At 38.1% G+C, this 57671-nt stretch carries 53 protein-coding genes and 1 pseudogene (2 of these 54 cut by a window edge); 28 read left to right on the forward strand and 26 right to left on the reverse strand.

Translation table 11 applies throughout. The annotated features are described in order from the left end of the window. The 7 genes from CEV08_RS01235 to thiC all read right to left on the reverse strand — a co-directional run. Nucleotides 1–80: the start of a uracil-DNA glycosylase gene (locus CEV08_RS01235; protein WP_100129974.1), read on the reverse strand. Its footprint begins 760 nt before the window's first position; the window shows 80 of its 840 coding nt (coding positions 1–80); it begins with the start codon at nt 78–80; its stop codon lies off the left edge, out of view. Between the two features lie 354 nt (nt 81–434). Next, the gene (locus tag CEV08_RS01240; RefSeq protein WP_100129975.1) at nt 435–1193 is read right to left on the reverse strand and encodes a hydroxymethylpyrimidine/phosphomethylpyrimidine kinase; all 759 of its coding nucleotides are present in this window, start codon (nt 1191–1193) and stop codon (nt 435–437) included. Next, entirely contained in the window at nt 1184–1789 is a 606-nt protein-coding gene (locus CEV08_RS01245) for a thiamine phosphate synthase (protein WP_100129976.1), read from the reverse strand. The genes CEV08_RS01240 and CEV08_RS01245 overlap by 10 nt, the downstream gene beginning before the upstream one ends. Continuing rightward, nucleotides 1789–2559 carry a thiazole synthase gene (locus CEV08_RS01250; RefSeq protein WP_100129977.1) on the reverse strand — a complete coding sequence of 257 codons (771 nt, stop codon included), beginning with the start codon at nt 2557–2559 and terminating at the stop codon, nt 1789–1791. Before CEV08_RS01250 ends, CEV08_RS01245 begins: the two co-directional genes overlap by 1 nt. Nucleotides 2560–2564: 5 nt before the next feature. Next, nucleotides 2565–2762 carry a sulfur carrier protein ThiS gene (gene thiS / locus CEV08_RS01255; protein ID WP_100129978.1) on the reverse strand — a complete coding sequence of 66 codons (198 nt, stop codon included), beginning with the start codon at nt 2760–2762 and terminating at the stop codon, nt 2565–2567. Nucleotides 2763–2765: 3 nt separating this feature from the next. Then, a complete protein-coding gene (locus CEV08_RS01260) occupies nt 2766–3716 on the reverse strand; it encodes an FAD-dependent oxidoreductase (protein WP_100129979.1) in 951 nt (316 codons plus the stop codon). A 17-nt stretch (nt 3717–3733) separates the two neighbouring features. Continuing rightward, complete coding sequence (gene thiC / locus CEV08_RS01265) at nt 3734–5533, reverse strand: phosphomethylpyrimidine synthase ThiC (RefSeq protein WP_100129980.1); 1800 nt, start codon at nt 5531–5533, stop codon at nt 3734–3736. A 1416-nt stretch (nt 5534–6949) separates the two neighbouring features. On the opposite strand from thiC, the gene CEV08_RS01270 reads away from it, so the two are divergent. Next, entirely contained in the window at nt 6950–7924 is a 975-nt protein-coding gene (locus CEV08_RS01270; protein ID WP_100129981.1) for a tail fiber protein, read from the forward strand. Nucleotides 7925–9017: 1093 nt separating this feature from the next. On the opposite strand, the gene CEV08_RS01275 is transcribed toward CEV08_RS01270, so the two are convergent. The 5 genes from CEV08_RS01275 to CEV08_RS01295 all read right to left on the reverse strand — a co-directional run bounded on the left by CEV08_RS01275 (nt 9018) and on the right by CEV08_RS01295 (nt 15350). After that, nucleotides 9018–9851: a heme ABC transporter ATP-binding protein gene (locus tag CEV08_RS01275; RefSeq protein ID WP_100129982.1), complete on the reverse strand. Its 834-nt coding sequence runs from the start codon at nt 9849–9851 to the stop codon at nt 9018–9020. Next, the gene (locus CEV08_RS01280; RefSeq protein ID WP_100129983.1) at nt 9848–10927 is read right to left on the reverse strand and encodes a FecCD family ABC transporter permease; all 1080 of its coding nucleotides are present in this window, start codon (nt 10925–10927) and stop codon (nt 9848–9850) included. Before CEV08_RS01280 ends, CEV08_RS01275 begins: the two co-directional genes overlap by 4 nt. A gap of 20 nt (nt 10928–10947) precedes the next feature. Next, entirely contained in the window at nt 10948–11853 is a 906-nt protein-coding gene (locus CEV08_RS01285) for a heme/hemin ABC transporter substrate-binding protein (protein WP_100129984.1), read from the reverse strand. A gap of 11 nt (nt 11854–11864) precedes the next feature. Next, nucleotides 11865–12908, reverse strand: coding sequence for a hemin-degrading factor (locus tag CEV08_RS01290; RefSeq protein WP_100129985.1), 1044 nt, complete (start codon nt 12906–12908; stop codon nt 11865–11867). Nucleotides 12909–13172: 264 nt separating this feature from the next. Then, nucleotides 13173–15350: a TonB-dependent hemoglobin/transferrin/lactoferrin family receptor gene (locus CEV08_RS01295; RefSeq protein ID WP_100129986.1), complete on the reverse strand. Its 2178-nt coding sequence runs from the start codon at nt 15348–15350 to the stop codon at nt 13173–13175. Between the two features lie 243 nt (nt 15351–15593). On the opposite strand from CEV08_RS01295, the gene CEV08_RS01300 reads away from it, so the two are divergent. Next, on the forward strand, nt 15594–16373 hold the full coding sequence (locus CEV08_RS01300) for an energy transducer TonB family protein (RefSeq protein ID WP_100129987.1): 780 nt from the start codon (nt 15594–15596) through the stop codon (nt 16371–16373). A gap of 1043 nt (nt 16374–17416) precedes the next feature. Here the strand turns inward: CEV08_RS01300 and CEV08_RS01310 are convergent. After that, nucleotides 17417–19510 carry a lytic transglycosylase domain-containing protein gene (locus CEV08_RS01310; protein ID WP_100129989.1) on the reverse strand — a complete coding sequence of 698 codons (2094 nt, stop codon included), beginning with the start codon at nt 19508–19510 and terminating at the stop codon, nt 17417–17419. A gap of 251 nt (nt 19511–19761) precedes the next feature. Here CEV08_RS01310 and dapA point away from each other — a divergent pair, with 251 nt between their 5' ends. Together dapA and smpB are read left to right on the forward strand one after the other, a co-directional pair. Then, nucleotides 19762–20646 carry a 4-hydroxy-tetrahydrodipicolinate synthase gene (dapA, locus tag CEV08_RS01315; RefSeq protein WP_100129990.1) on the forward strand — a complete coding sequence of 295 codons (885 nt, stop codon included), beginning with the start codon at nt 19762–19764 and terminating at the stop codon, nt 20644–20646. A 17-nt stretch (nt 20647–20663) separates the two neighbouring features. After that, the gene (gene smpB / locus CEV08_RS01320; protein ID WP_100129991.1) at nt 20664–21140 is read left to right on the forward strand and encodes an SsrA-binding protein SmpB; all 477 of its coding nucleotides are present in this window, start codon (nt 20664–20666) and stop codon (nt 21138–21140) included. 42 nt (nt 21141–21182) lie between these two features. Here the strand turns inward: smpB and CEV08_RS01325 are convergent, their stop codons facing one another. Then, the gene (locus CEV08_RS01325) at nt 21183–21851 is read right to left on the reverse strand and encodes a uracil-DNA glycosylase (protein WP_100129992.1); all 669 of its coding nucleotides are present in this window, start codon (nt 21849–21851) and stop codon (nt 21183–21185) included. A 569-nt stretch (nt 21852–22420) separates the two neighbouring features. Here CEV08_RS01325 and rpoZ point away from each other — a divergent pair. The 11 genes from rpoZ (at nt 22421) to panB (ending at nt 31809) form a co-directional block, all read left to right on the forward strand. After that, the gene (rpoZ, locus tag CEV08_RS01330) at nt 22421–22819 is read left to right on the forward strand and encodes a DNA-directed RNA polymerase subunit omega (RefSeq protein WP_100129993.1); all 399 of its coding nucleotides are present in this window, start codon (nt 22421–22423) and stop codon (nt 22817–22819) included. Between the two features lie 129 nt (nt 22820–22948). Next, complete coding sequence (locus CEV08_RS01335) at nt 22949–25171, forward strand: RelA/SpoT family protein (RefSeq protein ID WP_100129994.1); 2223 nt, start codon at nt 22949–22951, stop codon at nt 25169–25171. A gap of 16 nt (nt 25172–25187) precedes the next feature. Then, nucleotides 25188–25766: an orotate phosphoribosyltransferase gene (gene pyrE / locus CEV08_RS01340; RefSeq protein WP_100130085.1), complete on the forward strand. Its 579-nt coding sequence runs from the start codon at nt 25188–25190 to the stop codon at nt 25764–25766. A gap of 93 nt (nt 25767–25859) precedes the next feature. Next, a complete protein-coding gene (locus CEV08_RS01345) occupies nt 25860–26450 on the forward strand; it encodes a DUF2062 domain-containing protein (protein ID WP_100129995.1) in 591 nt (196 codons plus the stop codon). 20 nt (nt 26451–26470) lie between these two features. Beyond that, on the forward strand, nt 26471–26872 hold the full coding sequence (gene acpS / locus CEV08_RS01350; RefSeq protein WP_100129996.1) for a holo-ACP synthase: 402 nt from the start codon (nt 26471–26473) through the stop codon (nt 26870–26872). Between the two features lie 80 nt (nt 26873–26952). Then, nucleotides 26953–27765: a signal peptidase I gene (lepB, locus tag CEV08_RS01355; protein WP_100129997.1), complete on the forward strand. Its 813-nt coding sequence runs from the start codon at nt 26953–26955 to the stop codon at nt 27763–27765. After that, entirely contained in the window at nt 27746–28453 is a 708-nt protein-coding gene (gene rnc / locus CEV08_RS01360) for a ribonuclease III (protein WP_100129998.1), read from the forward strand. Before lepB ends, rnc begins: the two co-directional genes overlap by 20 nt. Then, a complete protein-coding gene (gene era, locus CEV08_RS01365) occupies nt 28446–29351 on the forward strand; it encodes a GTPase Era (RefSeq protein ID WP_100129999.1) in 906 nt (301 codons plus the stop codon). Before rnc ends, era begins: the two co-directional genes overlap by 8 nt. Nucleotides 29352–29361: 10 nt before the next feature. Next, nucleotides 29362–30108: a DNA repair protein RecO gene (recO, locus tag CEV08_RS01370; RefSeq protein ID WP_100130000.1), complete on the forward strand. Its 747-nt coding sequence runs from the start codon at nt 29362–29364 to the stop codon at nt 30106–30108. A gap of 28 nt (nt 30109–30136) precedes the next feature. Next, on the forward strand, nt 30137–30997 hold the full coding sequence (gene panC, locus CEV08_RS01375) for a pantoate--beta-alanine ligase (RefSeq protein WP_100130001.1): 861 nt from the start codon (nt 30137–30139) through the stop codon (nt 30995–30997). Beyond that, nucleotides 30994–31809: a 3-methyl-2-oxobutanoate hydroxymethyltransferase gene (gene panB, locus CEV08_RS01380; RefSeq protein ID WP_100130002.1), complete on the forward strand. Its 816-nt coding sequence runs from the start codon at nt 30994–30996 to the stop codon at nt 31807–31809. The genes panC and panB overlap by 4 nt, the downstream gene beginning before the upstream one ends. 596 nt (nt 31810–32405) lie before the next feature. On the opposite strand, the gene CEV08_RS01385 is transcribed toward panB, so the two are convergent. Beyond that, nucleotides 32406–33023, reverse strand: coding sequence for a YfbR-like 5'-deoxynucleotidase (locus tag CEV08_RS01385; RefSeq protein ID WP_100130003.1), 618 nt, complete (start codon nt 33021–33023; stop codon nt 32406–32408). Next, nucleotides 33016–33888, reverse strand: a complete 873-nt coding sequence (locus tag CEV08_RS01390) for a YgfZ/GcvT domain-containing protein (protein ID WP_100130004.1) — start codon at nt 33886–33888, stop codon at nt 33016–33018. The genes CEV08_RS01385 and CEV08_RS01390 overlap by 8 nt, the downstream gene beginning before the upstream one ends. 65 nt (nt 33889–33953) lie before the next feature. Here CEV08_RS01390 and CEV08_RS01395 point away from each other — a divergent pair, with 65 nt between their 5' ends. Continuing rightward, the gene (locus tag CEV08_RS01395; RefSeq protein WP_100130005.1) at nt 33954–35282 is read left to right on the forward strand and encodes a dihydroorotase; all 1329 of its coding nucleotides are present in this window, start codon (nt 33954–33956) and stop codon (nt 35280–35282) included. A gap of 409 nt (nt 35283–35691) precedes the next feature. Here the strand turns inward: CEV08_RS01395 and CEV08_RS01405 are convergent, their stop codons facing one another. Then, a complete protein-coding gene (locus tag CEV08_RS01405) occupies nt 35692–36063 on the reverse strand; it encodes a TIGR02301 family protein (RefSeq protein ID WP_100130007.1) in 372 nt (123 codons plus the stop codon). A 483-nt stretch (nt 36064–36546) separates the two neighbouring features. On the opposite strand from CEV08_RS01405, the gene cysS reads away from it, so the two are divergent. From cysS to pssA, 5 genes are all read left to right on the forward strand, one after another. Beyond that, nucleotides 36547–38055, forward strand: coding sequence for a cysteine--tRNA ligase (gene cysS / locus CEV08_RS01410; RefSeq protein WP_100130086.1), 1509 nt, complete (start codon nt 36547–36549; stop codon nt 38053–38055). Nucleotides 38056–38100: 45 nt separating this feature from the next. Next, nucleotides 38101–38772 (forward strand): DUF421 domain-containing protein, encoded by a 672-nt coding sequence (locus CEV08_RS01415; RefSeq protein WP_100130008.1) that lies wholly within the window; start codon nt 38101–38103, stop codon nt 38770–38772. Between the two features lie 105 nt (nt 38773–38877). Next, on the forward strand, nt 38878–40776 hold the full coding sequence (locus CEV08_RS01420) for an ABCB family ABC transporter ATP-binding protein/permease (RefSeq protein ID WP_100130009.1): 1899 nt from the start codon (nt 38878–38880) through the stop codon (nt 40774–40776). 101 nt (nt 40777–40877) lie between these two features. Then, on the forward strand, nt 40878–41576 hold the full coding sequence (locus CEV08_RS01425; RefSeq protein WP_100130010.1) for a phosphatidylserine decarboxylase: 699 nt from the start codon (nt 40878–40880) through the stop codon (nt 41574–41576). 9 nt (nt 41577–41585) lie between these two features. Next, on the forward strand, nt 41586–42425 hold the full coding sequence (gene pssA, locus CEV08_RS01430; protein ID WP_100130011.1) for a CDP-diacylglycerol--serine O-phosphatidyltransferase: 840 nt from the start codon (nt 41586–41588) through the stop codon (nt 42423–42425). A 69-nt stretch (nt 42426–42494) separates the two neighbouring features. On the opposite strand, the gene CEV08_RS01435 is transcribed toward pssA, so the two are convergent. The 9 genes from CEV08_RS01435 to rpsF form a co-directional block, all read right to left on the reverse strand. After that, nucleotides 42495–43244 carry an SDR family NAD(P)-dependent oxidoreductase gene (locus tag CEV08_RS01435; RefSeq protein WP_100130012.1) on the reverse strand — a complete coding sequence of 250 codons (750 nt, stop codon included), beginning with the start codon at nt 43242–43244 and terminating at the stop codon, nt 42495–42497. Nucleotides 43245–43246: 2 nt separating this feature from the next. Beyond that, entirely contained in the window at nt 43247–44740 is a 1494-nt protein-coding gene (purF, locus tag CEV08_RS01440) for an amidophosphoribosyltransferase (protein ID WP_432417140.1), read from the reverse strand. A gap of 75 nt (nt 44741–44815) precedes the next feature. Continuing rightward, a complete protein-coding gene (locus CEV08_RS01445) occupies nt 44816–45397 on the reverse strand; it encodes a CvpA family protein (RefSeq protein WP_100130014.1) in 582 nt (193 codons plus the stop codon). Nucleotides 45398–45536: 139 nt separating this feature from the next. Beyond that, a complete protein-coding gene (radA, locus tag CEV08_RS01450; RefSeq protein WP_100130015.1) occupies nt 45537–46913 on the reverse strand; it encodes a DNA repair protein RadA in 1377 nt (458 codons plus the stop codon). A gap of 6 nt (nt 46914–46919) precedes the next feature. Next, nucleotides 46920–48410, reverse strand: coding sequence for a replicative DNA helicase (locus tag CEV08_RS01455; protein WP_100130016.1), 1491 nt, complete (start codon nt 48408–48410; stop codon nt 46920–46922). Between the two features lie 543 nt (nt 48411–48953). Next, nucleotides 48954–49550 carry a 50S ribosomal protein L9 gene (rplI, locus tag CEV08_RS01460; protein ID WP_100130017.1) on the reverse strand — a complete coding sequence of 199 codons (597 nt, stop codon included), beginning with the start codon at nt 49548–49550 and terminating at the stop codon, nt 48954–48956. 25 nt (nt 49551–49575) lie between these two features. Continuing rightward, nucleotides 49576–50556, reverse strand: a complete 981-nt coding sequence (locus CEV08_RS01465) for a hypothetical protein (protein ID WP_100130018.1) — start codon at nt 50554–50556, stop codon at nt 49576–49578. Between the two features lie 156 nt (nt 50557–50712). Then, a complete protein-coding gene (gene rpsR, locus CEV08_RS01470; RefSeq protein WP_100130019.1) occupies nt 50713–50961 on the reverse strand; it encodes a 30S ribosomal protein S18 in 249 nt (82 codons plus the stop codon). Further along, nucleotides 50961–51368, reverse strand: a complete 408-nt coding sequence (gene rpsF, locus CEV08_RS01475) for a 30S ribosomal protein S6 (protein ID WP_100130020.1) — start codon at nt 51366–51368, stop codon at nt 50961–50963. The genes rpsR and rpsF overlap by 1 nt, the downstream gene beginning before the upstream one ends. Nucleotides 51369–51713: 345 nt before the next feature. Between rpsF and CEV08_RS01485 the strand changes: the two genes are divergently transcribed. The 7 genes and pseudogenes from CEV08_RS01485 to gmk form a co-directional block, all read left to right on the forward strand. Beyond that, nucleotides 51714–52301 (forward strand): undecaprenyl-diphosphatase, encoded by a 588-nt coding sequence (locus CEV08_RS01485; RefSeq protein ID WP_100130021.1) that lies wholly within the window; start codon nt 51714–51716, stop codon nt 52299–52301. 78 nt (nt 52302–52379) lie between these two features. Beyond that, entirely contained in the window at nt 52380–53324 is a 945-nt protein-coding gene (fabD, locus tag CEV08_RS01490) for an ACP S-malonyltransferase (protein ID WP_100130022.1), read from the forward strand. A gap of 18 nt (nt 53325–53342) precedes the next feature. Continuing rightward, the gene (gene fabG, locus CEV08_RS01495; RefSeq protein WP_100130023.1) at nt 53343–54080 is read left to right on the forward strand and encodes a 3-oxoacyl-[acyl-carrier-protein] reductase; all 738 of its coding nucleotides are present in this window, start codon (nt 53343–53345) and stop codon (nt 54078–54080) included. Nucleotides 54081–54339: 259 nt separating this feature from the next. Beyond that, entirely contained in the window at nt 54340–54576 is a 237-nt protein-coding gene (locus CEV08_RS01500) for an acyl carrier protein (RefSeq protein WP_004860281.1), read from the forward strand. A 100-nt stretch (nt 54577–54676) separates the two neighbouring features. After that, entirely contained in the window at nt 54677–55939 is a 1263-nt protein-coding gene (gene fabF, locus CEV08_RS01505; protein ID WP_100130024.1) for a beta-ketoacyl-ACP synthase II, read from the forward strand. 111 nt (nt 55940–56050) lie between these two features. Then, nucleotides 56051–57139, forward strand: a pseudogene (gene mltG, locus CEV08_RS01510) (endolytic transglycosylase MltG); the annotation flags it as partial. A 284-nt stretch (nt 57140–57423) separates the two neighbouring features. Next, nucleotides 57424–57671, forward strand: the 5' end (the start) of a protein-coding gene (gene gmk / locus CEV08_RS01515) for a guanylate kinase (protein WP_100130026.1). Its footprint extends 418 nt past the window's final position; the window shows 248 of its 666 coding nt (coding positions 1–248); its start codon is at nt 57424–57426; its stop codon lies beyond the right edge, outside the window.

The following is a 57671-nucleotide window of genomic DNA, read 5'->3' on the forward strand; positions in this document are numbered from 1 at the left end:
AGGGCAGCGTCCGCACCACTTTCTTTATAAAAGTTCAAGAGTTCTTCATAGGAAATTGAGCACGGCGTTTGATTTAACATTTTACTTTTTCTAATGATCTAATGATTATAGATCAAACAAAATTATCCTTAAAGTTTTATAAATATGTTTGTTAATGCATAAAAACGCTGACAGCATTTTTTCTTTTCACAGAAAAGATAAACCATAAAATGCAGATATTTGCGATTATATACATCTTTTAAATGTACAATTTGTTTAAAGTGCGTGATTTTAGCTTCTTAAACAGATTAATCTCTCCATAATAAAAGAATTTTCTACAGAACGCAAGTGGTATGAATGACAATATTCTTATTTATTTTTATGATTTTTATTTATAAATACTATTTATATGAACAAAAATACATAAATATTACTTTTATATAATCTGATATTATTTAAAAAATATTTTTACAATGGGTTAAAAGCAATGTGTGGGTATATGCTTTTGCTTTTTTGACAGCTGAAATAAGAGATTCATCGAGTGCCAAATGGGCTGCAATGGCACTTGAGAGAATGCATCCTGTTCCACGCATTGTTCCTTTTAAACGTGGTGCAGAAATATTGATGACGTCAGTTTTGTCAATGAAGCTGTCAATTGCAAGAGGTCCTTCGGCATGTCCCCCTTTTACTAAAATAGAGCGGGCGCCCAATGACAAAAGTTTTTTTGCTTGTTGTATGGTCTCTTCGTGATGAGATGCCAGTGGGGTTTGGCTTAGAAGAGCGAGTTCGTCTCTATTGGGGGTTAAAAGAGTCACATATGGGAGAAGCTGATTGATCATAATTTCTATGATTTTTTCCGTTGTCAGTTTCCCCCCCGATGAGGCAACCAGTACAGGATCAAGAATGACTGGAATATGGGGATAATCTTTAAGCACATTACAAATTGCTGCTATAATTGCTTGATTTCCTGTCATGCCAATTTTTATTGCTCTTACAGGATTAGCTTCTAAGGCGATGCGCATTTGCGCAGCGATAAGCTTCTCATTCATGGGCACGATTTCAGCGACGTGGTGATCATCTTGTACATTGACACAAGTGATGGCTAAATTTGCTTTTATATGAAAATATGCAGCTGTTTCTATATCACGAACAATGCCAGCACCTCCTGTTGGATCAGTACCTGCAACAATGAGCATAGAAGGTCTCAACGCCATGGTTGGGTCACCTTAAGCCATTGTTCTACCCGCTCTTCGGGTTTTTTATGGAGGATAATGTCGGTGACAACAGCCGCGCTATTAGCGCCTGCTTTCAAAACATCTATTGCACGTTCTGGAGTTAAACCACCAATGCCAACGAAAGGTAAAGCACCAATCCGCTTTCTCCATTGTTTAATTTTTTCTAGTCCTTGCGGCATCCATTTCATTTTTTTTAAGATTGTCGGATAAATAGGACCAAGAGCAATATAGTCAGGATAAACAGAAAGTGCGATATCCAATTCATGCTCATCATGAGTGCTCAGACCAAATTTTATACCATTTTTACGAATTGCAGGAAGATCAGCATTGCTTAGATCTTCTTGCCCAAGATGAATAAAATTGCATTTTTCATCAATGGCGATGGTCCAATGATCATTAACAATTAATTGTGCTCTCCATTGATCACAGATGTTTTTTGCGCGCTTGATATGTTGCCTGATTGTTTGAAGGTCTTTGTTTTTCATACGCAATTGTATGAGTTTAACACCAAGAGGAACCAAGCGTTCAATCCAATCAGCATTGTCAACAATGAGGTAAAAGGGGTCCAATTTCATCAAAATACTGCTTTACCAATGACGGGGGTTGAAGGAACGGCTACATTACGTGCTTCGAGAATACCTGCTTTATATCCCATACGTCCTGCTTGAATAGCTTTGGAAAACGCTTCAGCCATCAAGACAGGATCACCTGCTTTCGCAACTGCGGTATTGAGAAGAACTGCATCATAACCCAGTTCCATAGCAACAGCAGCATGGGATGGGCGTCCAATGCCGGCATCAACAACGAGAGTAACATCAGGAAGATAAGCACGGATAGAACGCAGCCCATCGGTATGATGAGGACCTTTTGCCGATCCAATAGGGGCACACCAAGGCATAATGACACGGCACCCCACATCTAAGAGTTTTTCAGCAACAATGAGATCATCGGTTGTGTAGGCAAAAATTTTGAAATCTTCACTGTTTAAAATTTTTGCTGCTTCAATTAAAGAAAAAATATTGGGTTGTAAGGTATCTGCATTACCGATAATTTCGAGTTTAATCCAAGAGGTTTTAAAGAGATCTCGTGCTAAATGGGCTGTTGTCACCGCTTCTTTAATAGTATAACAACCTGCGGTATTGGGAAGTATCGTTATATCGAGTTCTTGAAGGAATTGCCAAAACTGCCCCCCTTGTCTTCCACCCGCACTTTCTCGGCGTAATGAAACGGTTACAATTTCTGTGTTCGATTTATGAATAGCATCACGAAGGACAGCAGGAGAAGGATATTGCGCTGTACCTAACATAAGACGGGATGAGAATTCACGTCCATAAAGATTCAACATAAATATTAGCCTCCTTGCATTGGGCTTAAAATTTCAACTTTATCTCCTTCATGTAAAATAAATTGGTCGCGCGCCTCTACAGGAATAACCTCAGCATTAACAGCAGTTGCTAGCCAATCTCCCTCATAGCCCAATTCCACAAGCAAGAGACTAAGAAAAGAGGTTTCTGTTTGAATTGTTTCACCATTAACAAATATTTGCATGTTTTATTCCAATGCCAATTTCATCGCTCGTTTTGCCATTTCTGGAGACAAAAGAAAACCATGTCTATAAAATCCATTAATAGAGATATGATTACCATATTTGTATACAGAAGGGAAGTTATCAGGATAAGCTGGACGAATCCCAACACCGGATTCAATAATTTCTGCTTCGGCAAAAGCAGGGTGCAATGTATAGGCAGCGTTGAGCAATTCCATCATGGATCTCACAGAGATTGCACCATCAAAGTCACTTTCAATCATCGTTGCGCCAATCATGAAAATATTATCTTGCCTCGGCACAATATAGAGTGGAAACCGTGGATGCAGAAGACGAATTGGGCGGGAAAGTTTAATATCTCTGCTGCGTACGAGCAGCATTTCACCGCGCACCCCCCGTATATTTTTATCTTTTCCTAAACGTGCTATTCCTGTTGCATCAATGATCATATCAAAATCTGTTTCAGATGTTTCGACATCAACAAAACATGCGCCATTTTTTATCAAAATTTCTTTTAACGCAAGAAGTGCTTTGCGAGGATCAAGATGAGCTTCACTTTCATAAAAAAGTGCATGGTTAAAATGTTCTGCAAGATCTGGTTCAAGATGAGTTATTTCTGCGCTGTTTATGGTTCTATGATGATGTGTGCGAAGTGAAAATCGTTCAAGTTCTCTTCTATCGCGCGTAGGCGCCACCACTAAAGTCCCTTTTTGTGTAACAAGATCTGGAAATGTTGTGCGCCACCATTGTATGGCTTGTACACCAAGGTCTTCAACAATTTGTTCCGCATTTTCTCTTTCACAATAAGGTGCTAGCATCCCTCCTGCATACCAACTTGCCGTTCCTATAGGAGAGTGTCGAGGAGCTGATACAGTAATACGAGCACCTTTTTGCTGTAACATAAAAGCAACGGTTAAACCAGCGATCCCCGCACCTTTAATAAGAATATTCTTCAACTATTTACTTTCTTTTTTTACGGTGCTTCAACATAAAGGTCACTACTTTCTTGATATTTTTCAGCCATAGCAATCATACCTTCACCTTTTGTTTTTTTGAGTGCTGCAGCATCACGAATATCATGGGAAATACGCATAGAACAGAATTTTGGTCCACACATAGAACAAAAATGCACCAATTTATGGGCATCTTTAGGCATTGTTTCATCATGAAAGGCACAAGCTGTATCTGGATCAAGAGATAGATTGAATTGATCATGCCATCTAAAGTCAAATCGTGCACGTGAAAGAGCATTATCGCGCAACTGTGCTCTAGGCAAACCTTTTGCAAGATCAGCTGCATGAGCGGCGATTTTATAAGTGATAACTCCCGTTTTAACATCATTTTTATCGGGAAGCCCTAAATGTTCCTTAGGTGTTACATAGCACAACATAGCGGTCCCAAACCATCCAATCATAGCCGCACCAATTGCTGATGTAATATGGTCATAACCAGGAGCAATATCAGTTGTAAGAGGACCCAAAGTATAAAAAGGAGCTTCATGACAGAGATCGAGTTGCTGTTCCATATTTTCTTTAATTTTGTGCATTGGGACATGTCCTGGTCCTTCAATTATAACCTGTACATTTTTTTCCCAAGAAATTTTTGTTAATTCTCCTAAAGTTTTAAGTTCGGCAAATTGTGCTTCATCATTGGCATCGGCAATAGAGCCAGGGCGTAATCCGTCTCCTAAGGAAAGAGAGATATCATATGTTCTTGCAATATCACAAATTTCATCAAAATGTTCGTAGAGAAAGCTTTCTTTATGATGATGAAGACACCATTTTGCCATAATAGAACCGCCTCGTGAGACAATACCTGTTATACGATCAATGGTCATCGGAATAAATGGTAACCTTAAGCCAGCATGAATAGTAAAATAATCAACGCCCTGTTCTGCTTGCTCTATAAGGGTATCACGAAAAATATCCCATGTTAAATTTTCAGCAACACCTTGTACTTTTTCGAGTGCTTGATAAAGAGGAACAGTTCCGATGGGGACAGGAGAATTTCGAATAATCCACTCACGAATATTATGAATATTTCTCCCTGTCGAGAGATCCATCACTGTATCTGCGCCCCAGCGAATAGCCCAAACCATTTTATCAACTTCTTCTGCCATTGAGGAAGTTACGGCGGAATTACCAATATTGGCATTAATTTTAACACGAAAATTGCGTCCAATAATCATTGGTTCGCATTCTGGATGATTGATATTCTGGGGAATAATGGCGCGTCCGTTTGCAATTTCATTGCGAACGAATTCTGCAGTATAAATTTCTGGTATTTCTCCACCCGATATATTTAATTGCGCTTTTTGTTTATCTTTTATTGCGAGCCCTTCATTTTCTCGTATAGCAACATATTCCATTTCGGCGGTAATAATACCTGCGCGTGCATAGGCCATTTGTGTAATTTCTTTACCACTTTTGGCGCGTAAAACAGGTCGTCTTTGTTCAAATGCTGGTATAGGGGAGCTCGTTAATCCATTATCTTCAGGTTTTACTGAGCGCGCAGGATAAGGTTCAGTATCAGCACGCTTAGAGAGCCAAGATGAGCCAATTGTGGGTAAACCTTTTGTAAGGTCAATGATTGCCTCTTTGTCGGTATAGGGACCAGAAGTATCGTAAACATTTAAAGGTTTTTCACCATAACCCTCTGTCAATGAAATTTCACGCAATGGAACACGCACATCAGGAAAGAGAGGACTTTGTTGATAAATTTTACGTGAGGCGGGAAAGGGGCTGCAACTGATTGATGGAATATTTTTCGGCACAATTTTTTCCTTCTAAACACAGAGTTTAAAAACTAAGGTGTCATGGGATATATTCAAATAATCAATTACATACTTTTAAATGAAGAAATGCTTATAACATTTGGTAGCAAGCGATCTTCAATAAAGATTAAGAGAATTTATTTTGAGAAGATTGATGCACTATCTAAATAATATCTGCACTCCCCCCATGTAAACACTTTTGTTAGCACCAATATGATTGGCTTAAATAAGGACATTGTCAATCACAAAGATATATTTTAAACGATTTTAGTGTATTTTTTAAGAGTGAAAGCAGGTATTATAAAGCGATAAACGATAATATTTAAGAAGTTGTCTTTGATGGCTGAGGGGATAGAAAGTGTTAAATCCATGGAGCATTTTTTGGGGGGATTGATGAGGCAAATGAGCTAAAAAAAATAGTTTTAACAATGCTTATTTTGATATCGCAATGAATTGAAAAGAACACCAAATAATTGCGAGATCATATCAGAAGGATTTATTATTCTTGCAAAAAGAATATACATATAATAAAATATACACGCGGGGAGAGCCGTTCTGAGTATGGGAGGCGAGCAGGCGGTTAAAGAGAGTTGAGTTTTAAAAACCGGCATATGTATTCTTGAAAGTGTATTCATAAAAGCTTGAGGGTGGGGTGTATTTCTTAATATCCGGATCGGATATAACTTTCAGATTTGAGGAAAATCTACGATATTTCCCTAGTGTTTCAGTTCACTGAAGGAGTGAGAGGATTATCATATCGAATATAATTTCTATGATATTTTTATTTTCCATAATACATTGAAGTTGAAAAGAAATCTGTTCAAAAAACGTTGGTGCTGATCTCATAACACAATCTTAAGAATAAACTGGATGAAGTAGAACAAAGTATCTGCATATCAATACAAACGTCATGAGGCATGCAAAGAATTTGAAGCTAACTTTTGATTTTTTTAAAATACAAGTCAAAGACAAAAAATAGACTTAACATACTGAAAAATAAAATGTCTCATTAAAAATTGACATCAATAATTTTCTATACAGATGACAAGTTATTGCATTCAATAATGGTTATATAAAATCCATAATAAAGGAAAATTTGAACAGTATTTGTAAACTTTGCAACAAGATGCAAGATTTGAAAATACCACTATATAACGATAGCAAAGCAACAAACCAAGATATTTCAGTAACATCAGATGAGATGGCTACATTAGACAGTAGAAGTGGAAACATTAAGACTGATGTTATGAAAAAAGTTTAATGAAATTAGTTTATTAAATGGGAAGGAGTGAAGAGAGAAAGAATGCGTAAAATAAGGATGCTACTGTGGTTATGATATACCAATGCGGCGGGCACATTTTAGAGTACAAAACAAGAAATTATGAGAAAAACGATGCAAATAATGGGGGATTTAGAATGTCTAATATTTACGATTGGTCGCTAAAAGCTGATGAAAATGCTCATTCAGATAATATCATTAATTGGGCAGAAGGTCAGCCGCCTAGTTCTGTCAATGATAGTGCACGGGCAATGATGCAGCGTGTGCGTGAATATCTTGCAGATAATGGTGGATCTATTGATTCAAGCTTTATGGTGAATGCAGAAGATAAAACAACACTAATTACTTTAAAGACAGTTTCACCAATAAAGCAATATAACAATGATATCATCATACGTTTTAAAGCGCGTGGCGTGAATATTGGCACGACGACAATAACTGTTAATAATATAGGAGAAAAGCTTATCTATAAAGCCACCGATACGGGGATTATACCATTAGAAGGGGGAGAGTTACAAACAGATGGTATTTATGAAATAGTATACAATAATGGTGTTTTAATAAAAGAGCATAAGGGTTGGTATTTATTAAATCCTACACCACCAAAGATAGAAAGTTTTCCCGCAGGATTCATTGCAACATTTGCTATGCAAAATATCCCGAATGGTTGGCTTTTATGTGATGGTAAATCCTATAAACGTGAAGATTATCCGCAGTTATTCAAGGCAATAGGTGATAAATGGGGAAAAGATAGCGATACAACTTTTAAAGTTCCTGATTTTAGAGGCATGTTTTTACGCGGCTTTGATGATGGTCGGGGTTTAGATAATGATAGAAAATTTGCTGATAAACAACAAGATAGCATAAAATCGCATACGCATATTGGGACCATTGAAGAATCAGGAAAGCATATGCATGATTTTGAGTATCAAGGAGTTGGATGGCCAACTGGTGATATTGGAAGACTACCGAATAATTATACTTATAATACGACCCTGAAAGGAAAAACAGCTTCTGCTGGTGCCCATACACACAAGGTAACTCTTTCCCATACGGGTGAGGCAGAAACGCGTCCTGTTAATACAACCGTTATCTACGCTATAAAATCATGAGTATGATTAGATAATAAAGTACCTATACACTCTGATAATTTTATTAACGCGGAATAATTCCGCGTTATTTTCTATGCATATAAAGAGGGAACCTATCTTGTTAATAAGATACTTGAGAGAGGCAAAAAAACGATTTTAAAATATTTAGGAGGAAGAATTAATAATATAATTTTTTATAATTGTATGATGACCTAAAGAAAATGTGTAAAAATCATTTAAAATTTGCCGTTAAATAATCTAGAGATATATTATTTTATAAGGTGTTTTAGATGGGGGAAAAGTGATAATATTATTCAATCTGAGGCATAAAAAAGTGCGCTATTTGTAATGTTTTGTGTTGTGCAAAAAAGCCCCCTTCATCAGTTAATTCATTCCCATAAAGAGATTTCTAATCTTATTGTCAATTTCTTTGCATTGTCATGGTGGAGGCTTTATCTGTAAATGGTATACTCTCCTTGCGTGAAATTATCATTATGCTTGTGACGCAACAGACATATGCTCTCATCTCTAATAACATATTGTGCTTGCATTAAGGTGCCTACAAAAGGACTTATTGGGTTTATTTTTAAGGATTTTGTTTAATCATTTCCCCCTTGTGATGCGCTAAAAAACAGTTTTTTAATAGAGTGAGAAGGAAAAATATGATCATTATAAACCAATACGTTGTCTATTAATAAAAACAGCTAAACTATATGCATTATGAAAAAGATAACGCCATCAAAGCCGCAAATAAATCTTTTATTGATTTAGAGGAAGACACTTGATTTTTATCTTTTTCTTATAAAATCTCAATAGATTATAACAAAGGTATTTATGAGTATTTCTTGGACTATTTTCATAAAGAGAAGAGTAATAGAAAGAGCAGGAAAATGCCTATTTATGCTGTATAAATTCGTATTATATAAAAGTGTGATAGCAAAACAAAATCTCAAATGTTTTTAGCTAGGTAAAATCTTGAAAGATTTAAAACAGGTCGTTTTATCCCCAAATATGGTGTGTTCGATTTTCTTTTTTAGAATAACAAATGACAAAAAGGTGTTCATTTAAAAATAAACATTTAAAAATAAAATAGACTCTTTAATATTTACGTGTTTTAATTTTTAGATTGAAGCCGATAGCTTTGGAATCTAACTTCATAGGAAGATGCCGTTTGAGGAAGTATAAATGGGATATCTTCTTTAGGTAATTCAGAAACGTTTAAGGAGCAATGATAAACATCGTGGAGATTTTGTGTTGTCAGAACATTTGTCGCATTCCCTTCGCAATAAATCTCTCCCTCCTTGAGCAAGATCATGTTATCTGCATAATGTGCCGCGAGGTTGAGATCGTGAAGAACAGCAAGAACGCCACCACCAGAATGGGCAAATCGCTTTGCAATATCCATAACGATAATTTGATGTTGAATATCGAGGCTAGCAATAGGTTCATCTAATATCATCCAACGAGGAATTCCATTATAAATGGGATTCCAGACTTGGCAAAGAACACGCGCAAGTTGCACACGCGCTTGTTCTCCGCCTGATAATTGATGATAATACAGGTTAGCGTAATCAGAAAGGTCAACGCGCTCTAAAGCTTCTTGGATAAGATTTTGAAATTCGGCTTTAGCAATGGTAATTTGGTTTGCAGAAAGGCCAAGCCCTACAACTTCGTGGACCAAGAATGGAAATACGAGCGTTGTTGATTGTGGCAAAACGGCGCGCATTTTTGCCATTTCAGAAGTCTTTGTTTGGCGTATATCATAACCATTTAAGGTTATTTTCCCACTGTAAGGAATTTCTCCACTCAATGTTTTGACAAAAGTACTTTTTCCTGATCCGTTAGGACCGATAATGATGGTAAAAGCTCCACTCTTAGCTTTAAGGTTAATGTGGTTAAGAATCTGCTTTTTTTCGCGCTGAACGTAAATATTTGTCGCTTCAATCATGAAAAGTCTGTTCCTCGTTTGCATATAAGAATCCATAGGAAGAAGGGGGCACCAAAAAGTGCTGTTACGATTCCAATTGGCAATTCTGCTGGAGCAACAATTAAGCGTGCAAATGTATCAGCAAAGATAAGTAATGCTGCTCCCAAAAGAGCAGAATAAGGAATGAGATAGCGGTGATCAGGACCAATGAGTTGACGTAAAATATGAGGAACAATAATGCCAATAAAACCAATTCCACCACTGACAGCAACAGCACTTCCACACATAAGAGCAACAAGGGGAATAGCAATATTTTTAACGCGTTGAATAGGAAAACCAATATGACCAGCAACAGCTTCTCCAAGCGCAAGAGCATTAAGTGCTCGTGATAAAAAGGGGGAGAAAAGAAGACCAATAAAAATGAAAGGGAGCACAATCCATACTTTCAACCACGTTGCACCCGCAAGAGAACCAAGACTCCAAAAAGTGATATCGCGTAATTGTTGGTCATTTGCGATAAAAATCAACATCCCAACAACTGCACTGCTTAAAGCACCAAGGGCAATACCGGCAAGCAACATGGTTGCAATAGAGGTAAAATGATGATGCGTTGCTATTATGTAGAGAACAATCGTTGATAAAAGCCCACCCAAAAAAGCGCCTATGATAACTTTGTACGGTTCTAAAAAAGGTGCAAACGAAACAGGAAAGGCAAAACCTACAACAATTGCTAAAACAGCACCAAGACCGGCTCCTGCTGATACACCTACAATTCCAGGATCTGCAAGAGGATTACGGAAAAGTCCTTGCATCAAAACACCAGAGACAGCCAAAGCTGCTCCGATCAATAACCCTAAGATAATGCGAGGAAGCCTTATATCAATAAATATGAGATAATCGCGCATTTTACGACTAACAAAAAATTCTTGCGTAAACATGCTATAAAGAAAATCAATAAGAGAAGTATTTGAAGCGCCATTTAAAAGTCCGCTTAAAATACTAAAGATGAGGAATATTATGAGACCCAATAAGAGTATTTTTCTCAAATTTTCGCGATTTATTTTTTTATTTTTTTTTGCTTCAGGTGCATAAACCATGGAAGGGTTCTCTATCAATTTTATTCGTTTCTATCGTTTTGGTTTGCATCATAAAGCATATGAATAAGTTCTCTTGACGCGTATGCAGTGCGTGGACCAAATCCTAAAAGGTACATAGCATCCATTTGTTTAATAGCATGATTTTTAGCGGCAGTTGTTGCTTGAATTGCTGGTATAGCTAAAAGCTTTTCAAGATTAAGAGATTTGCCACTGTGTGTTATAAGCAAAATAGCATCAGGATTTGCTTTCAATAACGCTTCGTTATTCAGAAGTTTATACCCTTTATAATCAGTAATGGCATTGATAGCACCTGCAAGCTTTATGATACCATCAGCCGCTGTACCTGTTCCAGATGCCATAACCCGCCCATTTTGCACAGACAAAATAAAAAGGACACGTTTTGGTTTCGTTACTTTTGCCAAAAGAGCATCATTATCTACAAAATCACGGCTCACTGTTTGAATTAATGCAGCAGCTTGTTCCTCACGATGGATAGCTTTTCCAACGAGACGAATTTTTTCTATAACACTCTCTCGAGAATAGTCTTCTGGTATGATCACGATAGGGATTGATGTTTTTTTGAGAATTTCAATTGTTGAAGGAGGCCCACTTCCTTCAACGAGCAAGATGCCTTCTGGAGCGAGAGACAGAACACCTTCAGGTGAAAGAGCACGCATGTAGCCAAGCACCGGAAGTTTGAGGGCTTCTTTGGGATAAACGCTTGTACTATCACGGGCAACAAGTTGATCTTGTGCGCCTAATGCAWAAACAATTTCCGTCAGAGAACCGCCAATAGAGACAATACGTGCATTTTCAGAAAAATGTGTGACAGCCTCAGCAATAACACGTTGAGAAAAAAAGCTAAGAGAAAGAAGTGCAAAAAAAAGAAAAAAAGCCAATCGTCTGCACAAAAAAAGTATAAGCATATTTCATCTTTCTAAGCGACGACTAATTCTTGATAGGGAAGAAGAGACTTCAATAAAGAACGCCAATCCTCACGCTCTTTTTGACCTTCTTTGCGCAAGCCAAAGAATTGAACAATCATTTCATCATTTTTATTGAAAACTTCAAGTGAACTGACATAACCATCACGGGTAGGTTTGCGAACATGCCATACACGAGCAATTCCAGATGTGAGTAAATGAAGATCAAAATGTGGATCGAGAACATTAAGCCAAGGACCCGTTTGCTTAATATTTTTTACAGTCCCACTAAAAATTTGAATACACCCTCCATTACCAACAAAGCACATAATTGGCAGTTCTTGTTGTGCGGCTTGGTTAAGCATCATTTCAACAGCATTTACCTGTAATTCATCGGCAAATTCATTACCAACATGTTTTACAGCGTGATGCCGATTAATTTTAAATTCGGAAATAATTTTATGAAGTTGGTGTACATCTGTCATTTTCCGCCAACGGTCCCGAAAATTCTCAATATCCAATTCTGTTACATCACACTGGACTGGAAGAGAAACGGGAAGAATGTCAAGAACAGAAGATTGATCTTCAAGCAGAAGCTTTTCAACAAGTTTATTCCATTCTTCCATATTTGTCATATCTTTAGAATAGACTTTTAAAATAGCAACGCCATGTTGATCAAAAAACTGCAGACTTTTTGTAGGTTTTCCAAGAATAACCACATCATATTCGAAACCGAACTTCCATTGTTTTGCAAAAATACGCAAATCAATTTCACCAAGTGTGATAGGAACATGTTCGTTTTGAACAATTTTTTCAAAACGTCCCGTTATTTCGTGAACAGCATATTCGTTGCGTGTTAAGACCATAACTGTTCCAAGTCGAGGAGCACTTTCCAAAAGAATAGCAACATCAGTTTTTAGTCTTTTTGCTTTTCCAACGGTACAATAGGCCGCAATAAGTTCCGCTTCAGATATACCAATCGAAACCGCAAAATCGCGGTTTCGCATTTCTTTTTTTTCTTCACGCAAACGAAGAATCATTTCAGCTGTATGTGCCATGGACTTCACCTTATGTTACTTCACTTAAAAACTAACTTTCAAATTTCATAATCCTAAGGCAATAGATTAAACTCTCTTAAGAGTTCGATCTATCACAAAATTATGCTTTATCGCCAACAGCCGAACAATCAAAAAACGATAAAAAAGAAAGCATTAAAGTTTTTCTATCAAATCTTTGTAATTTTAAAGATGTTGAAAATAGAAACACAATAATTTATCCTTTTATCGATATGGTTTTATTAACCTAATCGTTAACAGAAGTGACTAAAACTTTTGTACGAACGATACCTTAAAGTTACGACCAGGCTGGCTATAATAATCCTTCGGTGTTGTACTTTTTCCTGAAGGAAGTTCAGATGCATTCCAATATTTTGTATTGAAAAGATTATAAACACCAGCTCTTAGAATAGGTCCTGTTTCACCGAATGGCTTCCACCACCCTGTTATATCAACAACATGATATCCTGGAATTTTTTGGTAATCAGATGCTTCAGCTACTTTATCACGTTTGGCTGCCAAAGTGAGAATAATATCACTTCCCCAAGCCTCCTTCGCATATCCTAATCCGATAACTGCTTTCAAAGGAGGAATTGAGTTAAGATGTTCCTTTTTATCAAGATCTTTCCCTTGTGAATAAGCAAGGGCAACATTACTGTGAAAACCATTTTTAAGAACTAAATGCGCTTTTGTTTCAATACCAAAAATCTGCACACGTAAACGATTTATGTAATGCTGACGCGAAAGCCTAAATTCTTCTGATGGACCCCTATCCTCAAGATCTATGAAGTTCTTATATTGGTTGATAAAGCCACCAAAGGAACCACCAAAATTTTCATTTCCATATCGCAGACCAACATCATATCCATTGCTTGTTTCTGGTTGAAGATCAGGATTTCCTTTTACGTAATAAGCAGAAGGTTTGATATAAGAGACGTAAAGTTCTGAAATACGTGGTGCACGAAAAGCTTGTGCCCACTGAGCATAAAGTGTTACTTGATTATGAACATCCCACTCCATGCGTAATTTAGGGGAAAAGCGTGATCCACTTCTTTCTGGGGGGAATTTATCAGAAATCAGTGCTTTCTCATAAGCAGGTGTTTCTTGAGGAACATATTTGTACCAATCATACCGAACTCCCGGCGTTATACGAAAACGATTATCAACGAATCCAACTTCCTCTTCAAAAACAAAACCTAAATTGTAACCATTTGTGTCTGGTGAATCCGATCGATTAGCAGGAACATAAAGACATCCGTGAGCGTATTCTTTTATATGACAATTGTCTTTACCAAACAAATAGTGATGAAATTTAGATAACGAAACATTCGTTGCAAACTTTAACGTATGGCTTACAGTACCAAAATCTACTTTTTTAAGCGCATCAGCATTAAAACCATAATTGATATTACGCAAAAAATTATCTCTCAAATAATCCCCTTTAGGGGCTGAAACACGAACACCAGTCATCAGATCGCGATCCGATTGCCTTTGCCAATAAAGTAGTCCATTAAAAGCATCAAGAACCGCGTCCCCATCACCATTATAATTATAAGAGAGAGAAAGGCGTTCACGAAGCTTATTATTCCGCTCATAAACGGAACCTGGAGCATATCTTTTAGGGGAATTTAATGCATGTGTGTTACTATTATGATCAAAACGCTCTGCGGTAAAACCAAGCCGATGATTATCACCCAAATATTGATGAATTTTAAAAAGCAAGTTATTTTTGTCAAACTGAGAAGGGTTTTTGCGTGTGCGTTCTTCATATCCTTCCACTGTTCCCATATTTTTGCGCTCATGACCTGCTACATAAGACCCTTGGAAAAGCAAAAATGTTCGGTAATTACGCACAGCAAAAGCTTGATCAATGCGCCAGCTGTTATCAACAGAATGATAACCACCTTTTATAAGGCTTCCCCAATTTTTTCCTTCCATGATAAGGTCTTCAGGATTAAGGGTACGCAATGCAATGACTCCCCCTAGGGCACCAGAACCATAAAGACTAGAATCTGATCCTTGAATAGTATCAAACGTAGAAAGTGCATTAAAATCAAAAGTTGTGTTTCCACCTCCACCCCGCAGGATATCATCAAACCATGGAAGAGAAATACCATCTATTGTCGTAAGGACACGGCTCGCATCTAAACCACGAATAACGAAACTGTTATTTGCTGAGTTATAGGATACAGAAGGATTAAGACGACTTACGTCATACACATCAGTTATTTGTTTATCATCAATATTCTTGTTGGTTTTACGATCAGTTAGAATGGTTATTGAATTTGAGGCATCCTCTACTTTTTTTCCTTTAATAAGAATTGGTTTGAGCTCAGTCACAACACTCTTATCACTGTTTTGTGCAAAAACAAATGAAGGTATACAGACCGATAACGCACCTAAAATTACACAGCTTTTATGGATATTTTTTCGTCTTATTCGCATAACACATTATAACCTTTTTTAAAAACATCCCCTCTCTAAGCTTGAAATTTCACATATAAAAACGCTTGACTTAACCCTACAAAAAATTAGCCAACCAAGCAGGAATGATTTAACAACACAAAATCATAAAGAGACCATATAAAACATGATAAAATCAGTCAAGAAAAAAGTTGCAATTTCAAAATAGCTTGTTTTAATGAGATGAAAGACCAATACTGACTTAGAATAGCGGCGGAAAAAACGATGAACTTTGCAAATATGAGGCAGTTATCAACTCTTTGGATTGGTGCATTTGTTGGCGCTCTTTTTTTGCATATTGCATTGGGAACACAGTTTTATTTTCAGAAGACTGGTGTCAGTAATGGTATGCTCTCACCGACGCTTATACTAACTCTTGCTCAAGAGAGTGTATATCTCGATGCTGATATAGATTCACCGAAGCCAGATCATGATACAGATTTATCAAATGTCAGCACAAAATCAGAACCATTGCAGCCAGATCTTACTGAGAAAGAGCCAGAGATATTGGAAACAGTGGATGAAATTCAATCGGAAGAGCCCCAGCACACTGTAGAAAAAGATGATTTTACAGTAAAATCTTTGGAAGAATCTCCTCCTCAAAAAGAAGAAGATAAAATATTTGAGAAAAAAACAATACCAAAGACAGTTGTAAAGAAGCCACCTGTAAAGGCCGTGCGTTCACTTACTGCCAGACAGAGCGGTAGTACAGCAGGGCTTGAAGATATGGTGTTAATGGAGTGGTTAGCAAAGGTACAGTCGCAATTAGAAAGGCAAAAAAATTATGTTGTGAGACGGCGTACCAGCTGGGCAAAAGGAACGGTGAAGTTAGAATTTAAGGTGCATGAGCGGGGGAGCATTTTTTCTAGCCGTGTTGTCGTTTCTGCTGGAGATCCAGAGCTTGATCGATTGGCTATGGCAGCCCTTCAACGCGTTGGTTCTTTTCCTCCCCCTCCACCATCAAAAGTGAATAAAACGATTAGAGTATCCTTGATATTTAGCTGATTTTTTATAGAGTGCTCTGTTTGGATAATATATTGATTTAGAATGATTGCTCATCATTTTACAATTTGAATGAAATATAGTTCTCTCCAAATCTTTTTGACGTTGAATCAATCAAAACCATTCGCTTAATATGTGATAAGGGGCAAGGGGGAACATGGATAAAAAACTTTGGGAGTGAATATATTTCTTATGAATGTTCTAAATGAAAGGGCTGTTGCAACATTGGGCATTCGGGGATGATAGAGCTATAGCTTTTATCTCATTAAAGGCAATATATTTAATTGATTTTTATACCATTCGTGAGAGGATTTTTATAAGCACTTTTCAGGTTCACTGTTGTGAAATGAACTTAGAAACATTAAAATTAGAAACATTAAAAAATGTTTTTTAAAAACAAAAACAGGAATAAGAAACACATATTATTAGGCTAGATATCCCGTTTTGTATCAAGGGTGTGGGCTTATATATAAAGCTTAAGAGAAATAAAGGGTAAAGATTCATCTGCATATTTTAAAAGATATTAATATGTTTGAAAGTCGTAAAGCTGAATGAAAAGGGAAGGGGAGAGAGAATATTTTTATTTTTAAGGTTTATCTTACTCAATGGTCTCTTTTTGCTTTAGAGATGATTAAAATAGATATATGCAATAACGCATGCCTATTGGGTATAGAAATATTGTAAGCAGAAAAAACGCCCTCAAAATACGCTGTTGTACAAGATTTGAATGTTGATGAATAAGCAACAGTAAAAGGATGGGTTATTCGTTTCACTTTTTTACATTGATAACTTCTACGATATTATCGTTTATGTGTTGAAAAGAAATGAAGTGTTTGTGCAATATGATGATTTATAATGATAATTCATTATTTTGTATTTGGAATGAGAAATCCGCGTAGGATTTCTCCATTGCAGCTCTATTGATTCTGAAGCAATTAAAATCACTTACTTGCCCATTAAGAATGAGATTGTATGTGGATACTCTTTGAAGAAGGAATAAAAATGTCTCTTAAAAACGCAATGCTCTTTAGGAAGGTTTAGGCATATTATTTCCATTGACCAGAAAGCAGGTCAGTTTTTATATCTATTTTCCCAGTGAGTCTTGCTTTGTAGACACCGTAATTTTCCATGACACGCATCACGTAATTGCGTGTTTCAGTATAAGGGATACGTTCAATCCAATCAATGATGTTATCGAGAGATTGTCCTCGAGGATCGCCATAACGTTTGATCCATTCATCGACCCGACGGGGACCTGCATTATAGCCAATAAGAGTTAGTATATAAGATCCATTAAAACGTTCTAATTGTTCATTGAGAAAATGGGCCCCTAATGTCACATTATAATGAGCATCACTGCTGAATTTTTTATAAGACCATGCGATTGAATATTTTTTTGCGAGTGCTTTTGCTGTGGTAGGAAGCAATTGGAGTATGCCTTGTGCACCTGCTTTTGATATGGCTGTTGGATTAAATTCGCTTTCTTGGCGTGCAATAGCATAGATAAGCGATTTTTCTTCTATAGAAATATGCGCAGAAGCTGGTATAGCTCCTAAAGGATGAGAAAGCGCTCCGACATTTTTTCCCTGAAGAGCAGCCATTTTTCCGATTTTGAGGCTGGTATAATAGTCACCATTTTTTTCTGCCATAACAGCCAGAAGGGCTAATTCACCGGGGCTTTCTATTTTTTTCCCAAGTTCTCTATAAAGAACTTTAGCAAAATCAGCATATCCGGCTTCTTCAAGACGTTGAATTGCTTTGATCACTTTTCGTGCACTAAAATGTTGTCGCTCAGCGATGGTTGGTTTAGGAAAAGAAATATTAAGCTTTTTTTGGTTGAGTCGCGCAGCAGCTAATTGACCATAATACGTTGCACCAAAATGAGCTGCGCGATAAAAGTAATGCTGGGCATTTTTGTGTTCTCCTAGCGTTTCTGCTGTTCGTCCCATCCAATAATATCCACGTGATGCAGAAAAAGGTAAAGAAGAGAGTTGAGGAATGCGTGAAAAATGCTGCATTGCCAATTTAGGGTTATGAAGAAACCGTAGCGCATACCATCCTGCATGAAACTCTGCATCGACAGCTAATGCAGATGTCATACCAGTGTGCTTTACAACGAGTTGATAAGCCATTTGGGGTTTGTTTAAATCAAGCATCTCGCGAGAAAGGGCGCGTTGTTCTTTCCACAATGAATGAGGGTTCATAAGATGGAATGTATCTTTTGATGTTTTCATCATGAGCATTGCGGCGGCATCATATTGCTCTGTTCGGCGAAGATGGCGCATTCGAGCAAACTGGAAGAGAGGATCTTTTTTCCATGTTCTCTCTACAGCTTGTAACTTTTGTGTCGCTTTAGGATCATTTTTTTCAACGGCCACAAAAGCATCAAAAAGAGATTGAGCATGAGCTAATTTTGCAACGCGTGCCGCTGAATCAAAACGATGTGTATACAGCATAAACTGCATGCGTTTTAAATGATCAATAGGTTTTAAGGCCGCACTTGCATTTTTAAGAACAAACACTTCTTCTTTTTCATTAAGCCGTGTTTTATGCCACCACGGTGCAATAATGTGTTGAGCACGGGTGATTTGTCTTGTTGCAATAAGTGCTTTAACAAAGAGAGCCATGCCTTGTGCTGTGAGGGGGGGATGATGAGAAAATTTTTGGATAATGGCGCCTGTGACATTGGTTTCGTTAAGAAAAGCACGTTCAGCATTGCGTTGCATCGTTTCTATACCAGGCCATCCCTTTAGCATGTTGATAGCATTATATATTTCAGAACTTGGTATATTATCTTGGTTTGATAGCCCCAGCGCCCATGTCAAAATATGACGATCAAGGCTATGTTTTTCCATTGAATTACGCAAGTTTATTGTTTTTGCAATATTTTTGTTGGCAAGGGCATCTAGCCCAGCTTTTAGTTGCTTGAGTGTTGCAGTATTGTGCAATATCGTGCGTCTTTGCTGAAGCGGTTCTTGAGTTTTTTGTTTGATCGTAAGGGGGGTAGGGCGTGCTGAAGGGATTGTTGCTTTCCCATGTAAAAGCGGTGTTTGTGCATAAGCACTTGAAAATAAAATTCTTATTGCCAGTATAAGTGCAGTAAAGGTTGATACGAAAAGAGAGGTGGAAAATACACGCATAGAGAAAAGACCTTGAGACCTTGCTTTTTGCAAAAACTTAAGGGTTTATAGAACACAAGCATGAAAAACGCGTTAATATAAACAGCTTATCTGAAGGAAATATTCAAAATTTAAGGAGGGACATATTCATCTTATGGAGGCTTTTTTTGAAATTCATCTTGCTTCAATGATGGAGCAAGATTATGCTCTATTTAAAATTTATAAAGGCGATTATTAAAAAGAATAAAAGCGAACATTATAGGGAGTTTATCATGCTCAAGGGAGCGATAACTGCGCTTATTACACCGTTTGATCACAAGGGTGCAATTGATGAAAAAGCGTTTTGTGATTTTGTTGAATGGCAGGTCACACAAGGGATTAACGGTGTAAGCCCTGTTGGGACAACAGGTGAATCAGCAACTTTAAGTCATGAAGAACATAAGAGAATTATAGCATTGTGTGTTGAACAGGTCGCAAAGCGTGTTCCTGTTGTTGCTGGAGCAGGATCCAATAGCACAAGTGAGGCTATAGAGCTTGCACAATACGCACAAAAGGCTGGTGCAGATGCCGTTTTGGTTGTTACGCCCTATTATAATAGACCCAATCAGTCTGGTTTATATAAGCATTTTTCTTCCATTGCCAAAGCTGTTTCTATTCCGATTATAATTTATAATATTCCTGGTCGTTCTGTTATCGATATGGCTGTGGAAACGATGAGAGACCTTTATCAAGATTTTAACAATATCATTGGTGTTAAGGATGCAACGAGCAGAATTGAGCGCGTGAGTGAACAAGTTGAAAAGTGTGGCAAAGATTTTGTGCAGCTTTCTGGTGATGATTGTACAGCATTAGGTTTTAATGCACATGGAGGTGTTGGCTGTATTTCAGTTTCCTCTAATGTTGCTCCAAAACTTTGTTCAGAGCTTCAGGCTGCTTGTTTTCATGGTGATTATAAAACAGCACGGGAATTAAATGATCGCCTTATGCCTCTCAATCGTGCTGTGTTTATTGAACCGAGCCCAGCAGGGATTAAATATGCTGCTGCAAAATTGGGTTTTTGTGGTGAGACTGTGCGTTCTCCGATTGTTCCATTAACAGAGAGCACAAAGAAGATTATTGATGCAGCCCTTAGTCATGCTGGTCTTTTAAACGCATAAATGATATCGACAAAGCCATGAATAAAAAAAAGAATGCGCCCGTACGGAAAATAATTGCTGACAATCGTAAGGCACGTTTTAATTTTGAAATCCTTAATAATCTTGAAGCGGGTCTTGTTCTTCAAGGAGCGGAAGTGAAGTCTTTACGTTCTAATCACGCTAATATTGCTGAAAGCTATGCCAGTTTTGAAAATGGGGAGTTATGGTTAGTAAACAGCTATATTCCTGAATATACGCAGGCCAATCGTTTTAATCATGAGCCGAGACGTTTGCGTAAGTTATTACTTTCAAAACGCGAGATGGCACGCTTTTTTAATGCAACATCTCGTGAAGGAATGACACTTATTCCTCTCAAACTTTATTTTAATGAACGTGGGCGTGTTAAGTTAGAGATTGCTCTAGCGCGTGGAAAAAAACTTCATGATAAGCGCGAAACGGAAAAAAAACGTGATTGGGGACGTGAAAAAGCAAGACTTTTAAAAAGATATGGATGATCGATGTGGATATCCTTTATTTATAGTGTTTTTGAAACAGTTTTAGCATTGATCTAAGTATGTTTTTGCTGCTTGAAAAATTTGGTGAAACATAGCGTCCGTCAAGCGGCCAGTATTCGTATTATAACGAGAACAGTGATAGCTTGAAAAGATGCGTAATCTACCAATATTATTGATTTTTCCATGTCCAAAAGGGTGAGCTAAAACTTTTGCATTAAGAGCACGTATCGTTGAATGGTGTGCAATGGTCCCTAAGGTAATAATGGCTTTAAGTTTGGGAAGATTTGTTAAAAGAGGCGAAAAGAAAGAACGGCACGTGTTAATTTCTGCACCGGTGGGTTTGTTTTCTGGTGGAACACAACGAACAGAATTAACGATTGCAGCATCAATCAGTTCAAGATTATCATTTGCTCTTTCTTCAAAGGTCCCTTGGGCAAATCCGAATTTTTTCAAAGTGGAATAAAGTAAGTGCCCAGCATAATCACCCGTGAATGGACGTCCAGTTCGGTTGGCGCCGCGTAATCCAGGAGCAAGACCAACAATGAGAAGACGCGTTGTATCTGCGCCTTTATAGGGAAAGAAAGGGCGTACTGGTGCGTTATGCCAGCTTGGTTCTTTTATACGCCAGTCAGCAATAAACTGATGGAGCCTAGGGCATAAATTGCAATTTCGGGGAGGCTCTGGGCAAAGTGATGTTAATGGACTATTCATGGCTTAAGGATCAATACTTTTTTATTCTTTTGAGTCTTTTATAACGTATATGACGGGTTATGTTTTGATAAACAATTTAGCATATCAATAAACTATTTTAGAAGAAAGTTTAACATAAACCTATGGCTAATTATGATGTAACGAGAGGCAATTTTTCAGTCATTTATTCAATGAAATAAGAGTACAATACATAGAGATGTTTAAAGAAAAAAATTCTGTCTTTCATAAATATATTATCATAAAGTGTGCATAAGGCTGCTTTTATTGGCAAAGAATTTTAAGAGCTGGTATTTCTTTTAAAAGGATAAAGGCTCTTAGTAAAAGATTCCTTGGTAAGAAATACCCACCTTTGTTTGAATCCAATCTATTGAAATCCTTTTAAGAGCAGCTTTGATAACCAACACGATATACATTTTTTTATATTTTTATAAGTTTTCCAAGAATTTTCTTAAATAAGTTCTTTAAGCAAAAAATATGAAAGCTTGTGTTGTTTTTCTTGTGTTTTATTTTGATTATTGTATATACTTCCTATTCGCTATTAAATTTTTTTATTTGAGAAAGAGGCATAAATGGCCCGCGTAACGGTAGAAGATTGTATTGATAAAGTTGATAACCGCTTTGAATTGGTACTTTTAGCAGGTCATCGGGCGCGTCAGATTTCACAAGGAGCGCAGATTACGGTTGATCGTGATAATGATAAAAATCCAGTTGTCGCTTTGCGTGAAATAGCAGAAGAAACATTATCGCCTGCTGATTTAAAGGAAGATCTTATCCATTCGATGCAAAAGCATGTGGAAGTAGATGAGCCAGAAATGGCAAGTGGATTTATCACCCATTCAAGTGAAGCTGAAAGTGTTTTTAATACATCATCACAAGAAGAAGGAACTTCGTTTGATCATATGTCAGAAGAAGAGCTTTTAGCGGGGATTGAAGGTTTGGTTGTTCCAGAAAAAAGTGACGATTATTAATTGCGCCGGCTAATATGACAGAAGTAAAGATACCTTATTATGTAAGGAGAAGTTATTTTTCTTGTCTTTTAGTGACAAGTTGTGTTCAATAAGGATTTAAAGGTGTAAAAAGATAAAGGATATGCTCGTATGATGCGTCAGTGTGAGCTTGTTGCGCGTATTCAACGTTACAAGTCTGACGTAGATGAGGCTCTTTTAAACAGAGCCTATGATTATGCAATGAGGAAGCATGCACATCAAACGCGTGCTTCAGGTGATCTTTATTTTTCTCATCCTCTAGAAGTTGCTTCTATTTTAACAGATATGCGGTTGGACGAAGCAACGATTGTGGTTGCTCTTTTGCATGATACGATTGAAGATACAAGCGCTACGCGAGCAGAAATTGATCAGCTTTTTGGTTCTGAAATTGGGAAGTTAGTTGAAGGGCTTACAAAGCTTAATAAGCTGGATCTTGTATCAAAGAAAGCTGTACAGGCAGAAAACCTTCGTAAACTTCTTATTGCCATTTCTGATGATGTTCGTGTTCTTTTAGTCAAACTTGCAGACCGCCTCCATAATATGCGTACCCTTGGAGTTATGCGTGATGATAAACGTCGACGAATTGCTGAGGAGACAATGGATATTTATGCGCCACTTGCGGGTCGTATGGGTATGCAGGATATGCGCGAGGAATTAGAGGACCTCTCTTTCTTTTATTTAAATCCAGAAGGTCATCGTACGATTACTAATCGACTTTCTGAACTATTGAAGCACAACCGTGATTTGCTTTCCACAATTGAAAATGAATTGACAAAACTTTTTTTGGAAAATGGCATTAAAGCAGATGTTAAAAGCCGTCAGAAAAAATCTTATTCAGTTTTTCGCAAAATGGAAAGTAAAGCATTATCTTTTGAACAGTTATCGGATATTTTTGGATTTCGTGTGATTGTTGAAACGGTAAATGATTGTTATCGTGCTCTTGGTATCATCCATACGACATGGCCGATAGTTCCTGGTCGTTTTAAAGATTATATCTCTATCCCAAAGCAAAATGATTATCGTTCTATTCATACAACCATTGTGGGGCCTTCGAGACAACGCGTTGAATTGCAAATTAGAACGGCTGCCATGAATGAAGTTGCTGAATATGGGGTTGCAGCCCATTCCATATATAAAGAGCAGGGTTCCAATTATTCAACTTTGAAGCTATCAAGCGAAACGAATGCTTATGCATGGTTGCGTCAAACGATACAATCTTTATCTGATGGCGATAATCCGGAAGAGTTTTTAGAACATACAAAACTTGAGCTTTTTCAAGACCAAGTTTTTTGTTTTACACCAAAAGGTCGATTAATTGCTTTTCCTAAAGGAGCGACACCTATTGATTTTGCTTATGCCGTTCATACAGATATTGGCGATTCTTGTGTGGGCGTAAAAATCAATGGTCGTATTATGCCTTTAATGACTAAATTAAAAAATGGTGACGAAGTTGATATTATCCGTTCACACGCTCAAATTCCACCAGCTGCGTGGGAATTTCTTGTTGTCACAGGTAAAGCACGTTCAGCTATTCGACGCGCAAGCCGAGCAGCGGTACGTAAGCAATATTCGGGTTTAGGATATCGTATTCTTGAGCGTTCGTTTGAATATATAGGAAAACAATTTTCAAAAGATGTTTTGAAGAAAGTTCTGCCACGTTTGGCACGTAAAGACGTAGAGGATGTATTGGCTGCTGTTGGGCGTGGAGAGCTGTTTCCCGCTGATGTGATTAAAGCGGTTTATCCCGATTATCAAGAGCGTGTGGCTCAAAAGTCATCTTTTAAGTCTGGGGAAGAAGGGTGGTTTAATATTGCAAATGCCCAAGGAATGATTTTTAAAGTTCCAGAAAATGAAAAGGATGCAATGGTCGAAAATAATCAATCTAAGGCATTGCCTATTCGAGGAACCAGTGGAGATATCCCTGTACGTTTTTCACCAGAAGGGGCTGTGCCTGGAGATCGGATTGTTGGTATTATGCAACCAGGCGCTGGGATCGTTATTTATCCAATACAGTCTTCAGCTTTGATGGCGTATGATGATCAGCCAGAACGATGGATTGATGTCCGCTGGGATATTGATTCACAAATGAAAGAGCGTTTTCCTGCACGGATGAATATTTTGGTTGTAAATAGTCCTGGTTCTTTGGCTGAAATTACGCAAATAATTTCTGCAAACGATGCCAATATCCAAAATTTATCTTTTATTCGTACAGCACCAGACTTTATAGAAATGATGATTGATTTAGAAGTTTGGGATTTAAAACATTTGAATCGTATTTTTTCTCAGTTAAAAAAGGCAGATTCAGTGAGTACAGTACGGCGGGTTCATGGATAATAAGAAAGATTTTGCAATGAATACACAAGATGTCATTGATATTTTTAAACAAGCGGATGCTATTCTAGAAGGACATTTTATTTTAACATCAGGGTGCCATAGTGCGGTTTATATGCAAAAGGCGAAGGTGTTTATGCATGCTGACTTAACGGAAAAGCTCTGTCGTGGATTGGCTGAAAAAATAAAAGAATCTATCGAGGAACAAATTGATTATGTCGTTGGTCCCGCAATTGGCGGTCTTATCCCTTCCTATGAGACTTCACGTCACCTTAGAGTTCCTTCTCTTTGGGTAGAGCGTGTCAATGGCATCTTTGAATTGCGTCGTTTTGAAATCCATAAGGGCGCACGGGTTGTTATTGTCGAAGATATTGTGACAACGGGTCTTTCCATTCGTGAAACCGTTGAGGCGCTGACGGCAGCAGGAGCAGAGGTATTGGCAAGTGCTTGTATCCTTGATCGTTCTGGTGGTAAGGTTGATGTTGGTGTTCCATTAATTGCGCTTGCTGAATATGAGATAGCCTCTTATGCGAGTGATGCGCTTCCTGCAGATCTTTCTGTTCTTCCAGCGATTAAACCAGGTAGTCGAAATATTTAATTGTCTTTCTATTTTTTTTATACAAAAACTTTAAAAGATTAATTTGGATGATATAGATTGTTTCATCATCAAAAGATGTATATTGAGAGTCATATGCTTTTTCGTCGTCGAGAACCAATAGATTTTTTAACACGTATTCGACTTTGGTTATGGCCACGTCGTTCATTTTCTCGCTCATTTTCTTACATCTATAAACGTATTTTGCGTATATCAGCAACACCGCATGAAGTTGCATTAGGGTTTGCTATTGGCATTTTTTTAGCCTGTTCCCCTGTCTTCGGGGTGCATATTATCTTGGCAATATTTTTTTCTTGGATTTTGCGTGCAAACTTTGCAGCTGCAATTATTGGGACTGTTTTTTCTAATCCACTTACATTTTTATTGATTGTTATGGCTGATTATAAAGTAGGGTATTTTTGTTTATCGCTTGTTAGTGATGTCAATGAGATTTCTCTTTCTCAAATTCGTGCTTTGTTTAATGGATTGACAATGTCAAATTTTTCTCTCCTTTTTAAAGGTGCATGGGATACAATTATGAGGCCTATGATTTTAGGTGGTACTCTTTTAGGTGTTGTTTTTGGGGGTATATCTTATATAGGTGTTTACAGAGCAACGGTTCGTTTTAAGCAAAAGCGATATCAAAAGATTATAAAAAAAAAGCGTTTAAAGAAGCGTTCATCGTAAGAAAGAGTGAGTAATATCTTATGATTGTTGGTCTTGGAAATGATTTGGTTGATATACGACGGATTGAGAGAATGTTGGTTCGTTATGGCGAGCGTTTTATCCAACGTATTTTTACGGATATTGAAAGGAATAGATCCGAAAAACTCAAAAAAAATTCTTCTTCTTATGCGAAAAGATTTGCCGCTAAAGAAGCATGCGCTAAAGCCTTAGGAACGGGAATCGCTTGTGGTATCAATTGGAAAGACATGGGGGTGGTTAATTTGCCATCTGGTAAACCAATCATGCAATTAACAAATCGTGCGCAAGTGCAACTTCAGAAGTTATTACCTCCTCATCATGATGCGGTTATTCATCTCAGCATAACAGATGATTTTCCTTGGGCGCAGGCATTTGTTATTATCGAAGCACTTCCACGTGGATAGATGGCGTGAGAGATTGTGCTTTTACTATTTGAATATTATGATGAAAAAAAGTTATATTTGTGATGAGAAGGTAGTTGGTGATGGTCCAAAAAGATGAAGTGCATAAAAAAGAAAAAAAAGGTGGGATTCTTGAATTAATTTCTGTTCTAATACAGGCTTTGCTTTTAGCAGCCTTTATTCGGACACTTTTTTTCCAGCCTTTTAGTATTCCTTCTGGTTCAATGCGTCCTACTTTATTAGTGGGGGATTATCTTTTTGTTTCTAAGTATGCATATGGATATTCTCATTTTTCCCTTCCCTTTTCTCCTCCCCTTTTTTCTGGGCGTATTTGGGCATCTCAACCTAAACGGGGAGATGTGGTCGTTTTTCGTTTACCAAGTAATCCGAAGATTGATTATATAAAACGCGTTGTTGGGCTACCAGGTGATCGTATACAAGTTCGTCAAAGTGTTCTTTATATTAATGATGAGGCTGTTTCGCGTCACTTTATGGGGAAGATTGATAATTCTGATATAACGGAAGTGAACTATCCTGTTGAGGTTTATCGCGAGACACTCCCTAATGGTGTTTATTACGATACGCTTGATTTGGCTTTCATCCCAAAAGTTGATGATACAAAAGTCTTTGAAATTCCTCAGGGACATTATTTTATGATGGGTGATAACCGCGACAATTCAGATGATAGTCGTTTGGATGTAGGCTATGTTCCAGAAGAAAATCTTATTGGTCGCGCGAGCCTGATTTTCTTTTCTATCAGTAATGGTTCAAGTGCTTGGCAGATTTGGCGCTGGCCATTTGATGTGCGTTGGAAACGTTTGTTTTCTTTCATAAATACGGTTCATGATTTGCCGCTTATCAAGCAAGGAAACAACGATGAAACGTCTCATGATTAATCAGCTTTTTAAGCTGACGGGGCATCGTTTTAAAGATGAAGAGAAATTAAAAAAAGCATTAACACACGCGAGTGTACAAGATTCGGAACAGGGAAATTATGAACGACTAGAGTTTCTAGGTGATCGAGTTTTAGGGCTTTTGATTGCAGAAATGCTGTATCAACTTTTTCCTCAGGCAAGTGAAGGTGAATTATCAGTTCGCTTGAATCATCTGGTCAATGCGCAGACATGTGCTGATATTGCACGCGAAATGAGACTGCCTGATATGATCCAAGTTGGTTTTGAGATGAGAAATTTTGAAGGGCGTCGGCTTATCAATATGCATGCAGATGTTGTGGAAGCTTTGATTGCGGTGATGTATCTTGAAGGAGGGTTGGAAAGCGTTCGTCCTTTTATTCAAAAATATTGGCAAAGTCGGGCAAAGAAAATGGATGCTGGTCGGCGTGATGCCAAGACAGAGTTACAAGAATGGGCGCATATCCAAGGCAATGCACAACCACATTATCAGGTTATCAAACGTTCAGGTCCAGATCACGATCCTGTTTTTATGGTAGAAGTCAGTATTTCAGGTTTTGCTTCGGAGATTGGGCAGGGAAGCTCTAAAAGATATGCTGAAAGAATGGCAGCTGAAAAAATTTTGCGACGAGAAGGTGTATGGAAAACGGTGGGAAAAAAGGATCATGAGTGACGTTATGAAAACGCGTTCTGGATTTGTTGTGCTTATTGGGATGCCGAATGCTGGTAAATCGACATTGGTTAATCAATTAGTTGGAACAAAGGTTTCAATTGTAACACATAAGGTACAAACAACACGAACTTTAATCCGCGGTATTGTCATTCATGATGATGTGCAAATTGTGTTTGTCGATACACCGGGGGTTTTTCGTCCCCATAAGTGTTTAGAGCGTGCCATGGTTTCTGCTGCTTGGGGAAGTGCTAAGAGTGCTGATGTTCTGCTTGTTTTAATTGATGCTCAAAGTGGTCTTTCGGATGAAGTTGATAGGATGTTAGATATTGTAAACAATATGAAACAAGAAAAAGTTCTCGTTCTAAATAAGGTTGATACAGTTGTTAAATCATCTCTTCTAGCCTTAACGACTAAAATAAATGAACGTATAAAGTTTGCGCAAACATTTATGATTTCTGCTCTAAACGGTTCTGGTTGCAAGGATTTACTTCATGCATTAAGTAATATGATGCAAGAGGGGCCATGGTATTATCCGGAAGATCAAATTTCCGATATGCCTATGCGTCATCTTGCTGCTGAAATTACGCGTGAAAAACTTTTTCTTCGTCTTCATGATGAGCTTCCCTATTCCTCAACGGTTGAAACAGAAAGCTTTGAAGAGCGTTCAGATGGTTCCGTTAAAATTAATCAAGTTATTTATGTAGAGCGTGAGAGTCAGAGGAAAATTGTTTTGGGAGCAAAAGGCGATACAATTAAAACGATTGGTCAAGCAGCACGCAAGGAACTTATGGAAATGATGGATCAAAAGGTTCATCTTTTTCTTTTTGTGAAAGTGCGCAATAATTGGGATACCGATCCAGAACGTTATCGTGAAATGGGATTGGATTTTTTAAAATAATTAAGACAAAATGAAGTGGAAAGAACAAGCTGTTATTCTTGGTGTGCGCCAATATGGTGAAACAAGCGTTATTCTTGAGATTATGACGCGTGAACGTGGTCGTTATATGGGGGTGGTAAAAGGGGGGCGTTCGCGTCGTATGGCAGCTCTTCTTCAACCCGGAAATTTTGTGGAGGCTGAATGGAGTGCGCGTTTAGAAGAACATTTGGGACTTTTTCGCCTTGAAGCTCTTGATTTACATGCGGCACGATTAATCTGTCTACCAGAAGCACTGTATGCTTTGCAATTGATTGCTTTTCATTTACGGCTTCTTCCCGAGCGTGATCCGCACCCCGTTTTATATGATATTTTATACCTTTTTATGCAGAATTTTGATGAACCATTTATCAATGCAGAATTGCTGGTACGTTTTGAAATGCGGCTTCTTGAAGAACTCGGGTTTGGTCTTGATTTATCTTGTTGTGCTGCAACTGGTTGCCAAGAAAAACTTTATTACGTATCGCCAAAATCTGGACGGGCTGTCTGTGAAGAAGCAGGGGAACCTTGGAAAAAAAAGCTTCTCATTCTCCCACAGTTTCTTGTGCAAAAAGCGATCCGTCCTACTGATTTTAGGGATATAACGAATGGTTTTAACTTAACGGGTTTTTTTCTTATGCGTCATGTTTGGGAGCCACGAGATATAAAACAGCCATCAGTGCGCACGAATTTGATACAGTTGTTTGAGCGTCGATTTGGTATACAGGCATTCATTTGCTGATCTGATAATAATGGAATAAAATGGGAAAATGAAAATTTTAAAGACAATTGCTGAAGTTCGCCAATATACTTCAGAGGAGCGGCGTTTAGGCCTTTTGATTGGTTTTGTGCCAACAATGGGAGCACTCCATGAGGGGCATCTTTCGCTAGTACAGCGTGCAAAAGCCATGTGTGATCGCGTATTGGTGTCTATTTTTGTCAATCCAAAACAATTTGGACCTCATGAAGATTTTGCCCAATATCCAAGAGATTTGAGGAGCGATTGTACTTTATTAAAAAAAGCAGGTGTTGAATGTGTTTTTGCGCCTTCTGTCGATGAAATGTGGCCATCGGGAAATGATACAATTGTGAGGGTGGAAAAATTATCACGTATTTTGATGGGAAAATTACGTCCAGGGCATTTTTGTGGTGTAACGAGTGTTGTTGCTAAGCTTTTTAATATTGTTCAGCCCGATAAGGCTTTTTTGGGAGAAAAGGATTTTCAACAAATTTTAATCATTCGGCGTATGGTTAAAGATTTAGCCTTTCCTGTTGAGATTGTTGGCGTTCCTATTCTACGTGAAGCAGATGGTGTTGCGCATTCTTCACGCAATCAGTTTTTAACATTAGAAGATCGTAAAGCGGCCAAAATTATTCCTAAAAGTGGAAAAGCTGCTGAAAAGCTTTACCATGAAGGTGAACGATCGGTTGATAAATTATGCCAAACTGTTCATGATATTTTACAAAAAGAACCGCGTGCAATCATTGAAGCAATAGATTTACGGGATATGGAAACTTTATGCGCGGTCAAAGGAACACTGAATAAACCAGCAGTTTTACTTCTTACTGTCCGTTTTGGTGAGGTAAGGCTTATTGATCAATACATATTGCAAGAGAAGGGCGGAAAATGAGTATACATAAAATAGTCAAACGTATAACATCTTCTGAAATACGCGCAAGAAAGGGACAACAGCCGATTGTTTCTTTGACAGCTTATCAAGCTTATACTGCGCGGATTGCTGATCCCTATTGCGATATCCTTTTGGTTGGTGATAGCGTTGGTATGGTTGTGTATGGGTTCGAGACAACGCTTCCTGTTAATTTAAATATGATGATTTTACATGGGAAAGCCGTGGTGCGTGGGTCTCAAAAAGCTCTTGTCGTTATTGATATGCCTTTTGGCTCTTATGAGGAAAGTAAAGAGCAAGCTTTTTTAAATGCATCGTGTATTCTTGCCCAAACGGGATGTGGGGCTGTTAAGCTTGAAGGTGGTGTTTATATGGCGGACACAATAGATTTTTTGTGTAAACGTGGCATTCCAGTGATGGGGCATATTGGTCTCACCCCCCAAGCGATGAATCGTTTTGGAGGTTTCAAAACACAAGGGTGCAAGGAGAGCGATTGGCAAAGAATTGAAGAAGATGGAGCAGCGATTGAAGAGGCAGGTGCTTTTGCTGTTGTTTTAGAAGCAATTGTCGAGCCTTTAGCGGTGAAACTTACCAAAAAGCTTTCTATTCCTACGATCGGGATAGGCGCGTCCAATCAATGCGATGGACAAATATTGGTGATGGAAGATATGTTAGGCTATGGTTCCCATGTGCCAAAATTTGTACGGCGTTATGGCAACCTTGAGCAAGCTATGGAAGCAGCCATCAAGAATTATGCAGAAGATGTTACATCTCGTGCTTTTCCAGCGGAAAGAGAAGTTTATAAACTAAAATAAACTTTTGTTTAAGGTGAACAGTTTGACAAGAGGACATTTGCTGTTTTGATAATGAAAGTGCATGATTTCATATATTTTTGTATGTAATTTTAGCTGTGATTTTTTTTATTGCTTTCATGGGGGCATTCTCTCATGCAAAATAGAACGCTGTTGAGGGGATAATTTGCATGCTTTTAAAAAAGAAACATTGAGACACCTCATTTCACATTCGCGATAGTGCCTATGAATGGTATGATGGTGAAGTCTCGAAGAACTGTATAAAACTATAAAGCGCGATCATCTTTATGCTTCCTAAAAAAGCAAGCGGGTACCCATCACACCTTTGCCAACTTCCAATGTTGCGGACAACGCTTGCGTAGCACTTGAAATGGTCCATAAGAAGCATTTTTAGCTCTTTCTTATACAAATTTTACCCATACTTTTCTCATCATTTATGATGTGCAAGCAAACGATTTTTGTTGATGCCATATAAGAAGGTCTGAAATGAGTAAATCCTACGACATTTGAGACTCTTATTCAACATGAAAAACAATGAATTATTATTATAAATCAGTGTGATGAGTTTTTAATGATAAGGAATCAACAATGCAAAGAGTCTATAATTTTTGGACATCCAAGTCATTAAAGCGCGTTAAAAATGCGTTTTCAATTTGTTGGGTAGAGTAGGGGTGTAAATTAAGATCATCGGATGAAATATTATTGGGAGAGCCAAAATAGCGAAGGGCTTCTTCTATATTAAATCCAGCAAGCATGATCGCTTCATGATATGCAGCAATACGATCGGCTTGTTTGATTTTTTTTAAAAGTTTTTGAGAAAGATCAACGGGAAGAGAAAAGCGCATATGGATCGCATCTTGGATGCACTTTTCAATGCGTTCATATTGTTTTCCTATGATAGCTTTAAAGGGTGAAATCATATCACCGATAACATATTCTGGTGCATCATGAAGAAGAGCACAGAGACATTCATTTCTCGGCGACTGTGGAAAAAGTTTTTGAAATATTTGTTCGACCAAAAGTGAATGTTGTGCAACAGAATAGGCATGCTCTCCTCGTGTTTGACCATTCCACCGTGCCACACGAGCAAGTCCATGGGCAATATCTTCAATTTCAATATCAAAAGGAGAAGGATTGAGAAGATCAAGTCTGCGTCCAGAGAGCATTCTTTGCCAAGCGCGTGCTTCTCCACTTTTTAATAATTCAGCTTTAGCCATGTGTATTTTCTACAGTATTTTCAGGAAAGGTAAAATTCATATTTTCAGCAATATGTATGGTGACAGGAATGTTTTTGACGCTAAAGGGAATGTTATGATCCATAGTATCTTTGACATGGTCAATACGCATTAAAGCAAGAGCCTCATTTGCAACACATGTTGCCAAGTGACCAAGTACTTTTGTTCCTGCTGCAATGCTCGATTGAGGGGGGAGATCAAACTGACTTTTTATAATTAAAATACGGCGGCGTATAGCGCGGCGATGGTGCATTCGTGAAACAATTTCTTGTCCAATATAACACCCTTTGTTGAATGCAAGTCCATTGATTTGATCATAATTAATATCATGAGGAAAGACTTTGCCAATTTCATAGTCTTGACCACTTTCTGCAATTGCATAACGGATACGCAATTGATTCCATGGGGCATAATCTTCTGAAGCTAAAAAAGGGACTTTGCCGTAGATTCGGATGATTTTTTCTTGTTGTGGGAAGCGTTTATCAACAAAATATGAATCAAAATTTAAAGTATCTGATTCATTTTTCCAAGAAACGGTGACAATCTCTTGTAATGGTTGTATAATTTCTACTTTTTTACGCAGTTTATAGAGCAACAGACGCTTGTAGAGTATATCAGCCAAAGACATCACAATATCAATAAAATAACCATCCTCTCTTTTTCCGATAAGAAAATCAGCAAGAACCTTTCCTTGTGGGGATAAGAGGGCTCCAGGGAAAAGTCCTTGGGGAGTAATTTTTTTGACATCTGTTGTGATCAGGGATTGTAAAAAATCTGTTGCTTCTTCACCTGTAATTTGAATAATTCCACGGTTTTTTAAGCAAATGGCGTTTGGTTTTTCAATCATGGTTCTTGCCTTTCTGCTCAAAGTTCCATAATCGATAAGTGAGCAATATGTAAGGAGCTTGGCCTATGTTTAAAACATTTGATACAATTTTTAAAGGTGCAACACTTGTGAATCATGATGGAAGAAGCAAGCGTGATATTGGTGTGACAAATGGCCGTATTGCTGCAATTGGCGATCTTACATGTGTTTCGGCTGGTGAGGTGATTGATTGTACGGGGCTTCATATTTTGCCGGGAATTATTGATAGTCAAGTGCATTTTCGTGAGCCAGGCAATGAATATAAGGAGGATTTAGAAAGTGGATCGTATTCTGCGGTGTTAGGAGGGGTTACAGCAGTGTTTGAGATGCCTAATACCAATCCATTGACAACATCAGAAGAAACATTAAGCGATAAGGTTAAGCGCGGATTTCATCGAATGCATTGTGACTTTGCATTTTGGGTTGGAGGAACGCGTGAAAATGCTCATGAACTGTCTGAGTTAGAAAGACTTCCTGGTGCAGCGGGAATTAAAGTTTTTATGGGGTCTTCTACCGGAGATCTTTTGGTCGATGATGATGAAAGTGTACGTCTTATTTTGAAAAATACACGCCGTCGTGCAGCTTTTCATTCTGAAGATGAGGAAAGGCTCAAAGAGCGTAAAGTGCTGCGTATTGAAGGGGATGCATCCTCGCATCCCATTTGGCGTGATGAGATTGCAGCGTTAAAGTGTACGCAGCGTTTGGTAAAAATTGCCCATGAGACGAAAGCACGCATTCATGTATTACATCTTTCGACAGAAGAAGAAATTGATTTTCTAAAAAAACATAAAGATATTGCAACAATTGAAGTGACACACCATCATTTGACTCTTACGGCGGATGATTATAAGCAGTTTGGTACATTAATTCAGATGAATCCACCTATTCGCGAATCGCGCCACCGTGAAGCCCTTTGGTATGGTGTTCAACAGGGGATTATTGATGTTTTAGGCTCAGATCATGCGCCTCATACCCTTGAGGACAAGCTTCAATCTTATCCCTCTTCACCTTCAGGAATGACAGGAGTACAAACAACAGCAGCAATTATGTTGACACATGTGAATGCAGGAAAGATATCCCTTGAGCGTTTTGTTGATCTCACGTCACATGGCCCTAGTCGTATTTTTGGTATAAGCTGTAAAGGACGTCTTGCTGTCGGATATGATGCTGATTTAACCATTGTTGATCTGAAGCGTGAAGAAATTATTACGAATGGCTTAATTGGTTCGCGTGCCGGCTGGACACCTTATGATGGCCAAAAGGTCAAAGGTTGGCCTGTCGGGACTATTATCCGTGGTATGCGCGTTATGTGGGAAGGTGAAATTGTCACACCTTCACAAGGAGAGCCTATTAAATTTATAGAAACTTTGGTGTAAACAGCATAAGTTTTATCTTGTTATGCCAAAAACATCATCTTTTATAGAGTAATAATGTGATATAAGACATATCAGCTTCTTTAACATGTCAGTATTTTAGTATGTGATGAATGTTCTTAGGTTTTTTTGTAGAGTTTCACAGCACATCACATGGTGGAAAGCCAAGTAGAACGCACGAGCATTTGGGCTATTTACAAACCATATTGGATTAAGAATCTTCATCCTTTGAAGATAGGGAGGAAGCCAAAGAGTAATTTTTACAGAGAAAAGGTACTTATAAGAATAAAAACATATCAAGGCACTCTTCTTCAAAAGTTTTTTATTTTCAAAAGCAACTTATTGATCTCTTCATTTGTGAGGGGGGCATCATTGATATCGCTTAAATTGAAGCAGATGCTTTTCATACAGGTTAGTTGTTATAATGCATGAGAAGATTTTCGGATAAAGTTCTTCCTTCTTCAATGTATCTTTGATTGGCTTCAATGGCTGCTTGTGTACAATGATGATAATTTTCTGAAAAAGCGCGATAGGCTTCATTAAATGCTTCATAAAAATAAGCGCGCCTTTGTGGGATGGGGTGTTCTGCTTCAATCAGTGCGTTCATATAGTCATACCATTGGCTGGTTTGAGGTTCACAAAGATTTTGGAGAGAATGCAATGATCCCAAAATTTCTGCGAGACGAAGTAATTTTTTTTCATAAGGTGGAGATTGTTGTGCGAAGGTTGGCATTGAAACAACAAGAAATATTAAAAGAATGATTTTTCTCAATTTATTCCACATTATTTTGTATTACTTTCTTTGAATAAAGCTCTGTACAGATAAAATAATTTTGTCATAAGAACGATGTTAAAAAATAGGGTTAATTGCGACATTGTTCTCAATGATTGGTTACAAAATATAGGGCGTAAAAGACAGTAAGGAACCCATTGTGGAATATTAAAATACTGATGAAGCTTTTTGTGTGGTTAGAATTTTTAAGATTTGCTTCCTGTAATCTATTTTTCATATAAATATTCATTGCCTATGGAATTTTTTCTAAACTCCTTTTTTCAAGGAGGGGGGAGCTCTCTATCTATAGAATGCTTTTGTCAAATCAAATAAAAGAGATTGTTTTTATGATAAATGATGGATACAGCTTCACTTACAATAGGGAAGAAGAATTTAACTATAAGGTAAAAGTTTTAGTCTAAACCGCATAATGCGATCATTTGAGATAAGAGATATCTAAGGAGCAGTGCGTAATATCGTTTACGGAGTATAATGATGAGTAAGTTGCGACTTTATAATACGCTGACACGTAAAAAAGAAAATTTTATACCAATAGATCCAACAAAAGTGCGTCTTTATGTTTGTGGCCCAACAATTTATGATTACGCACATATAGGAAATGCACGTCCTATCATTGTTTTTGATGTTTTATTTCGCTTATTACGTCATGTTTATGGCAATGATCATGTTTTATATGCGCGTAATATTACAGATGTTGATGATAAAATTAATGCACGAGCTGCTTGTGAATATCCAAATTTGTCACTGAATGACGCTATTCGTCAATTAACAGAACGCACATATTCTCAGTTTCAACAAGATACAATAGCGCTTGGTTGTCTCTTGCCAACCAGTCAACCACGTGCCACCGAGCATTTAGAGGAGATGCGCGTGCTCATCGAAAAATTGCTTGAAAAGGGGCATGCTTATAAAGCGGAAAATCATATATTATTCTCTATAAATAGCATAAAAAATCCTCCCCATTATGGGGCATTTGCAAATCGTTCTTTAGATGAAATGAGGGCGGGCGCACGTATTGATGTTGCTGCTTATAAAAGGGAGGAGATGGATTTTGTTTTATGGAAGCCTTCTGTAGAAGGAGAACCAGGTTGGGAATCGCCGGGCGGAATTCCTGTTTTAGGTCGTCCAGGTTGGCATATTGAATGTTCTGCCATGTCAATGGCGAAGTTATTGGCTCCCTATGGTGGTGGTTTAACTTGTGATGATCCGATTGCAAATATTTTTGACATCCATGGGGGTGGACTTGATTTAATTTTTCCTCACCATGAAAATGAGATTGCACAAAGTTGTTCAGCTTTTGGGACAGAGCGAATGGCTAATTTTTGGATGCATAACGGCTTTTTACAAGTTGAAGGTAAAAAGATGTCAAAAAGCTTTGGCAATTTCATAACCATTCGTTCTGTATTAGAAAATGATTTTTTGGAATTTAATGGTGTTTTAGCCGATGAAATGAAGCAAAATTGGGCGGGTTTGTCTGCACGTTTTTCAATGCTTCAAACGCATTATCGTGAACCATTAAATTGGACAGCACAGCGTTTAATGCAATCGAGCAGTGAACTGTATCGTTGGTATGAATTGCTTCGCAGTAAAAAGAGTATGATGGAAAACAATGAAGCGCTTGAATATACTTTAATAGATGCCCTCAGTGATGATCTTAATACGCCAAAAGCATTAACTCTTTTGCGAAAATTTTATAAAGCAGACGATGTTTTGGCTCTTGCGAATGGCATGAATTTATTAGGACTATTACGACAAGACTGGATTAAAGCAATAGATTGCCCATTATTTATAAAAAAAACGTCTCTTGATTCAAAATTTATTGATCAGTGCATTGCCGAAAGACTGCGGCTTATCCATAATAAAGAGTGGGAAGCTGCGGATAAAATTCGCAATGAGCTTGCAGCCGAGGGGATTCTCTTAAGAGATAGTAAGGATTCGCAAAGTGGTAAGCGTATAACTGTGTGGGAAATCAAACGACTCTAATTTCCCTATTCCAGCAGCTTTCATAAATTAAAGGGAGAAAGTTTGATGGAATTTTTATATCATTATGGATACATCACGCTTAAGCTTTCTGTAGGTCTTGTTGCTTTCCTATTTATTTTAAGAACGACGGGTTGTGGGAGCCTTAGTCAGATGACACCCGTTGATTTGGTCAGCAATTTTGTCATGGGAGGTATTATTGGAGGAGTCATTTATAATCAGAATATTAGCAGCATTCAATTATTGCTTGTTTTACTGATTTGGCAAATCTTGATTGCATCTTTTAATTTTTTTGCACGCTATTCAGTTTTTTTTCGTCGTCTTATTGCAGGGCAGAATGTCACATTGGTTTTAGATGGGGACTTTCAAATGGATAAGATTAAGAATTTAGGGATCAATGTTAATGATCTCATTACAATGTTACGCCTTAAAGGGTGTCACTTACATGAAGCTGCTTTTGTGCGTTTGGAAACCAATGGGGAGTGCACTGTTATTAAAAAGGAAGAGGGTAAGAAATCAACAATTGTCGTAGAAAATGGTGAAGTTATTGATGATAGTCTAAAAGAGATTGGTAAAACAAAAAAGTGGCTTCAGGCAGAATTGAAAAAAAAGCATGTAAAAATTGAAAATTTATTTGCAGCAGAATGGTATGAGCACACAGCTCCAAATAATAAACTATATAGTGGATTATTTCTTGTTCCTTTTTCAAAAACAGTCTAACTTCAAACAACGAATAAGTATAGCTTATCAGAAGCGTAAGAAACTTATAAACAACTACAGGGGGTGTTTTCCCTTTTGTGTGGATGATAGAGAAGTAAGGGCTTTATGAGACGTAATGAAATGACAAAAACTGTATCATCAGATACAGGGAAAACTCTGCGCACACTTTATAATTTATGGCCTTATATGTGGCCGGCCGATCGGCGAGATCTAAAAATACGTGTATTATGGGCAATATTTTATCTTGTTTTGGCCAAGCTCGTTCTTATATCTGTACCATATTTCTTTAAATATTCTACGAATGTGCTTGATGCAAGCTTTCAGCTCCCTACATGGTTTCCATCCAGTTTGATTATTCCAATCATGCTTGTTTTGGCATATAATGTCGCTCGTATTATGCAGGCTGGATTAAATCAATTACGCGATTCCCTTTTTGCTACTGTTGGTCAATACGCTGTTCGTCAATTAGCTTATAAAACCTTTGTACATATTCATGAGTTATCTTTACGATTTCATTTAGAACGCCGAACTGGTGGGCTTTCTCGTGTGATTGAGCGTGGTACAAAAGGAATTGAAGTGATCGTAAGGTTCTCAATCCTCAGTACCGCACCGACAGTTTTAGAATTCATATTAACAGCGCTTGTATTTTATATAAGTTACGGATGGCACTATCTTCTCATTATTGTTGTAACGGTTTTTTTATATACCTTATTTACCATTAAGGCGAGTGATTGGCGTATTCGTATTCGGCAACAAATGAATACAGCAGATACTGAGGCAAATACGCGCGCTGTTGATTCTCTTTTGAATTTTGAAACGGTCAAATATTTTGGCAATGAAACTCTAGAAGCCGATCGTTTTGATGCTTCTATGGCAGGTTATGAAAAAGCCGCAACAAAGATTTGGACATCATTAAGCTGGCTTAATTTTGGTCAGGCTCTTATCTTTGGTCTTGGAATGACGATCATGATGCTGATGTCAGCTTATGAAGTTTTTTATAAGACACAAACTTTAGGAGATTTTGTTTTTATTAATGCCCTTTTAATGCAACTTTCCATTCCACTGAATTTTATTGGTTCAATTTATCGTGATGTTCGACAAGGTTTAACGGATATTGAAGCGATGTTTGATCTTTTAGATGTTCAGCAGGAGATCATTGATAAATCGAATGCTAAACCGTTAGAGATAAGCGATGGGACCATTCGTTTTCATCAGGTAAAGTTCTCTTATGATTCGACGCGTCAGATTCTCAGAGATATTGATTTTGAAGTCCCTGGGGGAAAAACAGTCGCCATTGTCGGTCCATCGGGTGCAGGTAAATCAACCATTTCTCGATTACTTTTTCGCTTTTATGATGTTGAGGCCGGTTCTATCACAATTGACGGGCAGGATATTCGTGACATAACACAAAAAAGTCTACGTGAAGCGATCGGCATGGTCCCACAAGATACGGTGTTATTTAATGATACAATTGCCTATAATATTCGCTATGGGCGACCAAGTGCGACCGATGAAGAGATGCGCAAAGCTGCTGAAATGGCACAAATATCAAAATTTATTGAGATGTTACCGGAAGGTTTTCAGTCTATGGTAGGAGAGCGTGGTCTCAAATTATCAGGGGGTGAAAAACAACGTGTGGCTATTGCACGGACACTCTTAAAAGCTCCTCCACTTCTTATTTTAGATGAAGCAACTGCCGCTCTTGATACGGCGACGGAACAGGAAATTCAACAAGCATTGGATATTGTAAGCCGTGGACGTACAACATTAATTATTGCGCATCGTCTTTCTACGGTTATCAATGCTGATGAAATTTTGGTTCTTAAAAGTGGCCGTATTATTGAAAATGGGACGCATACAGAGCTCTTACGAAAAAAAGGTCTCTATGCTTCAATGTGGAATAAGCAGCTTGAGGCATCGCAAGCTGAAGAAAAATTACGTAAAATGCGTGAAGAAGATGAGACGGGTATTGTTAACCGCAAAAATAAAGTGGGAAAAATGTAATCTATATCTTTATATGGAGTGATTGATTTAATAGATAAAAAGAGACAAGGGGAACAAAAAGATTTATTACTTGTTTAAGTTTACGATGAATAGGAAATTATATGAGTATTCTGCAATCTGTCCATAATAGCTTTGTGCCGATCCATAAAGAAGGCTATCCTTTTATTGTAGCGTTTTTTGTTATTTCGCTCATTCTTGGTTGGATATGGAGTCCATTATTTTGGTGTGGTCTTATTCTTACAGTGTGGTGTATATACTTTTTCCGTGATCCAGATCGTGTGATCCCTTTGAATTCAAATTGGGTTATGTCGCCTGCAGATGGGCGCATTTCATTTGTGGAATCCTGTATTCCACCTGAAGAATTAGGCTTAGGGAAAGATGAAATGACCCGTATCTCCATTTTTATGGATGTTTTTTCATGTCATATTAACCGTATTCCTATCAGTGGTACAGTAGAGTCTATCGTTTATCATCCAGGTCGGTTTACCAATGCGGAGTTTGATAAGGCCAGTCAGTTTAATGAACGGAATGGAGTGGTCATTGATAGCAAGCATGGAAAAATTGGTATCGTACAAATCGCGGGGATGTTTGCCCGTCGGATTGTTTGTTGGTCAAAAGAAAACGATGCTGTTATCACAGGAGAGCGATTTGGATTGATTCGTTTTGGTTCTCGCCTTGATATTTATATACCCACTGCAATGAAATTGCGTGTTACGGTTGGACAAACAGCTATTGCTGGAGAGACAGTTTTGGGTTCTTTTGATGATAAGAGTGCTATAACGGACTTCAGATACGATTAGGACCGCACAATGAAAAATTTTTCGCCATTTTCTTCATTCAATCCTGAGGGGCAGCATGATGATATTGCAAATCGGCGGCGTTCACCTACATCAATGCGGTATGTTATTCCCAATATTATTACTATTTTGGCCATTTGTGCAGGGATGAGCAGCATTCGTTTAGCTTTTGAGAATCGCTATGAGGCTGCGATTTTAATGGTGCTTTTGGCTGCAGTTTTAGATGGGGCTGATGGTCGTATTGCGCGTTTAATAGATGGGAGTTCATCTTTTGGGGCGCAGATGGATTCTCTTGCTGATGTTATAAATTTTGGTGTTACTCCTGCACTTATTGTTTATTCCTTTATTTTGAATCAGGCATACCATATTGGTTGGGTTGCGGCTCTTGTTTATTGTGTTGCTTGTTGTTTGCGATTAGCGCGTTTTAATGTGATGTTGGAGAGCAACAATATACCTCAATGGCAGAAAAGTTATTTTGTTGGTGTTCCAACACCAGCAGGAGCGTTACTCCTTTTATTGCCTATGTATCTAGGCGCTCTTGGTTTGGTTCCCAGTTGGGGATGGGCCTTGTTTTTTAGTCTTTATACTGTAATTATTTCTTTTCTTTTGATTAGTCGTTTACCCGTGTGGAACGCAAAGTCAATTGATCAAAATTTGAGACGTGATATCGTTATACCTTGCATGTTGGTCATCGTTATTTATGTGGGTTTTCTTGCAACTTACACATGGAAAACTTTATTGATTACAGCTGTTGGCTATATGATTTTTCTCCCCTGTAGTTTTGTCTCTTATAATAAACGCGCTGCTTTAGAAGAGAAAAAGGTTGACGCTAAAGCTATCCCAGAATCATAAAGTGTTTCATTTTTCTGTTGAGAAGCACAGGAAAAAGAGAGTTTCAACTATTTACGTTTCAGGTGATGATTAATGAGGGGCATGATAATCCACAAACCGATTTTTACGGACATCAAAGAGTTTTCCAGTTTCCTTTAAATCAGGGGATAGCAAATGGATTATTTTTTTTGCAACCTCTTGTGGCGAGGGGAGTGTTTGTGGATCTTCTCCAGGCATAGCTTTAGCGCGCATGGCTGTGCGTGTGGCTCCAGGGTTGACACAATTAATCTTAATAGAGGTTTGTTTGAGTTCTTCTGCCCAACAGCGGGCAATCATTTCTAAGGCCGCTTTAGAGGCTGCATAAGCTCCCCAAAAAGGGCGTGCAACATGCGCAACGCTTGATGACAACAGGATGGCGCGTCCAGCATCAGATTCACGTAGTAAAGGCTCAACGGTTTTTATTAAGCGCCATTGACTGAAAAGATTTATTTGGAAGACATCTTCAAATACTGTGTTTTCTATATGCGCTATTGGTGAGAGTGTTCCAAGGATTCCTGCATTTGCAACGATAATATCAAGTTTTTTCCAGCGTTTGGCAATTGAGACAGCAAGAGTATCGATGTTTTCCATATGATGCAAATCCAGTGGAACGAGGGTTGCATGAGCCCCTTTTTCTCGGATTTTATTGTCCAATTCAGTAAGTCCACTAACTGTTCGTGCAAGAGCAATAATATGAGCGCCGCGTTCAGCAAGCTCGAGTGCCAAATAATAGCCAATGCCCCTTGATGCACCAGTAACAAGTGCAACACGCCCATGGAGACTAAAATCACGTTTTGTCATCATTAATCTCTTGTTTTAAGAACAGATGATTGATGAATTTTAGAAAAGTTTTCTTGATCAACTAGATGCGTAGGATAATATCCGGTAAAATAATGGTCAGTAAATTGTGGATCGGCGTTATTTCGTTTTTCCCCTGCTACAGCAAAATATAATCCATCCGTTGAAAGAAATTCTAAAGAGTCCGCTCCAATAAAATTGCACATAGATTTTAAATCTGGATATTGATTCGCTAAAAGACTTTCAACATTAGGTGTATCAATACCATAAAAGTCGGGATAGAAAATCATAGGGCTAGAAACGCGCAGATGAACTTCCTTTGCTCCTGCATCGCGAATCATTCGTACGATTTTAAGGGATGTTGTTCCCCGTACAATAGAATCATCGACCAAAATAACACGTTTGCCTTCAATCACAGAACGGTTTGCCGAATGTTTTAACTTGACGCCAAAAGCACGAATTTGTTGTGTTGGTTCGATAAAAGTGCGTCCAACATAGTGATTACGAATAATACCAAGCTCGAAGGGAATTCCAATTTCTTGTGCGTAGCCAATTGCGGCAGGCGTTCCTCCATCAGGAACAGGAACTACAACATCACCCTCACAAGGGGCTTCCTGTGCTAAGCGGATTCCCATATTTTTACGTGTTGTATAAACACTACGTCCTCCAACGATTGAGTCCGGACGGGCAAAATAAACATATTCAAACAAGCAAAGTTTTTCTGGTTTTGTATTTTCTTGTTTTATAATTTTTTTGGTAATTTCCCCATTTTTTTGTATTTCACAGATAATGATTTCTCCATTTTTAACATCACGAACATATTTTGCTCCAATAATATCAAGAGCACAAGTTTCAGAACAAAAGATAGGCTTACCATCAAGTTCTCCCATAACGAGAGGCCTAATTCCTATTGGATCGCGTGCTGCAATAAGCTTTGTACGTGTGAGGGCTAACATAGCATATCCCCCCGCTACTTGCCGAATTGCATCAACAAAACGATCAGAGGACGATTCATAACGTGAGCGGGCAATAAGATGGAGAAAAACTTCTGAATCTGACGTTGATTGACAGATAGCCCCAGAAGCAATTAGTTCACGGCGCAATGTAAGACCATTGGTAAGATTACCATTATGCGCAATAGCGATACCGCCAACTTTCAATTCAGCAAAAAGGGGTTGAACATTGCGTAATGCCACTTCCCCAGTTGTTGAGTAACGGGTATGCCCAATAGCACGATTTCCTGGTAAGCGCGCAAGTGTTGCAGGGTTTGTATAGTGATCACCAACAAGACCTAAATGTTTTTCTTGATGAAATATTTTATTATGGTAAGAGACGATGCCAGCAGCTTCTTGCCCACGATGCTGAAGTGCGTGGAGACCAAGAGCTGTTAATGCTGCAGCATCTTCATGCCCAAGAATGCCAAAAACCCCACATTCTTCATGAAGCGTATCATCATCTAATGAAAATTCTTGACAGGAAATATTGCTTTTTATCATCATATTCTTTCAGTTGTGATAGAGAAGAATCATTAATACCACATTTTACATCGTTTAGTTCTCTTCCCTCCTAAAAAGCTATTCTCCATTTTTCAGAAGTGTCTTTTCATGAGAATTTTGTTTATGCGTATGTTTATCGCTGTCTTTAAACAAATTTTCCACCTTTTCGAGAACAGATCCAAGATCTTTTGGGAGTACTTCCCAAACTTTTTGTCCCAGTGAATCTAAAATAGGCCTCATTTTAGCATCTTTTAACCAGTTCGCTTGGTGCTCCGGTTTAATTAAGGCATTAATCAGCAACATAGCGATGACCATAATCAGGAAACCGCGAAGGGCTCCAAAAATAAAACCAAGAGTGCGGTCTAGGATACCAATTCGACTATCAATAATAAAATCGGAGATTTTCATTGTAATAATTGAAGTAATAATGAGAACAATAATAAAAATTGTGACCAATGTTGTGATCAATGCAATCATTTTATTAGAGAGGTATTGTTCAAAAAAAGGTAAGACAGGTTTGAATAAAAACAGTGTCGTAACAGCTGAAACTGCCCAAGAAATCAACGATAACACTTCACGTGAAAATCCTCGAAGCATAGCAAGAAAAGCGGACAACAGGATGATTAGTACGACAATTCCATCAAGGATTGTTATGATCATTTGTTTGTTCCTTATACATAAATTTGTGTTCTTTAAGCCTATGTGCAAATATATTTTGTGATGCTATTTTTTATTCTTATAGCAAGGATATTTTGTATTTTATAGAGTTTTTTCTATATTATTCGGTCTGTGGTGCGGATCATTTTTTACTTGCGGTAAGAATAGCAACGAGTTCGGGAAGGTCGGAGAAAGTTTTTTGTTGAAAATTGAGCGACTTTATCATTTCGGTTGTTGTTGTGGGATGAAATGCCCCCTGAAATCCGAGTTTTTTTGCTTCATTGATGCGCTGTGCTGAATGTGCAACAGCGCGTGTCGCTCCTGAAAGACTAACTTCACCAAAATATACATAATCCGTTGGCAAAGGGATATTGGCAAGAGAAGATATCAAAGCAGCGGCTACAGCTAAATCAGCAGCAGGTTCTGATATACGATATCCCCCTGCTACATTTAGATAAACATCGTGCTGTCCAAAGCGAATGCCGCAATGGGCTTCTAAAACGGCAAGAATCATAGAAAGACGATTTCCATCCCATCCGATAACCGCACGTCGTGGTGTTCCAAGGGAAGAAGGAGCAACAAGCGCTTGAATTTCTACCAATATCGGGCGTGTTCCTTCCATGCCTGCGAAAACCGCAGCGCCTGGTGCTTTTTCATTGCGTTCTCCTAAAAACAATTCGGATGGATTGATCACTTCGCGTAATCCCTTGTCAGACATTTCAAAGACACCAATTTCATCCGTTGGTCCGAAGCGATTTTTTACAGTTCTAAGAATGCGATAATGATGTCCTCCTTCCCCCTCAAAATAGAGAACGCCATCAACCATATGTTCAACGACTCGAGGACCAGCAATTTGGCCATCTTTTGTAACATGACCAACAAGAACAACAGCAGCCCCTGTTTTTTTAGCGAAGCGAATCATAGCCTGAGCACCAATACGGACTTGTGTGACAGTGCCGGGTGCTGAATCTGCTGTATCTGACCATAAGGTTTGAATCGAATCGATAATCACCATATCAAGGTTTTTATGCTCGCTTAAGGTTGCAAGAATATCTTCAACATTGGTTTCAGCAGCAAGTTTCACCTCTGTATTATGAGCGCCAAGCCTTTGCGCGCGCAGACAAATTTGCGCAATAGCCTCTTCACCTGAGACATAGATAATATGATGTCCTTTGCGTGATAAAGCAGCAGCTGTTTGTGTGAGCAATGTTGATTTTCCAATACCTGGATCACCACCAACAAGGAGTGCTGATCCACGGACAAAGCCCCCACCAGTAACACGATCAAGTTCAGCAATACCAGAACAAATACGTGGAGCATTTTGGATTTCTCCAGAAAGAGAGGTAAGGGCAACGATGCGCCCTTTACGAGCATTTTGCTTAGGACCACTTCCTATGCCGCCATTTATATTTTCTTCAACAAGAGAATTCCATTCTCCACAGGCACTACATTTTCCTGCCCAACGAGAATGGACGGTCCCGCAATTTTGACAGATAAATTGAAGTCGGTTCCGTACCATAGTGATTTAACCAATTTGTTCTGGAAGATAATTGCTATCTGCCAGATCACTAAAGCGTGTGAAATCAGATTGAAAGGCAAGGGATACGATTCCTGTCGGTCCGTGACGTTGTTTTGCAACAATAACATCAGCTTTTCCCATAATTTTATCCATTTCATCTTGCCATTTTTGATGTTCCAAAGTCCCTAATTTTGGTTCTTCATTTTTGAAGTAATATTCTTCGCGATAGACAAATAGAACAATGTCGGCATCTTGCTCAATAGAACCAGATTCACGCAAATCTGAGAGTTGTGGGCGTTTATCTGTTCTGTTTTCGACTTGGCGCGAAAGCTGTGAAAGAGCAATAATAGGGATATTCAACTCTTTGGCTAAGGCTTTGAGCCCCGTCGTAATTTCCGTAATCTCTTGAACACGATTTTCAGATGAACGCTTTGAGCTACTTGTCATGAGTTGGATATAATCGATAATTAAAACATCCAAACCATGTTGTCGCTTGAGACGCCGGGCACGGGCAGCCAGTTGCGTAATTGATATTCCCCCAGTTTGATCAATATAAAGGGGGGCCTTTTGGAGTTGGTTTACTGCACGGATGATTTTTGAAAATTGTTCATCTGAAATATGACCACGCCGAATATCAGAAGAAGAGACTTCCGTTTGTTCAGAAATAATACGCGTTGCAAGCTGTTCTGAGGACATTTCAAGTGAAAAGAATCCTACAATGCCGCCTTCATTTTCTTCGGCATTACTATTATGATTATAAGCATTGGCAATATTAAAGGCAATGTTGGTTGCTAATGAAGTTTTCCCCATACCAGGGCGTCCCGCAAGGATAATTAAGTCTGATGCTTGTAATCCCCCCATTTTTTCGTCAAGTGTTTTAATATGGGTTGCTATCCCTGATAATTGTGAAGAACGCCTTTTTGCAGCACTGGCCATATCAAGTGCTTTTTTGACAGCCTCATTAAAATTTTCAAATCCGCCTCCATATTTTCCTTTTTCTGCGAGCTCAAATAACTGATTTTCAATAGTTTCAATTTGTTGGATCGGCGAAAGCTCTACAGGGGCATCAAAGGCAGTATTGACAACTTGAGTTCCAAGGTTGATCAAAGATCGACGGATAAAAAGGTCGTAAATAACGCGTCCATAATCTTCAGCATTAATAATGGTGACCGCCTCCTTGGCTAAGCGAACAACATACTGGTAGACAGTAATATCTCCAATTTTCTCTTCCATTTGGATATGAGGCTTGATCGTAACCGGATCTACAAGTTTTCCTGTTTTAATAAGGTGAGATAAAACAGCATAAATCTTTTGATGCAACGGTTCAAAAAAATGCTCTGATTTTAAAAAATCCGAAACGCGGTCGAGAGAATCATTGTTGATAAAGATGGCTCCAAGTAATGCTTGTTCAGCTTCAATATTATGCGGAAGTTGCCGAAAAGAAGGGGGATCTTCTTTTTTCGAAGAGCTGATATTAACAATGCTCGTTTCTTCCATAATATTTTTCCACTAAAATTCTGAGTCTAGCTACTTTAGGCGATAAATTGAAGGATATACATCAAGAAAATAGAACTATAAATCTTCATTTTAAGTTAAAATTACATTATTTTTAAAAACTCTCTTTTCGTTGCTCATTTATCATTCGCGTATTATTTTTATAATATGTTGTGATTTTTAAGGAGCCGTTTCAGCATTCTAAATTTAAGTATTTTTAAGTTACGTGATCTTAAAATATAAGTAGAATTTCTTTTCTATAATTGAAATGATTTTAGATCATATGAAGATATAATCAACTTACTGCTCATGAAATTTTTACCTTAAGGGTAGAACTTTAAATTACTTCTATGCTGGAAAATAAAAAACATTTCCTCTTAAGTAATATTATCATTTTTGGCATGAATATATTTAAATAAGATATTTCTAATTTTTAAAAAAAGCTGGTCCCACAAAAGCCATAAAATACTCAATTGTAAAGCATAAGTATTTTATGGCCAATATTTTAAATGGTAAAAGATATAAAACAGAAAGCAAAAGGAGCAATTAAGCTTCTTGATGAAAATTGTTTATATCGTTGTCATTAATTTCTTCTGCCAATAATTCTTCCTGATCTTCTTCTAAGATTTTTTCTTGAATATTATATATTTCTTCAGCAAAAGTAAGAGTTTCACCTTCTGCTTGACGTTGTGCTTCATTGGTGGAACGTGCAACGTTAATAACCACAGAAATTTGAACTTCAGGATGAAGGCTAAGAGTAATCGTGTGAAGACCGATCATTTTTATTGGATGATTAAGTTCAATTTGATTTCGCCCAATAGAGAATCCTTCATCTGTTATGATTTCAGCAATATCGCGCGTTGACACAGATCCATAAAGTTGTCCTGTTTCACCAGCAGAACGAACAGCAATAAATGATTGACCATCAAGTTTTTCAGCAATTTTTTGTGCTTCACTTTTGCGTTCAAGATTACGTGTTTCAAGTTGTGCACGTTGGATCTCAAAATGCTTTTTATTAGCTTCATTTGCGCGTAAAGCTTTACCTTGAGGCAAGAGAAAATTACGTGCATAACCATCTTTCACTGAGACAATATCACCCATCTGACCAAGACGAGGAATGCGCTCAAGTAGAATAATATTCATAGTTTTTCCTTTCGAACAAATAAATTTAGGGAAGTTTTTTGTGTGATTGAAAGTTGTATTGAATAGCAGCCCAAATCCCCATCAAAATTATCAATAAAGAAATAGGTGGTAAGAAAACGACAGTTAACATAGCAAGATAAACAAGAAAAAGTATAATAATCCGACCGTTAACCCCTTTTGTAATATTGTGAAGATATGCTAAACCGCTAATTGATATGATAACAGTATAGGCGGAGCTAAAGACACATGTCCCCAAATTAAGAGAACTATTCAATTCAGTCATTGACGCGATAGAAACAGCGATGAAAATAACAATTCCAGAAATTGGAAGGCGAAAAGTTGCACTCCAATCATCTCGAGGTCTTTTCAGCCATTTCATATATCGGGCTGTTATTATTGAGAAATAAAGATTACCAATGAGAAAAATAAAACTATAAACTGTTAGAGCGATAGCAGCTAAAGTTACGGCATGCGCCATTAAAAACTCACGAATATTAAGTGTATCATCTTCTTTGAATGACTGCAATTGTTGTAGAGTTTGTACGATGTTTTCAATAATTTTTTTTGCAATAAGAGGAGTGTCTGGAGCAGCTTTCACATAGAGTCCAATGAAAGTAACTATAAGCGCAATAAAGTTGGTTAAATGAAAAATAACCGATGATAATGGATACCATATCAGTGTGTTCTCTTTTTGTGCTGGTCGCGCAAGTCCAAGAAGCCAAGAGGCATAAACAGCAGGAAGAAAAGATAACAGCATAAGCCCGAGAGCAATATAGATATCAGTGGCTATGACAAAAATAACAGTCGCACTTATTAAGGCAACGAAGCTGGCAAAAGTTCCTTGAGCAAAGGCAACAATAAAAATTGGCAATGAAAGAAAGTAGCCAAGAAGAAGAGAAAAAGCGGGAGCGATATTGGCAACACTGAAGATTGCCATTCCTATCACAACAGCAAACAATCCAGCTAAAACACCGGTTAATATCTCATAAGTACGATTTGTTTTCATTTATTGCTGTCCTGCTTTCAGCAGTTAGAGGCATGTCACTGTCTCAACTTTTATATTTAAGTGCTTAATATAAAATAAAATATAATAAGCTATTTTTCTCACTATACAAGAAAAGCAACTGGAGAGTTTTTCCAGTTGCTAGAATGTTTTGATCGTTTACTTTATAACATATGGAAGTAAGCCTAAAAAGCGAGCACGTTTTATAGCGTTCGCTAATTCACGCTGTTTTTTCTGACTAACAGCTGTAATTCGCGAAGGAACGATTTTCCCACGTTCAGAAATATAACGTTGTAACAATTTGATATCTTTATAATCAATTTTAGGAGCCTTAGCCCCTGAAAAAGGACACGTCTTACGACGACGATGAAAAGGGCGACGTGCAGAGTTTTGATTCGTATCAGTCATCATTCTACCTCTTCTATAGCATTTTCACGCTGACGACGCGGGGAACGAGAGCGCTCTTCATCCTGCCCAATGTGCGTATTGCGATCAAGGTGCGAAAGCATCGCAGATTTTTCTTTTTCGTGTTTTTCTACACGAATGGTCATATAGCGCAAAATATCCTCATTGATTCGCATCTGGCGCTCCATTTCAGCAATTGCTGCAGCTGATGAATCAATATTGACCAATACATAATAAGCCTTACGGTTTTTACGAATACGATAAGCAAGAGGACGAAGTCCCCAATTTTCTATACGCCCAATCTTTCCACCGTGCATTTCAATGACACCTTTGTAAAGGTTCAAAAGTTCATCAACTTGCTGCGGTGCAATATCTTGTCGGGCAAGGAACATATGTTCATAAAGAGCCATTATTTTGCCTTTCTTCAATTAATCCTACCGGTTTTAGCGCAAAGCCTCTGCGACTTGTCTTTTTTGGAAATCCAAAGAAGAAAGGACGCGTTCATGATTTGAGACATCTCAGAGCGGAGACACGGGAGGCCGGAAACATTGTATTTCCTACTGATATTCTACAGCCCTCCGTTCAACCTCCAGCTAAAGTGCCGGTAACGAACATTCCATATCTACAGGTTATCTTTTAAAATAGCAAGTTTACATACATAAAAAATGGATTTATTAAATCTTGATATATTTTCAATATATTTCTCTCTTCTACAAAAAGATAGTACTGTAAAATACAGATAAAGGAAAAGAAAAATGGATTTTTTAAACCAGATTGATGTGACACTTTTTAAGATGTTTGTCGGCAATCATCGGTCTTGGTCAATCTTAGTTTTGTTGAGTATTTTTTGTGCAAAGTTTTTAATTTACATTATCCCTCTTCATCTTTATGTATTATGGTTTTGTGGTGGAGAAAGAGAACGGTGTGTTGTGCTAAGCATTTGCATGAGCATTTGTACTGCTCTTTTTATAGGTTATCTCATTTCTCTTTTTCATTTTCACCCACGCCCATTTGTTGTAGGTTTGACAACACCACTGATTAAACATCGTCCAACAGCTTCTTTTCCTAGTAATCATGCCTTGACCATTGCATCTTACACAGCAAACTTTTATTTTTATCGATACAAAGGTACTTTTAAATTTGCTGTGGTATTTTTATGCTTGATTTGTTGGGCTCGCATTTTTGTCGGCGTACATTACCCCTTTGATATTTTAGCAGGTATAGTTTTAGGAAGTCTGATAAGTCTGAGTGTTATTCAGTTTATAGCTCCCTATTTTCCTAAGTTTTTATATCAAATTCCACCCTTAAAATATAATTTGAAGAGAAATATTCATTCTAAATAAAGGACTTTATCTTGACTTTTTGCGGATAAATAAGGTCAAAAGAAAATAATTTAATTGCACAATTAAAGGAGTCGATTAATGGGTGCAGCTTTTATTTTTCCAGGACAAGGGAGTCAACTTGTTGGGATGGGGAAGGCGCTTACAGAGCAATTTTTTGCGGCGCGAATGGTTTTTGAGGAAGTTGATGATGCTTTGGGAGAGAAATTATCGGAAATCATTTTTGAGGGACCAGTAGATGTTTTAATGTTAACAGCCAATGCACAACCGGCATTAATGGCTGTATCTATGGCTGTTATTCGTGTGATGGAACAGTTAGGGCTTCGTATAGAAGAAAAGGTAAAGTTTGTTGCTGGTCATTCTTTAGGCGAATATTCGGCTCTTTGTGCGGCTGGTACATTGAGTCTCGCAGATACGGCAAGGCTTTTGCGCATTCGTGGCAATGCCATGCAGGCTGCCGTTGCGGTTGGTGAAGGCTCTATGGCAGCACTTATCGGTTTGGAAGAGCACGTTGTGGAAGAAATTTGCAAAACTGTTTCTGAAGAAGGACTATGCCAAATTGCCAATGATAATGGTGGTGGGCAAATTGTTATTTCCGGTGAAGCAAAAGCCGTTGAGAAAGCGGTAGAGATTGCATCAACAAAAGGTGCAAAACGCGCACTTCTTCTTCCAGTTTCTGCACCTTTTCATTCGTCTTTAATGCAGCCTGCTGCGGATGCCATGAAGAAAGCACTTTTGGCTGTTAACAAAACGGCACCTATTGTTCCTTTAATTGCCAATGTTTCTGTTGCACCAGAAAGTGATCCGGAGCGTATTGCTACTCTTCTTGTTCAACAAGTAACTGGGAGGGTGCGGTGGCGTGAAACAATAGAATGGATTGGTGCTAATGGGGTTGATACGCTTTTTGAAGTTGGTTCTGGAAAAGTATTAACGGGTTTAACGCGCCGTATTAACAAGGATATAAAGGGGGGAACAATTGGAACAGTTGATGAAATAGAATCAGCGCTAGAAATGCTTGGCGTTTAATCTATAAGGAGTAAAAAAATGTTTGAATTAACAGGACGTAAGGCTCTTGTAACGGGGGCATCGGGAGGAATTGGTGAGGCAATTGCACGTTGTTTCCATGCACAAGGGGCCATTGTTGGTCTTCATGGAACACGTGAAGACAAGCTTAAAGAAGTGGCAGAAGAATTAGGAGAGAATGTTTTTGTGTTTCCCGCTAATCTTTCTGATCGTCAATCGATTAAACAATTGGCTGAAGTTGCAGAAAAAGAAATGGATGGTGTTGATATTTTGGTCAACAATGCGGGAATCACTAAGGATGGTCTTTTTGTGCGTATGCAAGATAAAGATTGGGATGATATTTTAGAAGTTAACCTAACAGCTGCTTCTCTTTTGACCCGTGAATTAACACATTCTATGATGCGTCGTCGTTATGGAAGGATTATTAATATTACATCTGTTGTTGGTGTTGTAGGAAATCCTGGACAAACGAATTATTGTGCTGCAAAAGCAGGTTTGATAGGTTTTTCTAAAGCATTGGCACAAGAAATTGCTTCACGAAATATTACTGTCAATTGTATTGCTCCAGGGTTTATTAAGTCTGCCATGACAGATAAGCTTAATGAAAAGCAAAAAGAAGCCATTATGGCCACGATTCCGATGAAGCGTATGGGGGGTGGGCAAGAAATAGCCACTGCTGCTGTATATCTAGCGAGCGATGAAGCGGCCTATATGACAGGTCAAACACTCCACATTAATGGTGGAATGGCAATGATTTAAGTATTTTCTTGTATTCCACATTGATTTATAAGCTGTATTATTTTAGATAGTAATGATAGAAATGGAAAGATCGCTGTTTCTTTAACATGGTCGTTGATCTATTGATGTCGGAATGTCAGATTGTTCATTTTGTAGGGGATATCCACAGGATGTTTTTAATCATTGCTAAAATCTTTTAAAGTAATGCATCTATTGCTTTATGAGACGAGCCGATATAGTTAACCAAATTATAGGAAAATATAAATTCGAGGATTTCAACATGAGTGATACAGTAGAGCGCGTTAAGAAGATTATTGTGGAACATCTTGGGGTTAATGCTGATAAAGTCGTAGAAAATGCGAGCTTTATCGATGATCTAGGGGCTGATAGCCTTGATACGGTTGAACTCGTTATGGCTTTTGAAGAAGAATTTGGTGTAGAAATTCCAGATGAAGCTGCTGAAACGATTTTCACAGTTGGTGATGCAGTCAAGTTCATTGATAAAGCTTCTGCATGATTCCTAAAGGCAAAGGCATTCATTGCTTTTGCCTGTATTCTTCGAAGCTCTTTTAAAAAGAGAGCTTTGAGAGTTGAGGTTTAGTTCAAGGTTAGAAGTTATGAGACGTGTTGTTGTTACTGGTTTAGGATTAGTGTCTCCATTGGCTGGTAATGTTGAATATAGTTGGAAACGACTTCTTGAAGGGAGAAGTGGTGTTCGGCGTATTACTGAATTTGATGTGTCTGATTTACCATGCCAGATTGCAGCGCGTATCCCCTTAGGGGATGGTACAGAGGGGACCTATAATGCTGATTTATATATGGAACCTAAAGAACAACGTAAGGTCGATGCATTTATTGTTTATGCAGTGGCTGCTGCTAATCAAGCGCTTGCAGATGCTGAGTGGTTTCCTAAGAGTGATGAAGATCAGATTTGTACAGGGGTATTGATTGGTTCGGGGATTGGAGGGATTGAGGGCATTGTTGAAGCTGGTTATACGCTTCGTGATAAGGGTCCTCGCCGTGTTTCTCCTTTTTTTATTCCAGGTCGTTTGATTAATCTTGCTTCTGGTTATGTGTCTATTCAACATGGTTTACGGGGGCCTAATCATTCGGTTGTGACGGCTTGTTCAACAGGGGCTCATGCGATCGGTGATGCGGCACGTTTGATTATGTTCGGTGATGCAAAAGTCATGGTGGCAGGGGGAACCGAATCTCCGATAAATCGGATATCTCTTGCGGGCTTTTCTGCTTGTAGAGCTCTTTCTACTTGTCGCAATGATGATCCTGAACGGGCCTCACGTCCTTATGATGCTGATCGTGATGGTTTTGTGATGGGGGAGGGAGCGGCGGTTGTTGTTTTWGAAGAGCTGGAACATGCCAAAAAACGGGGAGCGCGTATTTATGCTGAGGTTATCGGCTATGGTTTATCGGGTGATGCTTACCACATCACAGCGCCTTCAGAAAGTGGTGAAGGGGCTCAGCGCAGTATGATGGCTGCTCTTAAACGTGCACAAGTCAATGTGAGTGAACTTGATTATATCAATGCTCATGGTACATCAACGATGGCTGATTCCATAGAGCTAGCAGCTGTTGAACGTGTTTTAGGAAATTATGCACCACAAATTTCTATGTCATCAACGAAATCCTCTATTGGGCATTTACTTGGTGCGGCTGGTGCTGCTGAGGCTATTTTTTGTGTTTTAGCTATACGAGATAATATAGCGCCAGCGACACTTAATCTTGACAATCCATCGATTGAAACGAAAATCGATCTTGTTCCACACAAACCACGTGAACGAAAGATTGATACGATTCTTTCCAATTCTTTTGGATTTGGTGGGACAAATGCGTCGTTGGTGATGCGACGTTTTAGGGGATAATAAGTATTTTTATTTAATTTCTGCTTTTGAATTTTTACCTTTATTATAAGGTGAATTAGAAATTATAATATTTGTTCTTAATCGCTATTGAGGGGTTATGTCCGATAGGAAAAATCATTAAAGGGCGTAAGTGATTCCTCTTCGGATCATTGAGTAGATAGTTATGGCATGTTAACACATAAAAAACAAAAGAAATCATCTATCGTTCGTAATCCGTTGGTTGTTCTTGGTCATTTTTTTCTCATGCTGATTGTGTTTATTCTTTTCGGCATAAGTATTCCTTTTTATATTGGCAAAAGTATTTTTGAAGAAAAGGGAAAAATTGAGGAAGAACAAGTTATTCTTATCCATCCAGGGACAGGAATTCGTGAAATTGCTTCATTGCTGGAAAAACGCGGTTTCATTCGATCATCAGATATTTTTGTTTATGGGGTTGGTTATCACAAAAAAACAGGCCAGCTAAAGGCTGGTGAATATTTAATTCCAGCWYATGCTTCAATGCAAGATATTATGGATATTCTTGTGAAAGGAAAATCCATTGAGTATACATTTACAGTACCGGAAGGTTTAACGGTTCAGCAAGTTTTTGATCGATTAGCAGCAAATGAAATTTTGATTGGGGACCTTCCAACAGTTTTACCTCCAGAGGGCTATTTGATGACGGATACTGTTCGCTTTATTCGGGGGACAACACGTAAAGAAATTATAAACAGATTGTATGAGGGACAAAAAAAATTAATTCATGCGATATGGGCTACGCGTTTACCTGATTTACCCATTAAATCAATTGATGAATTTGTTATATTGGCCTCAATTGTTGAAAAAGAAACGGGCGTTGCAGCGGAGAGACCAATGGTTGCTGCGGTATTTTATAATCGCCTTGTAAAGCGTATGCGTCTTCAATCGGATCCAACGGTAATTTATGGTCTCTTTGGAGGAAAAGGAAAGCCATCGGAGCGTGCAATTTACCGTTCAGATCTTGAGAAGGAAACACCCTATAATACTTATAAAATTAATGGTTTGCCTCCGACAGCTATTGCAAATCCAGGTCGCGATTCTTTGAAAGCGGTGGCACATCCACCAAGCAGTGATGCGCTTTATTTTGTTGCTGATGGTTCAGGAGGGCATGTTTTCTCTCGAACCTTAGAGGAACATAATATGAATGTTCGCAAGTGGCGAGAATGGAAGGCAAGGCATTGAGTTATAATGATATTGCATCTTTTCGCATCGTAAATGAGAGCTAAAAAAATAGTAAGATTTTTCTATTTAAATTCTTGATGGGAATGATACAAAATTATTTTCTTGTATGTTACAAGTGGGATAAGCGTATAGATACAAAATATTTAAGAAAGAAATGTAATAAATTATCTCAATGAAAGAGCAGAATAGCATTGAGAACAGCTAAGAATTGATTAGGGAAAAGATTAAGATAATGTATCGTTCAAATTTTGAAGAAAAATTTATAAACAAAGTAGAGTGGTGTAATGACAGTCATTGAGAGTCAATTGAATACTCTAAAAATAAATCAACGCCGCGGTTTTTTATTTATTCTCTCTTCACCTTCAGGTGCTGGTAAATCCACAATTTCGAGGCTACTTTTAAAAGATGGACAATTAGAGCTTTCTGTCAGTGCAACCACAAGAAAAAAGCGTCCCAGTGAAGTTAATGGAGTTCACTATCACTTTATTGCAAAGGAAGAGTTTGAATATAAACGTGATAGAGATGAATTTAT

Origin of the sequence: Bartonella tribocorum, from assembly GCF_002778015.1 — a bacterium.
GTDB classification, from domain to species: domain Bacteria; phylum Pseudomonadota; class Alphaproteobacteria; order Rhizobiales; family Rhizobiaceae; genus Bartonella; species Bartonella tribocorum_B.

Bases quoted from the DNA above. Each gene is read 5' to 3' on its own strand.
- rpsR (WP_100130019.1), bottom strand. From the start codon at position 50,961: ATGACTGATACGAATCAAAACTCTGCACGTCGCCCTTTTCATCGTCGT.
- era (WP_100129999.1), top strand. From the start codon at position 28,446: ATGAGTGACGTTATGAAAACGCGTTCTGGATTTGTTGTGCTTATTGGG.
- CEV08_RS01290 (WP_100129985.1), bottom strand. From the start codon at position 12,908: ATGGCACATACAGCTGAAATGATTCTTCGTTTGCGTGAAGAAAAAAAA.
- CEV08_RS01395 (WP_100130005.1), top strand. From the start codon at position 33,954: ATGTTTAAAACATTTGATACAATTTTTAAAGGTGCAACACTTGTGAAT.
- cysS (WP_100130086.1), top strand. From the start codon at position 36,547: ATGAGTAAGTTGCGACTTTATAATACGCTGACACGTAAAAAAGAAAAT.
- lepB (WP_100129997.1), top strand. From the start codon at position 26,953: ATGGTCCAAAAAGATGAAGTGCATAAAAAAGAAAAAAAAGGTGGGATT.
- CEV08_RS01245 (WP_100129976.1), bottom strand. From the start codon at position 1,789: ATGAAATTGGACCCCTTTTACCTCATTGTTGACAATGCTGATTGGATT.
- fabD (WP_100130022.1), top strand. From the start codon at position 52,380: ATGGGTGCAGCTTTTATTTTTCCAGGACAAGGGAGTCAACTTGTTGGG.
- fabG (WP_100130023.1), top strand. From the start codon at position 53,343: ATGTTTGAATTAACAGGACGTAAGGCTCTTGTAACGGGGGCATCGGGA.
- CEV08_RS01270 (WP_100129981.1), top strand. From the start codon at position 6,950: ATGTCTAATATTTACGATTGGTCGCTAAAAGCTGATGAAAATGCTCAT.
- CEV08_RS01420 (WP_100130009.1), top strand. From the start codon at position 38,878: ATGAGACGTAATGAAATGACAAAAACTGTATCATCAGATACAGGGAAA.
- CEV08_RS01425 (WP_100130010.1), top strand. From the start codon at position 40,878: ATGAGTATTCTGCAATCTGTCCATAATAGCTTTGTGCCGATCCATAAA.
- CEV08_RS01300 (WP_100129987.1), top strand. From the start codon at position 15,594: ATGAACTTTGCAAATATGAGGCAGTTATCAACTCTTTGGATTGGTGCA.
- CEV08_RS01445 (WP_100130014.1), bottom strand. From the start codon at position 45,397: ATGATCATAACAATCCTTGATGGAATTGTCGTACTAATCATCCTGTTG.
- pyrE (WP_100130085.1), top strand. From the start codon at position 25,188: ATGAATACACAAGATGTCATTGATATTTTTAAACAAGCGGATGCTATT.
- CEV08_RS01455 (WP_100130016.1), bottom strand. From the start codon at position 48,410: ATGGAAGAAACGAGCATTGTTAATATCAGCTCTTCGAAAAAAGAAGAT.
- CEV08_RS01390 (WP_100130004.1), bottom strand. From the start codon at position 33,888: ATGATTGAAAAACCAAACGCCATTTGCTTAAAAAACCGTGGAATTATT.
- thiS (WP_100129978.1), bottom strand. From the start codon at position 2,762: ATGCAAATATTTGTTAATGGTGAAACAATTCAAACAGAAACCTCTTTT.
- CEV08_RS01325 (WP_100129992.1), bottom strand. From the start codon at position 21,851: ATGAATAGTCCATTAACATCACTTTGCCCAGAGCCTCCCCGAAATTGC.
- CEV08_RS01465 (WP_100130018.1), bottom strand. From the start codon at position 50,556: ATGAAAACAAATCGTACTTATGAGATATTAACCGGTGTTTTAGCTGGA.
- acpS (WP_100129996.1), top strand. From the start codon at position 26,471: ATGATTGTTGGTCTTGGAAATGATTTGGTTGATATACGACGGATTGAG.
- CEV08_RS01275 (WP_100129982.1), bottom strand. From the start codon at position 9,851: ATGATTGAAGCGACAAATATTTACGTTCAGCGCGAAAAAAAGCAGATT.
- CEV08_RS01405 (WP_100130007.1), bottom strand. From the start codon at position 36,063: ATGTGGAATAAATTGAGAAAAATCATTCTTTTAATATTTCTTGTTGTT.
- CEV08_RS01310 (WP_100129989.1), bottom strand. From the start codon at position 19,510: ATGCGTGTATTTTCCACCTCTCTTTTCGTATCAACCTTTACTGCACTT.
- CEV08_RS01335 (WP_100129994.1), top strand. From the start codon at position 22,949: ATGATGCGTCAGTGTGAGCTTGTTGCGCGTATTCAACGTTACAAGTCT.
- purF (WP_432417140.1), bottom strand. From the start codon at position 44,740: ATGATGATAAAAAGCAATATTTCCTGTCAAGAATTTTCATTAGATGAT.
- pssA (WP_100130011.1), top strand. From the start codon at position 41,586: ATGAAAAATTTTTCGCCATTTTCTTCATTCAATCCTGAGGGGCAGCAT.
- rpsF (WP_100130020.1), bottom strand. From the start codon at position 51,368: ATGGCTCTTTATGAACATATGTTCCTTGCCCGACAAGATATTGCACCG.
- recO (WP_100130000.1), top strand. From the start codon at position 29,362: ATGAAGTGGAAAGAACAAGCTGTTATTCTTGGTGTGCGCCAATATGGT.
- CEV08_RS01385 (WP_100130003.1), bottom strand. From the start codon at position 33,023: ATGGCTAAAGCTGAATTATTAAAAAGTGGAGAAGCACGCGCTTGGCAA.
- CEV08_RS01500 (WP_004860281.1), top strand. From the start codon at position 54,340: ATGAGTGATACAGTAGAGCGCGTTAAGAAGATTATTGTGGAACATCTT.
- CEV08_RS01280 (WP_100129983.1), bottom strand. From the start codon at position 10,927: ATGGTTTATGCACCTGAAGCAAAAAAAAATAAAAAAATAAATCGCGAA.
- CEV08_RS01295 (WP_100129986.1), bottom strand. From the start codon at position 15,350: ATGCGAATAAGACGAAAAAATATCCATAAAAGCTGTGTAATTTTAGGT.
- CEV08_RS01250 (WP_100129977.1), bottom strand. From the start codon at position 2,559: ATGTTGAATCTTTATGGACGTGAATTCTCATCCCGTCTTATGTTAGGT.
- rpoZ (WP_100129993.1), top strand. From the start codon at position 22,421: ATGGCCCGCGTAACGGTAGAAGATTGTATTGATAAAGTTGATAACCGC.
- smpB (WP_100129991.1), top strand. From the start codon at position 20,664: ATGAATAAAAAAAAGAATGCGCCCGTACGGAAAATAATTGCTGACAAT.
- CEV08_RS01435 (WP_100130012.1), bottom strand. From the start codon at position 43,244: ATGACAAAACGTGATTTTAGTCTCCATGGGCGTGTTGCACTTGTTACT.
- radA (WP_100130015.1), bottom strand. From the start codon at position 46,913: ATGGTACGGAACCGACTTCAATTTATCTGTCAAAATTGCGGGACCGTC.
- rplI (WP_100130017.1), bottom strand. From the start codon at position 49,550: ATGAATATTATTCTACTTGAGCGCATTCCTCGTCTTGGTCAGATGGGT.
- panB (WP_100130002.1), top strand. From the start codon at position 30,994: ATGAGTATACATAAAATAGTCAAACGTATAACATCTTCTGAAATACGC.
- panC (WP_100130001.1), top strand. From the start codon at position 30,137: ATGAAAATTTTAAAGACAATTGCTGAAGTTCGCCAATATACTTCAGAG.
- CEV08_RS01415 (WP_100130008.1), top strand. From the start codon at position 38,101: ATGGAATTTTTATATCATTATGGATACATCACGCTTAAGCTTTCTGTA.
- CEV08_RS01485 (WP_100130021.1), top strand. From the start codon at position 51,714: ATGGATTTTTTAAACCAGATTGATGTGACACTTTTTAAGATGTTTGTC.
- dapA (WP_100129990.1), top strand. From the start codon at position 19,762: ATGCTCAAGGGAGCGATAACTGCGCTTATTACACCGTTTGATCACAAG.
- rnc (WP_100129998.1), top strand. From the start codon at position 27,746: ATGAAACGTCTCATGATTAATCAGCTTTTTAAGCTGACGGGGCATCGT.
- CEV08_RS01240 (WP_100129975.1), bottom strand. From the start codon at position 1,193: ATGGCGTTGAGACCTTCTATGCTCATTGTTGCAGGTACTGATCCAACA.
- CEV08_RS01345 (WP_100129995.1), top strand. From the start codon at position 25,860: ATGCTTTTTCGTCGTCGAGAACCAATAGATTTTTTAACACGTATTCGA.